The 55,071-nt window shown below is 63.4% G+C and carries 58 protein-coding genes (2 of these 58 cut by a window edge); 28 read left to right on the top strand and 30 right to left on the bottom strand.

Annotated features, from left to right (window positions below; all coding sequences use genetic code 11):
* Both glyS and AArcS_RS00575 read right to left on the bottom strand, forming a co-directional pair.
* A protein-coding gene (gene glyS, locus AArcS_RS00580; RefSeq protein WP_238478490.1) for a glycine--tRNA ligase crosses the window boundary here: on the bottom strand, positions 1–1,685 show its 5' portion. Its footprint begins 52 nt before the window's first position; 1,685 of the gene's 1,737 nt are visible here — the first part of the coding sequence; it begins with the start codon at positions 1,683–1,685; its stop codon lies off the left edge, out of view.
* The gene (locus tag AArcS_RS00575) at positions 1,678–2,529 is read right to left on the bottom strand and encodes a CBS domain-containing protein (RefSeq protein WP_238478489.1); all 852 of its coding nucleotides are present in this window, start codon (positions 2,527–2,529) and stop codon (positions 1,678–1,680) included. The genes glyS and AArcS_RS00575 overlap by 8 nt, the downstream gene beginning before the upstream one ends.
* Before the next feature lie 151 nt (positions 2,530–2,680).
* On the opposite strand from AArcS_RS00575, the gene AArcS_RS00570 reads away from it, so the two are divergent.
* Positions 2,681–2,848, top strand: a complete 168-nt coding sequence (locus AArcS_RS00570) for a DUF7556 family protein (protein ID WP_238478488.1) — start codon at positions 2,681–2,683, stop codon at positions 2,846–2,848.
* A 57-nt stretch (positions 2,849–2,905) separates the two neighbouring features.
* Positions 2,906–4,966, top strand: coding sequence for an NAD-dependent DNA ligase LigA (gene ligA / locus AArcS_RS00565; RefSeq protein ID WP_238478487.1), 2,061 nt, complete (start codon positions 2,906–2,908; stop codon positions 4,964–4,966).
* Here ligA and AArcS_RS00560 read toward each other — a convergent pair.
* The 5 genes from AArcS_RS00560 to AArcS_RS00540 form a co-directional block, all read right to left on the bottom strand.
* A complete protein-coding gene (locus tag AArcS_RS00560) occupies positions 4,963–5,805 on the bottom strand; it encodes an ABC transporter permease (RefSeq protein WP_238478486.1) in 843 nt (280 codons plus the stop codon). The two genes, ligA and AArcS_RS00560, sit on opposite strands and share 4 nt — an antisense overlap.
* Positions 5,802–6,713 carry an ABC transporter ATP-binding protein gene (locus AArcS_RS00555; protein ID WP_238478485.1) on the bottom strand — a complete coding sequence of 304 codons (912 nt, stop codon included), beginning with the start codon at positions 6,711–6,713 and terminating at the stop codon, positions 5,802–5,804. The genes AArcS_RS00560 and AArcS_RS00555 overlap by 4 nt, the downstream gene beginning before the upstream one ends.
* Positions 6,714–6,793: 80 nt before the next feature.
* Positions 6,794–7,060: a DUF7967 family protein gene (locus AArcS_RS00550; RefSeq protein WP_238478484.1), complete on the bottom strand. Its 267-nt coding sequence runs from the start codon at positions 7,058–7,060 to the stop codon at positions 6,794–6,796.
* Positions 7,061–7,108: 48 nt separating this feature from the next.
* A complete protein-coding gene (locus AArcS_RS00545; protein ID WP_238478483.1) occupies positions 7,109–8,419 on the bottom strand; it encodes an acetamidase/formamidase family protein in 1,311 nt (436 codons plus the stop codon).
* A 74-nt stretch (positions 8,420–8,493) separates the two neighbouring features.
* Positions 8,494–8,829 (bottom strand): DUF8062 family protein, encoded by a 336-nt coding sequence (locus AArcS_RS00540; protein WP_238478482.1) that lies wholly within the window; start codon positions 8,827–8,829, stop codon positions 8,494–8,496.
* 47 nt (positions 8,830–8,876) lie between these two features.
* On the opposite strand from AArcS_RS00540, the gene AArcS_RS00535 reads away from it, so the two are divergent.
* The 8 genes from AArcS_RS00535 (at position 8,877) to AArcS_RS00500 (ending at position 18,364) form a co-directional block, all read left to right on the top strand.
* Positions 8,877–9,821, top strand: coding sequence for an SDR family oxidoreductase (locus tag AArcS_RS00535; protein WP_238478481.1), 945 nt, complete (start codon positions 8,877–8,879; stop codon positions 9,819–9,821).
* Positions 9,822–9,890: 69 nt separating this feature from the next.
* Positions 9,891–10,310 (top strand): PPC domain-containing DNA-binding protein, encoded by a 420-nt coding sequence (locus tag AArcS_RS00530; protein WP_238478480.1) that lies wholly within the window; start codon positions 9,891–9,893, stop codon positions 10,308–10,310.
* Positions 10,311–13,883 (top strand): DNA polymerase II large subunit, encoded by a 3,573-nt coding sequence (locus tag AArcS_RS00525; RefSeq protein WP_238478479.1) that lies wholly within the window; start codon positions 10,311–10,313, stop codon positions 13,881–13,883.
* Positions 13,884–13,947: 64 nt separating this feature from the next.
* The gene (locus AArcS_RS00520) at positions 13,948–14,148 is read left to right on the top strand and encodes a hypothetical protein (RefSeq protein WP_238478478.1); all 201 of its coding nucleotides are present in this window, start codon (positions 13,948–13,950) and stop codon (positions 14,146–14,148) included.
* A gap of 33 nt (positions 14,149–14,181) precedes the next feature.
* Positions 14,182–15,672, top strand: coding sequence for an FAD-binding domain-containing protein (locus AArcS_RS00515; RefSeq protein ID WP_238478477.1), 1,491 nt, complete (start codon positions 14,182–14,184; stop codon positions 15,670–15,672).
* Between the two features lie 120 nt (positions 15,673–15,792).
* Complete coding sequence (locus AArcS_RS00510; RefSeq protein ID WP_238480029.1) at positions 15,793–16,956, top strand: OFA family MFS transporter; 1,164 nt, start codon at positions 15,793–15,795, stop codon at positions 16,954–16,956.
* Positions 16,957–17,137: 181 nt separating this feature from the next.
* On the top strand, positions 17,138–17,431 hold the full coding sequence (locus AArcS_RS00505) for a DUF7130 family rubredoxin-like protein (RefSeq protein ID WP_238478476.1): 294 nt from the start codon (positions 17,138–17,140) through the stop codon (positions 17,429–17,431).
* Positions 17,432–17,461: 30 nt separating this feature from the next.
* Positions 17,462–18,364, top strand: coding sequence for a ketopantoate reductase family protein (locus tag AArcS_RS00500; RefSeq protein ID WP_238478475.1), 903 nt, complete (start codon positions 17,462–17,464; stop codon positions 18,362–18,364).
* A gap of 1 nt (position 18,365) precedes the next feature.
* On the opposite strand, the gene AArcS_RS00495 is transcribed toward AArcS_RS00500, so the two are convergent.
* Positions 18,366–18,722, bottom strand: coding sequence for a NifU family protein (locus AArcS_RS00495; RefSeq protein WP_238478474.1), 357 nt, complete (start codon positions 18,720–18,722; stop codon positions 18,366–18,368).
* A gap of 53 nt (positions 18,723–18,775) precedes the next feature.
* Positions 18,776–19,093, bottom strand: a complete 318-nt coding sequence (locus AArcS_RS00490) for a DUF5783 family protein (protein ID WP_238478473.1) — start codon at positions 19,091–19,093, stop codon at positions 18,776–18,778.
* Between the two features lie 120 nt (positions 19,094–19,213).
* On the opposite strand from AArcS_RS00490, the gene AArcS_RS00485 reads away from it, so the two are divergent.
* Both AArcS_RS00485 and AArcS_RS00480 read left to right on the top strand, forming a co-directional pair.
* Positions 19,214–20,278 (top strand): S1C family serine protease, encoded by a 1,065-nt coding sequence (locus AArcS_RS00485; protein WP_238478472.1) that lies wholly within the window; start codon positions 19,214–19,216, stop codon positions 20,276–20,278.
* Positions 20,279–20,411: 133 nt separating this feature from the next.
* Entirely contained in the window at positions 20,412–20,891 is a 480-nt protein-coding gene (locus tag AArcS_RS00480) for a universal stress protein (protein ID WP_238478471.1), read from the top strand.
* On the opposite strand, the gene AArcS_RS00475 is transcribed toward AArcS_RS00480, so the two are convergent.
* From AArcS_RS00475 to AArcS_RS00455, 5 genes are all read right to left on the bottom strand, one after another.
* A complete protein-coding gene (locus AArcS_RS00475; RefSeq protein WP_238478470.1) occupies positions 20,875–22,077 on the bottom strand; it encodes an MFS transporter in 1,203 nt (400 codons plus the stop codon). The two genes, AArcS_RS00480 and AArcS_RS00475, sit on opposite strands and share 17 nt — an antisense overlap.
* 71 nt (positions 22,078–22,148) lie before the next feature.
* Entirely contained in the window at positions 22,149–23,027 is an 879-nt protein-coding gene (locus AArcS_RS00470) for a phosphate ABC transporter ATP-binding protein (protein ID WP_238478469.1), read from the bottom strand.
* Complete coding sequence (locus AArcS_RS00465) at positions 23,024–23,884, bottom strand: PstA family ABC transporter permease (protein ID WP_238478468.1); 861 nt, start codon at positions 23,882–23,884, stop codon at positions 23,024–23,026. Before AArcS_RS00465 ends, AArcS_RS00470 begins: the two co-directional genes overlap by 4 nt.
* The gene (gene pstC, locus AArcS_RS00460) at positions 23,884–24,804 is read right to left on the bottom strand and encodes a phosphate ABC transporter permease subunit PstC (protein ID WP_238478467.1); all 921 of its coding nucleotides are present in this window, start codon (positions 24,802–24,804) and stop codon (positions 23,884–23,886) included. Before pstC ends, AArcS_RS00465 begins: the two co-directional genes overlap by 1 nt.
* A 6-nt stretch (positions 24,805–24,810) precedes the next feature.
* A complete protein-coding gene (locus tag AArcS_RS00455; RefSeq protein ID WP_238478466.1) occupies positions 24,811–25,785 on the bottom strand; it encodes a PstS family phosphate ABC transporter substrate-binding protein in 975 nt (324 codons plus the stop codon).
* A gap of 506 nt (positions 25,786–26,291) precedes the next feature.
* Here AArcS_RS00455 and AArcS_RS00450 point away from each other — a divergent pair.
* From AArcS_RS00450 to AArcS_RS00435, 4 genes are all read left to right on the top strand, one after another.
* Positions 26,292–27,584: an O-acetylhomoserine aminocarboxypropyltransferase/cysteine synthase family protein gene (locus AArcS_RS00450; RefSeq protein WP_238478465.1), complete on the top strand. Its 1,293-nt coding sequence runs from the start codon at positions 26,292–26,294 to the stop codon at positions 27,582–27,584.
* 49 nt (positions 27,585–27,633) lie between these two features.
* Positions 27,634–28,860 carry a homoserine O-acetyltransferase MetX gene (gene metX, locus AArcS_RS00445; RefSeq protein WP_238478464.1) on the top strand — a complete coding sequence of 409 codons (1,227 nt, stop codon included), beginning with the start codon at positions 27,634–27,636 and terminating at the stop codon, positions 28,858–28,860.
* A 40-nt stretch (positions 28,861–28,900) separates the two neighbouring features.
* Positions 28,901–29,581 (top strand): class I SAM-dependent methyltransferase, encoded by a 681-nt coding sequence (locus tag AArcS_RS00440; protein WP_238478463.1) that lies wholly within the window; start codon positions 28,901–28,903, stop codon positions 29,579–29,581.
* 239 nt (positions 29,582–29,820) lie between these two features.
* Complete coding sequence (locus AArcS_RS00435) at positions 29,821–29,994, top strand: hypothetical protein (protein WP_238478462.1); 174 nt, start codon at positions 29,821–29,823, stop codon at positions 29,992–29,994.
* Positions 29,995–30,198: 204 nt separating this feature from the next.
* Here the strand turns inward: AArcS_RS00435 and AArcS_RS00430 are convergent, their stop codons facing one another.
* On the bottom strand, positions 30,199–30,750 hold the full coding sequence (locus AArcS_RS00430) for a DUF1684 domain-containing protein (protein ID WP_238478461.1): 552 nt from the start codon (positions 30,748–30,750) through the stop codon (positions 30,199–30,201).
* 89 nt (positions 30,751–30,839) lie between these two features.
* Here AArcS_RS00430 and AArcS_RS00425 point away from each other — a divergent pair, with 89 nt between their 5' ends.
* Positions 30,840–33,167 carry an ATP-dependent DNA helicase gene (locus AArcS_RS00425; protein WP_238478460.1) on the top strand — a complete coding sequence of 776 codons (2,328 nt, stop codon included), beginning with the start codon at positions 30,840–30,842 and terminating at the stop codon, positions 33,165–33,167.
* 143 nt (positions 33,168–33,310) lie between these two features.
* Here AArcS_RS00425 and AArcS_RS00420 read toward each other — a convergent pair whose 3' ends face one another.
* Together AArcS_RS00420 and AArcS_RS00415 are read right to left on the bottom strand one after the other, a co-directional pair.
* Entirely contained in the window at positions 33,311–34,084 is a 774-nt protein-coding gene (locus AArcS_RS00420) for a sulfurtransferase (RefSeq protein ID WP_238480028.1), read from the bottom strand.
* Positions 34,085–34,229: 145 nt separating this feature from the next.
* Positions 34,230–35,543 carry an RNA-guided endonuclease InsQ/TnpB family protein gene (locus AArcS_RS00415; RefSeq protein WP_238478459.1) on the bottom strand — a complete coding sequence of 438 codons (1,314 nt, stop codon included), beginning with the start codon at positions 35,541–35,543 and terminating at the stop codon, positions 34,230–34,232.
* A gap of 53 nt (positions 35,544–35,596) precedes the next feature.
* On the opposite strand from AArcS_RS00415, the gene AArcS_RS00410 reads away from it, so the two are divergent.
* From AArcS_RS00410 to AArcS_RS00390, 5 genes are all read left to right on the top strand, one after another.
* Positions 35,597–35,740, top strand: coding sequence for a hypothetical protein (locus tag AArcS_RS00410; RefSeq protein ID WP_238478458.1), 144 nt, complete (start codon positions 35,597–35,599; stop codon positions 35,738–35,740).
* 266 nt (positions 35,741–36,006) lie between these two features.
* Positions 36,007–36,876 carry a sulfurtransferase gene (locus AArcS_RS00405; RefSeq protein ID WP_238478457.1) on the top strand — a complete coding sequence of 290 codons (870 nt, stop codon included), beginning with the start codon at positions 36,007–36,009 and terminating at the stop codon, positions 36,874–36,876.
* 101 nt (positions 36,877–36,977) lie between these two features.
* Positions 36,978–37,391 (top strand): VanZ family protein, encoded by a 414-nt coding sequence (locus tag AArcS_RS00400; protein ID WP_238478456.1) that lies wholly within the window; start codon positions 36,978–36,980, stop codon positions 37,389–37,391.
* Between the two features lie 125 nt (positions 37,392–37,516).
* Entirely contained in the window at positions 37,517–38,140 is a 624-nt protein-coding gene (locus AArcS_RS00395) for a rubrerythrin family protein (protein WP_238478455.1), read from the top strand.
* 40 nt (positions 38,141–38,180) lie between these two features.
* Positions 38,181–38,822: a hypothetical protein gene (locus AArcS_RS00390; RefSeq protein ID WP_238478454.1), complete on the top strand. Its 642-nt coding sequence runs from the start codon at positions 38,181–38,183 to the stop codon at positions 38,820–38,822.
* Here AArcS_RS00390 and AArcS_RS00385 read toward each other — a convergent pair.
* Positions 38,819–39,082 (bottom strand): DUF7553 family protein, encoded by a 264-nt coding sequence (locus tag AArcS_RS00385; RefSeq protein ID WP_238478453.1) that lies wholly within the window; start codon positions 39,080–39,082, stop codon positions 38,819–38,821. The two genes, AArcS_RS00390 and AArcS_RS00385, sit on opposite strands and share 4 nt — an antisense overlap.
* Positions 39,083–39,132: 50 nt before the next feature.
* The gene (locus tag AArcS_RS00380; protein ID WP_238478452.1) at positions 39,133–39,510 is read right to left on the bottom strand and encodes a hypothetical protein; all 378 of its coding nucleotides are present in this window, start codon (positions 39,508–39,510) and stop codon (positions 39,133–39,135) included.
* A gap of 75 nt (positions 39,511–39,585) precedes the next feature.
* On the opposite strand from AArcS_RS00380, the gene AArcS_RS00375 reads away from it, so the two are divergent.
* Entirely contained in the window at positions 39,586–39,780 is a 195-nt protein-coding gene (locus AArcS_RS00375; protein ID WP_238478451.1) for a DUF8144 family membrane protein, read from the top strand.
* Between the two features lie 18 nt (positions 39,781–39,798).
* On the opposite strand, the gene AArcS_RS00370 is transcribed toward AArcS_RS00375, so the two are convergent.
* Positions 39,799–40,209, bottom strand: a complete 411-nt coding sequence (locus tag AArcS_RS00370) for a type II toxin-antitoxin system VapC family toxin (RefSeq protein WP_238478450.1) — start codon at positions 40,207–40,209, stop codon at positions 39,799–39,801.
* Complete coding sequence (locus AArcS_RS00365) at positions 40,196–40,423, bottom strand: antitoxin VapB family protein (RefSeq protein ID WP_238478449.1); 228 nt, start codon at positions 40,421–40,423, stop codon at positions 40,196–40,198. The genes AArcS_RS00370 and AArcS_RS00365 overlap by 14 nt, the downstream gene beginning before the upstream one ends.
* A 98-nt stretch (positions 40,424–40,521) precedes the next feature.
* Here AArcS_RS00365 and uvrB point away from each other — a divergent pair, with 98 nt between their 5' ends.
* The 3 genes from uvrB to AArcS_RS00350 all read left to right on the top strand — a co-directional run bounded on the left by uvrB (position 40,522) and on the right by AArcS_RS00350 (position 44,238).
* A complete protein-coding gene (uvrB, locus tag AArcS_RS00360) occupies positions 40,522–42,579 on the top strand; it encodes an excinuclease ABC subunit UvrB (protein WP_238478448.1) in 2,058 nt (685 codons plus the stop codon).
* Positions 42,580–42,645: 66 nt separating this feature from the next.
* Positions 42,646–43,458: an HVO_0234 family beta-propeller protein gene (locus tag AArcS_RS00355; RefSeq protein WP_238478447.1), complete on the top strand. Its 813-nt coding sequence runs from the start codon at positions 42,646–42,648 to the stop codon at positions 43,456–43,458.
* A gap of 36 nt (positions 43,459–43,494) precedes the next feature.
* Positions 43,495–44,238, top strand: coding sequence for a P-loop NTPase family protein (locus AArcS_RS00350; RefSeq protein ID WP_238478446.1), 744 nt, complete (start codon positions 43,495–43,497; stop codon positions 44,236–44,238).
* Here the strand turns inward: AArcS_RS00350 and AArcS_RS00345 are convergent, their stop codons facing one another.
* Entirely contained in the window at positions 44,239–44,751 is a 513-nt protein-coding gene (locus AArcS_RS00345; protein ID WP_238478445.1) for a DUF7858 family protein, read from the bottom strand.
* Positions 44,752–44,899: 148 nt separating this feature from the next.
* Here AArcS_RS00345 and AArcS_RS00340 point away from each other — a divergent pair, with 148 nt between their 5' ends.
* Positions 44,900–45,778, top strand: a complete 879-nt coding sequence (locus tag AArcS_RS00340) for a transcription initiation factor IIB (protein ID WP_238478444.1) — start codon at positions 44,900–44,902, stop codon at positions 45,776–45,778.
* A 10-nt stretch (positions 45,779–45,788) separates the two neighbouring features.
* On the opposite strand, the gene AArcS_RS00335 is transcribed toward AArcS_RS00340, so the two are convergent.
* Genes AArcS_RS00335 through AArcS_RS00310 form a run of 6 tightly spaced genes read right to left on the bottom strand, consistent with a single transcriptional unit; the run spans position 45,789 to position 52,739 of the window.
* Positions 45,789–46,445 carry a MinD/ParA family ATP-binding protein gene (locus AArcS_RS00335; protein WP_238478443.1) on the bottom strand — a complete coding sequence of 219 codons (657 nt, stop codon included), beginning with the start codon at positions 46,443–46,445 and terminating at the stop codon, positions 45,789–45,791.
* The gene (locus AArcS_RS00330; RefSeq protein ID WP_238478442.1) at positions 46,442–46,909 is read right to left on the bottom strand and encodes a DUF7857 domain-containing protein; all 468 of its coding nucleotides are present in this window, start codon (positions 46,907–46,909) and stop codon (positions 46,442–46,444) included. Before AArcS_RS00330 ends, AArcS_RS00335 begins: the two co-directional genes overlap by 4 nt.
* A 41-nt stretch (positions 46,910–46,950) precedes the next feature.
* A complete protein-coding gene (locus AArcS_RS00325; RefSeq protein ID WP_238478441.1) occupies positions 46,951–47,859 on the bottom strand; it encodes a DUF7856 family protein in 909 nt (302 codons plus the stop codon).
* Positions 47,856–48,200, bottom strand: coding sequence for a DUF7855 family protein (locus AArcS_RS00320; protein WP_238478440.1), 345 nt, complete (start codon positions 48,198–48,200; stop codon positions 47,856–47,858). The genes AArcS_RS00325 and AArcS_RS00320 overlap by 4 nt, the downstream gene beginning before the upstream one ends.
* 49 nt (positions 48,201–48,249) lie before the next feature.
* Positions 48,250–48,525, bottom strand: coding sequence for a DUF7854 family protein (locus tag AArcS_RS00315; protein WP_238478439.1), 276 nt, complete (start codon positions 48,523–48,525; stop codon positions 48,250–48,252).
* The gene (locus AArcS_RS00310; protein ID WP_238478438.1) at positions 48,525–52,739 is read right to left on the bottom strand and encodes an LAGLIDADG family homing endonuclease; all 4,215 of its coding nucleotides are present in this window, start codon (positions 52,737–52,739) and stop codon (positions 48,525–48,527) included. Before AArcS_RS00310 ends, AArcS_RS00315 begins: the two co-directional genes overlap by 1 nt.
* A 102-nt stretch (positions 52,740–52,841) precedes the next feature.
* Between AArcS_RS00310 and AArcS_RS00305 the strand changes: the two genes are divergently transcribed.
* Entirely contained in the window at positions 52,842–53,345 is a 504-nt protein-coding gene (locus tag AArcS_RS00305; RefSeq protein WP_238478437.1) for a metal-dependent hydrolase, read from the top strand.
* Positions 53,346–53,656: 311 nt separating this feature from the next.
* On the opposite strand, the gene AArcS_RS00300 is transcribed toward AArcS_RS00305, so the two are convergent.
* Positions 53,657–54,844 (bottom strand): AGE family epimerase/isomerase, encoded by a 1,188-nt coding sequence (locus AArcS_RS00300; protein ID WP_238478436.1) that lies wholly within the window; start codon positions 54,842–54,844, stop codon positions 53,657–53,659.
* A 4-nt stretch (positions 54,845–54,848) separates the two neighbouring features.
* A protein-coding gene (locus tag AArcS_RS00295; RefSeq protein WP_238480027.1) for a Gfo/Idh/MocA family protein crosses the window boundary here: on the bottom strand, positions 54,849–55,071 show its final stretch. The gene runs 764 nt beyond the window's last position; only the last 223 of its 987 coding nucleotides appear in the window; its start codon lies off the right edge, out of view; the stop codon is at positions 54,849–54,851.

Raw genomic sequence — 55,071 nt, 5'->3', positions numbered from 1 at the left:
TCGACGAGGTCGTCCAGCTCGACCCGTACCTGTTCGGTCGAATCGCGCTCCCGGACCGTGACAGTACCGTCTTCGAGCGCCTCGTAGTCGACGGTGACACAGAAGGGCGTGCCGACCTCGTCCTGACGGCGGTAGCGTCGCCCGATCGCGCCAGAGTCGTCGTAGGCGACCGAGAGGCCCGCCTCGCGCAGGTCGGTTGCGACCTCCTCGGCGAGCTCGCCCAGCCCTTCCTTGTCCATCAGGGGGAAGACGCCGACGAAGGTCGGGGCGACTTCCGGGGAGAGTTCGAGATACGTCCGTTCCTCGCCGTCGACCTCGTCCTCCCGGTAGCTGTGTGCGAGGATCGTGTAGAGCACACGATCGATACCGAACGAGGGCTCGACGACGTGGGGCGTGATGTGTTCGCCCGCCTCGGTAACCTCCTCGACGGCGAAACCGGTCTTCTCGACCGGGATAGTGTACGTCTCGCCGTCGATCTCGACGGACACCTCGTCGCCCTCGAAGGCCGACCTGTCCCGCTCGGCGAGCGCTTCGAGCGCGTCGGCGATCTCGCCTGCTGCGCCACCGAACTCCGGTCCGAGATAGCTCATGTCCGGGTCGACCGTCGCGCGCTCGACCGTCTTCGGTTCGTCGTACTGTTTGAAGATCGTAAAGTCCTCGTCGGAGTACTCGCCGTGTTTGCTCAGATCGTAGTCGCTGCGGTAGGCAAAGCCGGTCAGCTCGACCCAGTCGCCGTCCAGTTCGGATTCGGCGTCCCAGCAGTCCACCGAGTAGTGAGCGAGTTCGCCGGGGAGATGCTGGCGGAAGCGGAACCGATCCATATCGATGCCGACGCGGTCGTACCACCGCTGTGCGATGCCGAGGTAGTAGCCGATCCACGCGCTGGCGATGGTGCCGTCCTCTACTGCCGCGCCGATCGTCGTCGTGATGGGCTCGCCGTCGTCGTCTTGCTGTTGGGGGACGGGATACAGGGTCACCTCGACGTCCTCGACCCGCGCGAGGTCGGGCTCGTCCTCCTCGGGGTCGATAAAGAGTTCGAGTTCGGCCTGGGTGAACTCCCGTGTGCGGATGACGGATTTGCGCGGGCTGATCTCGTTCCGGTAGGCCTTCCCGATCTGGGTGACGCCGAAAGGAAGCTGGTTGCGGGCGTACTCTTTGAGCTGGGGGAACTCGACGAAGATGCCCTGTGCGGTCTCGGGACGCAGGTAACCCGGTGCGGAGTCACCGGGACCGATGTTGGTGCCGAACATGAGGTTGAACTCCTCGACGGACTCGCCCGCGAGCGCCGCACCGCAGGCCGGACAGGCGAGGTCGTGCTCGGCGATGAGCGCCTCGACCTCCGAAATCGGGATCGCCTCGGCGTCTTCGAGCTCGGTGTTGTCCTCGATCAGGTGATCCGCACGATGGGTCGCACCACACTCCGCACACTCGACAAGCATGTCGTCGAACGTGTCGAGGTGACCCGACGCCTCGAAGACGGGCTCGGGCATGATCGTCGGCGCGTCGATCTCCTGGTTGCCCTCCTTGACCGCAAAGCGGTCCCGCCAGGCGTCCTCGACGTTTCCCTTGAGCGCCGCGCCCTGCGGGCCGAAAGTATAAAAGCCCGAAACGCCGCCGTACGCGCCCGAGGCCTGCAGGAAGTAGCCCCGACGCTTGGCGAGCTCGACGAGTTTCTGACTACTCATACAGCGCCTCCAGCAGGTCCATATCACGGACGACGCCGATGAGCTCGTCACCGGAGACCAGCGGGATCTGCTCGATGTCGTGGGTGATCATCTGCTGGGCCGTCTCCTTTGCGGTCTTGCGCTTCGAGACCGTCACGAGGTCCGATGTCATCAGGTCGCCGACGGTCTCGTCGGGAAGTTCGACGTTCCGGACCGTCATCGATCGACTGCCGACGCCCTTGATCCCCTCCCACATCCAGTCGTTGTCCTGATCGGCGAAGCTGTTGCCCGTTCGCTCCTCCTCCTCGACGACGCGGGCAACGTCGAGGATGTCAACCTCGGTCAGCATCCCCGCCGGGTCGCCGTCCCCATCGAGCACGACGGCGTATGGAACGTTCGCGTAGAACAGTTCTCGCATCCCGACGAGCAGCGGCGCAGCCTCGTAGGTCGTGTTGATGTCGGTCGTCGCAAGCTCCTCGACGCTCGTCTCGGCGTCGACGTCGCCGGTCGCAATCGCCCGGATCACGTCGGTGATCGTGATGATGCCTTCGAGCTCGCCGTCGACAACGGGGATCCGCCGGGCGTTCTCGGTCGCCATCAGTTCAGCGAGTTCCTCGACGCTGGCGTCGCGTTCGACCGTCGGTACTTCGTCCATTAACAGCGCGAGCTGGTCCTCGTCAGGCTGTTCGATCAGGCTCTCGCGGGAGACGAGCCCACGGTACTGCTCGCCCCCATCGGTCTCCTTGACAACCGGAACCGAGGAGAACTCCCGGTCCTGCAGGTATTCGAGGGCATCGTCCCGGCTACCGGGAAGCGATACCGTGACGAGTTCCGAACGGGGCGTCATCGCGTCGGATACATTCATACACCGGCGTACGTGCAAAACCGCAATAAACTCCGTGCTTCGCGTGCGCATCGAGACGCGAAGAACAAACGCGCCGTAGCTGGTCGAAAAGTGGACAAGCGTTCATATCGAATCCGACGGACTTATGTATGTATGAAAGATAGTTATAGATATGTCCACGTCAGGCTACAGCGAGTCGTTGGCGGACACGTGCGAGGTCGTTGGAACGATCGACGGCGACGGCCACGAGGACGAGTACGTAATCGCGGATATCACTCGGGATGGGGCGTGGATTTCGATAGATCTCGCCGATGCAGTGAAGCTTGACGCGATGCGATAAGACCGGACGCACTCCGGATGGTCGATTTTTTGAACGATGGGGCCAAAGTCCCGAGCAATGCCGCCAGAGTCTACGGAGAACCCGTACGTCGAGGAGCCGCCGACGGAGTTCGAGCCGGTGGAATCGCTCGACGAGACCGAGGCCCGTGAACAGGCGGATCTCCTCCGGGAAGCGATCCGATATCACGACCGTCGGTACTACCGAAAGGCGGACCCAGTTATTTCCGACAGAGTCTACGACGCCCTGTTTGCCCGCCTCGAAACGCTTGAAGACCGGTTCGATATCGACAGTGCTGACAGCCCGACCCAGCGGGTGGGCGGCGAGCCGGTCGACGAATTCGAAACCGTCGATCACGTCGCGCCGATGCTCTCGATCGATAGCACCGAGGACGCCGACGAAGTGCGTAACTTTGCCGACCGGATCGAGCGCGAGTTCGACGGCGTGAGCTACGTCTGTGAGCCGAAGTTTGACGGTATCTCGATCGAGGTCGTCTACGAGGACGGCCAGCTCGTGCGTGGAGTCACCCGCGGTGACGGTCGCGAGGGTGACGACGTGACCGCAAACGTCCGGACGATCCGGTCGATCCCGCTCCAGCTCTCGGGAGACTATCCGGAGTTTCTGGCCGTGCGGGGCGAGATCTACATGCCACGGGACGCGTTTCAGGCGTACAACCGCGAGCTGGTCGAACGCGGCGAAGACCCCTTTGCGAACCCGCGGAACGCGACAGCTGGGACGATCCGTCAGCACGACCCAACCGTGGTCGCCGAGCGCCCGCTGGACTGTTTCTTTTTCGAGGTGCTCGACGCGAGCCGTGAGTGGGAGAGCCGCTACGCCGAGGACGAGACGCTGCCGGAGTTCGGCCTGCGCGTCAACGAACACACCACCCGCGTCGACGACATCGAGGCCGCAATTTCGTACCGCGACGACATCCTCGACCAGCGGGACGACCTGAACTACGAGATCGACGGTGTGGTGATCAAAGTCGACGGCCGGGCCGAGCGCGAGGCTCTCGGGTCGACCGCCCGACACTATCGGTGGGCGATCGCCTACAAGTTCCCCGCACGCACCGAGGAGACGACGGTCCGCGATATCGCGGTGCAAGTGGGGCGAACCGGCCGCCTGACGCCAGTCGCACTGCTCGATCCCGTCGACGTCGGTGGGGTTACTGTCGCGCGCGCCAGCCTGCACAACCCCGATGAGATCGCGCGTCTCGGCGTCGACATTGGCGACGGAGTTCGCATCGAGCGGGCGGGCGACGTGATCCCACAGGTCGCCGAGGTCCTCGACGACGGCGACGGCCACTTCGAGTTTCCCGACAGCTGTCCCGTCTGTGAGAGCGCGATCGAGCGGGACGGCCCGATGGCCCACTGTACTGGAGGGATCGCCTGTGACGCCCAGCTACGGGAGTCGCTGGTCTACTACGGGAGCGACCCCGGACTCGATATCGACGGACTGGGTGAACGGACGATCCGCCAGCTGCTCGATACGGGGCTGATCGAGCGGCTGCCGGATCTCTACCGGCTCGACGCCGACGAACTGGCCGGGCTGGAGGGCTGGGGCGAGCGGAGTGCGCGGAACCTGATCGAGGCGATCGAGGCGACCGAAGAACCCCCGCTCGCTGACTTCCTCTCGGCACTCGGTGTCCCACACGTCGGCCCGGCGACCGCCCGCGAGCTGGCCCGCGAGTTCGGCGACCTCGACAGCCTGATGGGAGCGAGCGTCGACGAGTTAGAATCGGTCGACGAGGTGGGCGACGTCGTCGCCGGAGAGATCCACGACTTCTTCGCCTCGGAGGCAAACAGGGCAGTAATCGAGGAGCTGCGAAATGAGGGCGTCGAGCCACAGTCCGCCGAGATGTCCGGCGGCGACGAGCTAGCCGGACTGACGATCGTCTTCACCGGGAGTCTGGACGAGTATACGCGAAGCGAGGCACAGGAACTCGTCGAGGCGCACGGTGGCTCGGCGACGGGAAGCGTCTCCGGTAACACCGACTATCTCGTGACTGGCGAGAACCCCGGCGCGACGAAGGTCGAAGACGCCGAAGCGGAGGATGTCGAACGGCTCGATGAGGACGAGTTCGAGGCGCTACTGGCTGATCGTGGGATCGACCCGACCTAGAGGTCCTGTCGGTTGAACAGGGCGCGACCCACTGCGAGCGGTACGACGATCCAGATGGCAAGGACGATCAGTCCGGTCCATCCGTTGATATACCACGCATTCATATATCGGGGCTGTGCCATATCGGTGTAGACGAAGCCGTGCAGTATCATCTGATAGGCGTAATGGGGGTTGATCATCGCGAGGGGGTACATCCACCAGTCGAGCTCGAAGGCAACGGTCCAGCTCCCCGTCTGCAGTCGGTTGACAGTGCTCTGAGCGACGGTCAGGGCGGGAAGGTAGAGGAACCGAAAGAGCACGTACAGGACGAAGACGCCGACGGCGGAGAGTACCGACGAGGAGACCGCACCGGAAAAGCCGATGGCAAGGCTCAGATACGCCAGACCGATGAGCAAGACGGCGAGGACGAATACCAGATAGTCGAGGATCGAGTAGGCGTCGAACAGCGCCATGACGAGCACGAGCCCTGCGGCGAACGCGAGCAGAATCGGGGTCGCGAGAACGACCGATCGCCCGAGGAACTTTCCGAGGACGACATCATCGCGTGTGTGTGGAAGCGAGAGGGTGAGTGAGAGACTCCCCGACTGGCGCTCCCCGACGATCGACTTGTAGCCGAGCAAAGCGCCGATGAGCGGGACGAACATCACTGCCGCACCGAAAAACGAGATCAGCCCCTCGACAGCCAGCTCCTCGCCGGGGGCTGCACCGAACAGCGGGACCGAAGCGTACAGAGCGGTAATAAACAGTGCGAGGATCACGAACAGCCCCGAGAGAACGATGATACTGCGGGATCTGATCGAGTCGCTGATCTCCTTGCGGGCAATCACTTGCCAGCTCATCGGTCCGCCCCCGTAGTGACGCGCTCGAACAGCTCTTCGAGAGAGGCCTCCTCGATCGAGAAATCGGTGACCTCGACGCCGCTCTCCTCGATCGCCGCGATCACGTCCGCTTTCGCGCCGTCCTCACAGTCGACGAGCAGCGAGTTCCCGTCGGTTCTGACGCCAGAGACGCCGGGGAGTGATCGCACAGCTTCGAGGGCGCGCTTGTCCGGTTGCGCGACGGTAACCCGGAGCTCGTCAACGGAGCCTGTCGATTCCCGGAGGGCGTCAATGCTGTCCTCCGCAACGAGTTCGCCGTTCGTAAGAATGCCGACCCGGTCACAGACGGCGTCGACCTGCGCGAGGATGTGGCTCGAAAAGAAGACGGTTGCACCACGATCCCGTTCAGCCTCGATCAGCTCGCGCATCCGACGCGCTCCGTTCGGGTCGAGCCCGGTCGTCGGTTCGTCGAGAATCAGCAGGTCGGGGTCCCCTGCGAGCGCCATCGCAAGAACCAGACGCTGTTTCATCCCTTTCGAGTAGTTGCTGGCCCGTCTATCCGCGGAATCGGAGAGGCCGACACGGTCGAGCAACGATTGGGGGTCCGCGTCGATCGCTTTCGATTCGCAGGCGAACTCGAGGTGCTGGCGACCGGTGAGCCGGTCGTACACGCTAAATCCCTCGGGAAGGACGCCGATGCGCTCGCGCACAGCGAGGGGGTTTTCCTGACAGTCGATACCGAACACTTCGGCGGTACCGTCGGTCGGGCGGACGAAATCGAGGAGGACGTTGATCGTCGTGGACTTCCCGGAGCCGTTCGGGCCCAGAAAGCCGTAGATCTCGCCGTCCTCGACCTGGAGGGAGAGATCACGAACGGCGGTCAGCGAGCCGTACCGTTTCGTGACCCCGTCGAGCTGGATGGCGGCCATACCCGGGATTGACGGCCCTCGCATATATTTTCTTTGTGCAACCACGTGGAAAAGTATCCGAACACGCCGACGACTCCCGCCTAGAGAACGTCGTCAGGGGCGTGCTCGCTCGCCATCCGGTCGGCCTCGGAGGCGTAGCGCTCCCGGAGCGCGTCGTCGTCGACCGGCTGGAGGTCGTTCTCGGGGACCGATCGGGCTGCTGTCACGTCGAGTCGAAACAGCATGTTCGCGGAGAGATCACGCTGGTGATATCGGCTCCCATCGGGTGTCGCGTAGACGAACGAGACGAGGTTTTCGTCGCTATAAGAGCGTTCGACGAGCCAGCACTGCACCGAATTCTCGGTCATGGACGGGCGTAACGTGCGTACTGGTATGTATCTGACGTGCTGTGACAGTCAGTCCAGACCGTACTGCTCGCGGACGATCCCATCGAGTCCGCGCTCTTCGAGCCGATCGAGCGGGGCGAGCATGTCCAGCTGGACGACGCCAGGAAGCCGGCCGATCTGGACGCCGCCAGTGAACGTACACCGCGAGCGGACTTCCCCTTCGCTCATGTCCAGTAGCGTTCCTGCACGGTCGAACGCGTTCTCGGTCGCGTCGTTTATTGTCGCGCCGCTGCCGATCACCTGGATCGGGCCCATCCCCTCGGTGAGGTCGGTCTCGTATTCGTCGGCGAGTTCGCGACCCGCAGCCAGCTCCTCGTCGGTATAGGGCCGACTGATAAAGGGGAGATCCTCCTCGTTGGGCAGGAGGATCGGGCCGTCGATCCCGGCGTCCTTGATCACCTCGACATCGATCTCGGTGCGGCCGCTCACGTCGGTCGTGTGCAGGGAGAGTTCACCATCGCCCTGGTTCGCGTGGAGGTCACCGACGTAGACGCCGCCGCCGTCGATTTTTACCGGACAGATCAGCGTCGCGCCCGCCCGCACCTCGGGAACGTCCATGTGCCCGTCCGTCCGTGCGTCGAGGTCGCTCTCGTCGTCGAGCCCCCAGTCGTGCTCCGCGCCGATGAGGAACTGGCCGAAGTCCCCGGCGTTGTGCGAGTCCGGGAGTTCGATCGGCGGCGTCGTGCCGACGTTGCCGATGAACGGCCGGAGTCGACCGAGTGTCCCCGGGATCTCCGAGGGTTCGTAAAGCAGGATGGGATGCTGGCGGGAGTTCTCGGGGATGTCCATCGCTTCCTCGGCCCGTTCGGCGAGGTCGTGTGCGCCCGCTTCGTCGACGGTGATCCCGACGGTCCGGTCCTCGTCGAACGCGACGGTGTAGCCGAACTCGAAGCCAAAGGCGGAGGCGTTCGCGCCACACTCCGCACACCGAATAGCGTCCTCACCGGTCCCCTCGACGACGCTGTCCGGCCACTCTGTGCCACACTCGGGACAGCGGTGGTCAACGAACGGATCGCTGCCGAACGCCTCCTCACGTTCCCGCATTGATCCCGTGCTCGTCGCGACGCTAGTGACTTCGATATCGCGAATGTGGAGCGCGATGGCGTCGCCGACTTCGGCGTTCTCGACCCGGATCGGCCGGGTGACCTCGTGGCCCCCGCGGAAGCCGGGCGTGATCATCGGCCCCCAGCACGCCGGCGGGGTGTAGGTCGAGATCGTACCGCCGTCGGCGACCGTTCCGGCCCACTCCTGATCGGGCCCCACGAGCCCGAGTGTGTACTGGTCAACATGGAGTTCGTCGTGGATCTCCTGAGATGCCATTGTGTCCGAGAATACGCACGCAGAGACTTTAATGAATAACCATTAATTACAGGTCGGGTCGCGTGAACCAACACCTACTCGGACGGCGAAACAACGCTCTGTTTGTCATCGCCACCCCGAATTTCGACGTCATGACGCGTGTGCCGGGCGTGCAACTCGGCCCAGCGGCGCACGCCGTGTTCGGCCAGTTGCTCCTCGCTTGCTGGACACTGTCGACAGTTCGCCCGCCACGTCGCGACGTCGTCCGGGAAGTGACCCGTATGACGCATGTGATCGAGGGCGAACTGCTCGACAGCCTGGTTGCCAAGCCCCATCTCGTCGAGTTCGTACGCGAGATCCCACTCTCGGTCACAGCGCGAGCAGGCGATCGTCGGCGTGTCATCGATCTCGTGGGGCGCGTCGTCGGTCATTGGTCGTTGTTCTCGACCAACGCTTTTGAATCCCGCTGTCGAATACGATGGGTCTCGAAACGATTACGTCGGGGACGAAACAACTCGAACTCGTGTCCGATTCAACATCGGCTGGGGAGATTGACGCCGAGGGGGACAGCCCTGTTGTTCTGCTCACCGGCGCTGGCTCGGGGATCGGCGCGGCGACAGCGCTCGCGTTCGCCGAGGAGGGCTGGGCGGTGTACGCGACGGACGTCGAGACGCCGTTGTCCGAGGAGATCCGGGCACGCTGTCGGACGCGCGAGCTGGACGTCACCGACGACGAACAGTGTCGGGCAGTCGTTGCGGACGTGCTTGCGGAGACAGGCCGGCTCGACGTGCTGGTCAACAACGCGGGCTACGCCGTACCGGGGGCGGTCGAGGAAGTGCCGGTCGATGAGACAAAAGCAGAGTTCGACGTGCTCGTCCACGGGCCACACCGGCTGATCAGGGAGGTGCTGCCCGCGATGCGCGAGCAGGGATCGGGGACCATCGTCAACGTCTCCAGCGTGCTCGGGCTGGCCGCCTATCAGGGGCTGGGCAGCTACGCGGCAGGAAAGGCCGCAATGGAGGCGCTGTCGGACTCACTTCGGCTTGAACTGCGCGGAACCGGGATCGACGTCGTGCTCGTCGAGCCGCCGTGGGTCGAGACACCCTTTGGTAAGCGGGCCCGGGCAGACCTCTCCCGGCGCGAGCGCCACGAGAGCTATGCGGAGACGTACGCAGCCCTGGAGGACGGCTGGGCACTGGACGGCGGGCCGCTCGCGCTCTCGCCCGAACAGGTAGCCGAGACGATCGTCGCCGCCGCGACCGACCGCTCGCCACGGGCACGATATCCTGTCGGGATCGTGGCGACGTTCATCAGGTGGACGCGCTGGTTTCCACCCGCGCTCCTCGATCCGATCCGGCGTGCGTTCGGGTGGGCGACGACCCGGATCGGGCGACTTGGCGCACGCCTGAGGCAGTGGCGCTAACCCGGTGGGGTCGCAACAACCTGAACGCCAACACGCAGGTTTTTGTTCGTGGGGAACGGCCCTTTGGCTATGAACTATCGGGAGGTCACGACGACGGGCGAGTACCTCGCGAGCCTGGACCACGGCGCGGACTGGCGCGAGGAGATCGAATCCCTCGCAAGCGAGGTCGACGCCGACGCGGCGTGGTTCACGGCGCTTGGAGCCATACAGGACGCGGAGGTGTGGTTCTACGATCAGGAGACAACCGAGTACGAGCCCGTCTCCTTCGACGAACCGCTTGAGGTCGCAGGCTGTGTCGGCAACGTCTCCTTGCTCGACGGTGAGCGGTTCGCCCACACCCACGCCGTCCTCTCGCGGCCGAGCGGCGAGGCGCTCGCCGGACATCTGGATGCCGCGACGGTCTGGGCGGGCGAGGTGTACATGCGGACCTTCGAGGAATCACTGGTTCGAGAACACGACGAACGCACCGATCTGGATCTCTGGTTATAGATGCGGGAGGAAGACGAGGAGTACTTCGGGCGACTGGAAGCCGAACTCGACGTCGCGATGGACATTGCCAGCGAGGCGAAAACCCGTGGCGGCGATCCGAAGCCGGAGGTCGAGATCCCGATCGCGCGGGACATGGCCGACCGCGTCGAGAACATCCTCGGCATCGACGGCGTGGCCGAGCGCGTGCGCGAACTCGAAGGGGAGATGAGCCGCGAGGAGGCCGCACTCGAACTCGTGACCGACTTCGTCGAGGGACGGGTCGGCGACTACGAGTCCCGTGACGGCAAGATCGAGGGGGCGGTCCGGACCGCGGTCGCCCTGCTGACCGAGGGCGTCGTCGCGGCACCGATCGAGGGGATCGACCGCGTCGAGATCAACGAGAACGACGACGGCACCGAGTTCGTCGCCGTCTACTACGCCGGACCGATCCGTTCCGCGGGCGGAACCGCACAGGCGCTCTCCGTGCTGGTCGCCGACTACGCCCGGTCCCTGCTCGATGTCGACGAGTTCAAACCGCGCGACGACGAGGTCGAGCGCTACGCCGAGGAGGTCGGCCTCTACGACAAGGAGACCGGCCTGCAGTACTCGCCGAAGGACAAGGAGACGAAGTTCATCACCCGGAACTGCCCGATCATGCTCGACGGCGAGGCGACGGGCGACGAGGAGGTCTCGGGATTCCGGGATCTCGAGCGGATCGATACCAACAGCCCCCGCGGAGGGATGTGTCTCGTTCTGGCGGAGGGGATCGCACTGAAAGCGCCGAAGATCAAGCGGTACACACGCAACCTCGACGAGGTCGACTGGCCCTGGCTCGACGATCTGATGGACGGCACGATCGGGGATGGCGAGGCGGAAGCCGACGGAGACGGCGACGACGGCGACAGCGAGGATGCCGACGACGAGGAGGCGGACGCTGACGACGCCACCGACGAACCGGTCAAGCCCGAGGGACCGCCGCGGGCCGAACCGAACAAGAAGTTTTTGCGCGATCTGATCGCCGGGCGTCCCGTCTTCTCGCATCCCAGCGAGGCTGGCGGGTTCCGGCTCCACTACGGTCGTGCCCGGAACCACGGTAACGCGACCGCTGGTGTCCATCCCGCAACGATGCATCTGGTCGACGATTTCCTCGCGACCGGCACCCAGATCAAGACCGAGCTGCCGGGGAAAGCGGCAGGCGTCGTCCCGGTCGACACCATCGAGGGGCCGACGGTCCGGCTGGCCAACGGCGAGGTCCGCCAGATCGACGATCCGGCGGAGGCCATCGAGATCAGAAACGGCGTCGAGAAAGTCCTCGACATCGGCGAGTATCTGGTCAACTACGGCGAGTTCGTCGAGAACAACCACCCGCTGGTGCCCGCGGGCTACACCGTCGAGTGGTGGGTCAAGGAGTTCGAGGCGGCCGGCGCGGACGTCCAGGCGATGCAGGACGATCCGAGCGTCGACCTCGCGGACCCCGACCCGGAGGAGGCGCTCGACTGGGCCACGGAGTACGACGCGCCACTCCACCCGAACTACACCTGTCTCTGGCACGACATCGACGTCGACGAGTTCGAGGCGCTTGTCTCGGCGGTCGAGGATGGGACGGTCGACGTGGACGTTCCCACGATCGAACACAAGAGCGTCGAGCCGTCGATCCTCGACGTGCTCGTCCTGCCGCGCTCGGAGACCGTTCGGGAGGCCGTCGAGGCGCTCCTGCTCGAACACACCCAGACCGACACGACGCTGCGGATCCCCGTCTGGCGTCCGTTCGTGCGCTCGCTTGGCTTCGAAGTCGATGGCGAGGACCTCACGCGGACGTGGGACGAGCTGTCCGCCGACGCTCGGTCGTGGCCCAACGCCGTCGAGGCGGTCAACGAGGTCGCCCCCTTCTCGATCCGGGAGCGCTCGCCGACCCGCGTCGGCAACCGGATGGGCCGTCCCGAAAAGTCCGAGTCCCGCGACCTGAGCCCCGCCGTCCACACGCTCTTTCCGATCGGCGAGGCAGGTGGCTCACAGCGTGACGTCTCCGCCGCGGTCAAACACGCCGACTCGATGACCGACACCCCGGGCGAGGTCGAAGTACAGGTGGGCCGCCGAGAGTGTGGCGAGTGTGGCGAACACACGTTCAAAACCCGCTGTCCGGACTGTGACGGCCACACGGAGCCACACTACGAGTGTCCGGACTGCGAGACGCGACTGTCCCCCGACGAGTCCGGCAGGGTATTCTGTGATCACTGCGAGGTCGAGGGAACCAGCGTCGAGACGCGGATCGTCGACGTCCACGCGGAGTACCGCAACGCGCTCGAATCGGTCGGCGAGCGCGAGAACGCCTTCGAGATGCTCAAAGGTGTCAAGGGGCTGTCCTCCAAGAATAAGACGCCCGAGCCGATGGAGAAGGGAATCTTCCGCGCGAAACACGGCGTCTCCTCGTTCAAGGACGGCACGGTTCGGTACGACATGACCGACCTGCCGATCACCGCAGTCAGGGCCAGCGAACTGGACGTCACGGTCGATCAGCTCCAGTCGCTTGGCTACCACGAGGACATCCACGGCGAGCCGCTCGAACACGCCGACCAGCTGGTCGAGCTGAAAGTCCAGGACGTCGTCCTCTCCGATGGCGCGGCCGAGCACATGCTCAAGACCGCGGACTTCGTCGACGACCTGCTGGAGCAGTACTACGGGCTCGATCCCTACTACGAGGTCGAGGACCGCGAGGAACTGGTCGGCGAGCTCGTCTTCGGGATGGCCCCCCACACCAGCGCGGCGACAGTCGGGCGCGTGATCGGCTTTACGAGCGCAGCCGTGGGCTACGCGCATCCGTTCTTCCACGCGGCAAAGCGGCGAAACTGTGACGGAGATGAGGATTGTGTAATGCTCCTCCTTGATGGACTTTTGAACTTTAGTATGGAATATTTACCAGATCAGCGAGGTGGGCGGATGGACGCCCCGCTGGTCATGTCCTCCCGGATCGATCCCGCCGAGATCGACGACGAGGCCCACAACATCGATGTCGTCGACGAGTACCCGCTGGAGTTCTACGAGGCGACCCGGGAGCTGGCCGACCCCGAAGACGTCGACATCGAGATCGCCGAGGCGACGCTGGGGACCGACCGGGAGTACACCGACTTCGGGCACACCCACGATACCACGGACATCGCCCTCGGGCCGGATCTGTCGGCGTACAAGACGCTCGGCTCGATGATGGACAAGATGGATGCCCAGCTGGAGCTCTCCCGAAAGCTCCGGGCGGTCGACGAGACAGACGTCGCCGAGCGGGTGATCGAGTATCACTTCCTGCCGGACCTGATCGGGAACCTGCGGGCATTCTCCCGTCAGGAGACGCGCTGTCTGGACTGCGGCGAGAAGTATCGCCGGATGCCACTGACTCGCGAGTGTCGAGAGTGTGGCGGTAGAGTGAACCTCACCGTCCACGAGGGATCGGTCAACAAGTACATGCAGACTGCCATCACTGTCGCCGACGAGTTCGGCGCACGCGATTACACGAAACAGCGCCTCGAAGTGCTGGAAATGAAACTGAAGAGTATCTTCGAGGACGATACCAACAAACAGAGCGGGATCGCGGACTTCATGTAATGGACGGTGGTGCTCCCTCGCGGGAAGCCAACGTATTATACCCACCGCGTCCAACCAACTGAGTATGTCGGTACTCGGGCGCTTTGTCGACTGGTTCGGCGACCAGACCATAGGCGTACAGGTGGGGGCGACGACCCTGCTCTTTGCCGTCCTGTTCGTGATGGGACTGTACACGCTCGGGCTCCTCCCGGCAGTGATCGTCGTGGCGGTGCTGATCGAACACTGGTACAGGAGCGACACGTCCTTCCAGGACTGGACCGAATAAACACCTTTCACGGTCGGTTCCTAACCACCGTCGATGGGAGACCGAATCGCCGTGTGGCACCGCGACGATCTGCGCCTGCGAGATAGCCCTGCGCTCGTTCGGGCGGCCGCGGATGGACAGCCAGTGCCGGTGTTCGTCTTCGACCCGACCTTCTACGACGGGATTGCCTGTGACAGCAGGATCCGCTTTCTCCACGAGTCGATCGACGCCCTCGGCGAGGGCTACCGCGAGCACGGCGGGCAACTCGCCACCGTCCACGGTGATCCGGCCACCGTACTGCCGGCGCTGGACGTCGACAGGGTTTACGTCAACAGGAGCGTTACCGGGCGGTACGGCCACGAACGCGACAGGCGGCTGTTCGAGCGTGAGGAAGTGACGCCGATCGCCGACGACGGGATCGACTGGTCCAAGCGTCCCCGCAGCGCCTACGACTGGCAGGCACAGGCGGAGGCCTACTTCGAGCGGGAGCCGCTGGCGATTCCCGAGACGGACTTTGGGACGGTCGACGCCGCAGTGACGACCGACGAGATCGAGCGGCGGTACGGCGTCGAGCCGAGTAAACGAGGTGTCCCGACCGGCGGCTGGCGCGCCGCTCACGAGCGACTGGAGGCGTTCACCGAGCGCCTCGACGAGTACATCGGCGGGATCTCGCCGCCTGCCGCCGCCGAGGAGCGAACGAGCCATCTCTCGCCGTATCTCGCGCTTGGCTGTCTCTCGCCGCGGGAAGCCTACAGCTACGTCACCGAGCATGGTCGTGAGGGCCGGGGACGCGAGCTGTTCGTCGAACGACTCTTCTGGAACCGCCACTTCTCACAGAAACTGGCTGACTGGCCCGCTGCGACCGATCGGGCGATCAACCCGGTGTTCCGGGGCCTGTTCCGGAGCCGACACGATCCCGACCTCGTCGATGCGTGGAAGGAGGGCAGGACCGGATTTCCACTCGTCGACGCGAGCATGCGTGCCCTCGAAGCGACCGGCTGGCTCAACTTCCGGATGCGGGCGATGTGTGCGACGTTTTATACGTACATCCTGCAGTGCTGGTGGAAGATCGGTGCGGACTGGTTCTACCGGCACCTGATCGACGCGGACGCAGCGATCAACTACCAGCAGTGGCAGATGCAGTCTGGGCTGGTCGGCGTCCACCCGCTGCGGATCTACAACCCGCGAAAGCAGGTCCGGGAGAACGATCCCGACGGGGAGTTCATCAGAAAATACGTACCAGAACTGGCCGACCTCCCAGCCGAACATCTCGACCGGCCCGAGAAGACGCCCCTGTCGGTCCAGCGTGAGTGTGACGTCCGGATCGGCGAGGACTACCCTCATCCAGTCGTCGAGTTCGAGCGCCGCCGCGAGGAGACCAGAGCGATCCTCGCGGAGCTGGTCGACCGAGCGGAGGAAGCGCTGGAGGATCCGGAGATCAGACGCCGGGCAAGCCTCTCGGGGCGTCGATCGCGGGCCGCCGGTGACGTCGACGAGGGGGACCGTCCGAGCGCGGAATCCCAGTCCGAGCTCTCGGAGTTTTGAGTCGTTATAGGACGTTTTTTTACCACGCTCGTCTCTCGTTGGCACGTGAACACTGCCGACGAGCGAGCGAAGTCACTGCTTGGCTACTCGCGATGGTGGCAGATCGCCGCCGCCGCGGTCATGATGGCCCTGGTAAGCCCGTATCAGTACGTGTGGTCGTCGCTAGAGGGGCCGCTCGCGGCCGAGCTGGACGCCTCGCTCTCGGCGCTGGGCTTCGTTTTTACACTGTACGTTGTCGTGATGTCGATGATCCAGTTTCCCGCCGGATGGTGGCGGGATCGGTACGGTCCACAGGCGGTGACGCTCGCCGCAGGATTTTTCGCTGGTGGCGGATACATCGCGCTCGCGTTCGCGAACGAGCTCTGGCAGGTGTACGCCGCCTACGGGATCGGCGCGGTCGGCGTTGGGATGGTCTACACCGTCGCCGTCAACACCGCTGTCAAGTGGTTCCCGGACCGGCGTGGGCTGACAACCGGGATCGGGACGATGGCCTTCGCGGCTGGCAGCGCCGCGTTCGTCCCGTTCGTTCGCTACATGGTCGACGTGGATGCGCTTGCAACCGGCCTCTGGAGCATGGGCGTGCTCATTGTGGTCGGAATCGTCGTGGGAACCGTCGTCCTCAGAGACCCTCCCATCGGTTGGCACGAGTCAACGGACGAGCGGGCTGCCGATGGGGGGAACGGGCCAACGACTGACAACGGGGGGCAGTACTCCTGGCGAGAGATGGTCCGCACCTGGCAGTTCTGGGTGATGTACTTCATGTTCGTTGCGGTGAGCGCAGCCGGATTGATGATCACCGCCCGGAGTATTCTCTATGCGGAACAGGCCGGGCTCACAGCTGGCGTCGCAACCGTCGCCGCCACTGTACTGCCGATCGCCTCGGGGGGAGGTCGCCTGGTCGTCGGTGCGCTCTCCGATCGGTTCGAGCGCGAACGCGTTACGGCACTCTCGTTTCTGGCATGTGGCGTCGGTACGATTGGTATCGTTCTCTTCGCGGGGCTCGACAGCGGCGTCGGGTACGTACTCACGGTCGCCGTCGCCGTGTTCTTCTGGAGCTCACAGTTCTCACTGTTTCCCAGCCTCGTGGGAGATTACTACGGACCCAGACACTCCTCGACGAACTACTCGCTGGTGTACTCGGGGAAGCTCTGGGGTGGCGTCTTCGGTGGCGGCGTGGTGGGGTGGCTGGTCGGCGTCGTCGGGTGGGACGCGGCGTTCCTGCTCGGCGGGGCGCTGGCGCTCACCGCCGGTGTCGCCGGACTCTTCCTGCGTGCACCGGAGTGAAATGTCCGCTCCGGCTGAATCGCCCGTGGCCAACAGGGGCAAGTGACCGGATAGTGATTCAGTATAGCTGTATGTGGTTTATACACCGGTTCCGATGACCCCCATCCACTCGTATCAGTTGCTCGAAAACACCATTTCGTGCTATGCGACGTTTATATCCGATCATGTCGTACGCTACCATATGAGCCAGCAAACGACATCGGATGTCTCGCTGGGCACGTCAGTGTACAACGACGACGGAACGAAGCTCGGCATCGTTCGCGGATTCGACGATAGTGGGTTTTACGTCCGGCTCGATGCGGATGCCGAGGCCGAGTCCGTCGATCGTCTTCGCTCGGGACAGAGCTACGGCGAAAAGAACCTAATGTGGCGGTGCTGGCAATGTGGCGAGATGGGACAGATCGAGGATATGCCAGACGAGTGTCCGGCCTGCGGCGCCGGTGGCGAGGAGCTGTACTACTGGACGGAAGATTAGCTTTTTCGCCGCGTGGTGCTCACGTCGGGTATGGAAATCGTCGTGTTCGGAGCGGGAAGTCTGGGGAGTCTACTGGGAGGGCTTCTCGCCAGCGAACATCGAGTAACACTCGTCGGTCGTGACCCCCACGTCTCCACAATCCGATCCGAGGGGCTCTCTATCACTGGCAGGTTCGACCGAACCGTGGCTCCCGAGGCAACGACGGACGGAGCAGGACTGGCGGCGGATCTCGTCGTCGTCACTGTAAAGAGCTTCGATACCGAGGATGCCGCCCGGACGCTCGCTACCGGGGAGTTCGACGTCGCACTGTCCGTACAGAACGGGATTGGAAACGAGGAAACCCTGAGCAAGCATCTCGACTGTCCCGTGCTGGCCGGGACGGCGACGTACGGCGCTCGGCTCGATAGCCCCGGACACGTCGACTGTACCGGACATGGAGAGCTAACGCTTGGTCCGCGTGACGGTGGTGTTTCGTCCGTCGCAAAGGACGTGGCCGAGGCGTTCACAGCGGCAGACATCGAGGCCAACGCGGTGCCGGATATGTCCCGGAAGCTCTGGGAGAAGCTGGCGGTCAATGCGGGTATCAACCCCGTTACAGCACTCTCACGCGTTCGAAATGGGGTGCTTGGCGAGGGATCAGCCAGCGAGATATCCCGTACTGCCGCAGTTGAGACGGCACACGTCGCCAGAGCAGAGGGGGCCGATCTGTCCAGCCACACCGTCCTATCGAGGATTGATGCGGTAATCGACGCGACCGCGAGAAACCAGTCCTCGATGTATCAGGACGTGCTCGCCGGTCGGCGCACGGAGATCGAAGCGATCAACGGAGCCGTCCTCGAACGCGCGGAAGTCCACGGAATCGACGTGCCGGTGAACCGAACGCTGACGGCACTGATCAGGGCCTGGGAACGGGAAAACACCGACAAAAAGTAACCTAGAAGGGTGCTTGTGGACCTTCGTCGGAGTCGCTGTCACCGCTGGATTCGCCGGGGAACGAGGGGCTCATACCGCCACCGCCGCCGTGTCCACCGGCATCGCCGGTTCCGGCGTGGACTTTCTCGATCTCGGGGATCTCCTTTACCATCCGGCTCTTGATCGCCTGGATCGTCATCGGGGAGATACCACAGCCGCTACATGCGCCGCCGAGCTGGATATGGACCTCGCCAGTCTCGCGGTCGATATCCTGAATCGCCGCGCTGCCGCCGTGCATCTGGATCTGCGGGAAGTTCCGACGCAGGAAATTCGCTACGCGCTCTTCTAGGTCGTCTCCCTCGGTCGTCTCGGTGCTCATGTCGCTCCGTACGTAGCCAGCGTCCTTAGACCTTTGGAGTCGGCCCCAGAGACCTACTCACTCACTCCGAACACGCGTTCGAGCTCCGCCTCGATCTCGTCGAGATAGATCTCGAGAGTCCGCTCCAGTTTGTCCTCGTCGACGACGATGGCCGTTACGCGCTCGGTCGGGTTCTCCGGGAGCTCGATCCGGAACTCGCCGTCATCGTAGAAGGGCTCGCTCTCGTTGAGCACCTGCTGGTCGATAGCATGGATCAGTTCGGAGTCGTACGCGTCGTTCATCGTCTCGAAGGCGTTCTTGTATGCGCGCTGGAGTTCGGGAAAGTAGTGGACGTACTTGTCCTCGAACTTCTCTGGGTCGAACTCTGTCATACTGGGTCAAAGGCGGGTCGGACACAAAAACTGGCCGAAACGCCGCAAGTAGTGATCTTTCGGCATCGGAACCGAGCCCTCGGCGATTCATATATCCGCTCGGCGGCCTAGACCACGAATATGACGGACAGGGAAACGACACGGCGACGCGTCCTGTCGGCGACAGGTGCGGTCCTCGTCGGCGGGATCGCAGGCTGTGTGGGTACGCCGGAACCCGGAGACGACGGGGAGGAGACTGCGACCGCTCCCCAGGTAGAGAACGGCGATGAAAACGCCTACACGGCGGTGTACGAGACGGTAATCGACTCTGTCGTCCTCGTTCAGGTGACCGGCTCGGAGTTCGGTCAGGGAGAGGGCACCGGGTTCGTGTACGATGACGAGCATCTTGTCACCAACGACCACGTCGTGGCCGGAGCCGACGAGATCGACATCCAGTTCGAGGGGGGCCAGTGGCGCTCGGCAGAGATCGTCGGAACGGACCCACACAGCGATCTCGCGGTGCTCGACGTCGAGGACATACCGGAATCGGCAACGCCGCTCTCGCTGTCGGAGACGGATGCGGCCGTCGGTCAGGAGGTCGTCGCGATCGGTAATCCGCTGGGACTCGATGCCTCGGTCTCGCGTGGTATCGTCAGCGGTGTCGAGCGCTCGCTACCGAGCCCGACGGAGTTCAACATCCCCGATGCCATCCAGACTGACGCTGCCGTAAATCCGGGCAACAGCGGTGGACCGCTGGTCAATCTCGACGGCGGTGTCGAGGGCGTGATCTTCGCCGGTGGGGGTGACAACATCGGGTTTGCAATCTCCGCTGCGCTAGCTCGCCGTGTCGTCCCGTCGCTGATCGAAACCGGAGAGTACGATCATTCGTATCTCGGCGTTCAGTTCACACCGGTCACCCCCGAAGTTGCTGATGCGAACGACCTCGAAGCTGCCCGTGGTGTGTTGATAACAGGCGTCGAGTCAGGGGGCCCAGCCGATGGACAGCTAGAGACGAACGCGAGCCCCGAAAGTCCCGAAGGAGACGTCGTAACCGGTATCGACGGCACCGAGATCCCGGACGAAAACGCGTTCTCGTCGCACCTGGCACTGGAAACGAGTCCGGACGAGACGATTTCGATGACGGTAGTTCGGGACGGCGTCGAGCAGTCAGTGTCGGTGACGCTTGGCGCGCGAAGCGACGCCTGATCGTAGTCCGACTGATCCGGTTTGCTGTCTTCGACCGACACGTAAACCAAATATCGATATATGGAACAGGGTCGAGTATCCAAACGTGAGAACGGACGAAACAGCTATACAGACATTCCGGATCGGTCTAGCTATGAGCTTCGAGACATATCTGGTGCCGACAGACGGCAGCGACCCGGCCGAAGCCGCCGCAGAACGGGCGTTCGATCTCGCAGCGCAGTGCAACGCGTCGATCCACGTTCTCTCGGTTGCGGACGATAGTGTGTGGGCCGGGATCGCACAGGGCGATGACACCGCAGAGATCCGCGAACGGCTCCACGAGCGGGCGAGCAATCGTGCCCTGACACTGCGGAAAGACGCACAGGATCGCGGCCTCGATGCCATCGTAGCCGTCCGAACCGGCACCCCGGCCGATGAGATCGTCGAATACGCAAGCACCGAGCCGATCGATGCGATCGTCATGGGAACCGCCGGACGTGGTGGACTCAGGCGTGCGATCGTCGGGAGCGTTGCCGACAAAGTGGTCAGAACCGCGCCAGTTCCGGTAATGACGGTCAATACGACAACTGCTGAAGGTGACGACCCACGCCCTCTGGCTACTCCGACGGGCTAGCCGAAGACGCCGATACGTCGCCGATCCCAAGTCTGAGAAAGGCCGGCAGCGTGACGAGCGCGATCAGTATTTCTAGTCCACCGACAACGAGAAACGCCAGTGGATAGCTGTAGACGTCCGCGATAGCGCCGCCAACCAGAAAGCCCGCGAGGAACCCGACACTGCCGAACAAGTTGAACCCAGCCATCGCCGTACCGCGGTCGATGTCGGTGGCAACATCGGTAACGAGCGCCATCGTCGCCGGTGCGAGCAGTGCGCCGAGAACGCCGATAAGGACCATGCCAGCGCCGGCGAGTTCGACCGTCCCGGCGTGCCCGATGGCAACGATCCCGAGCCCGTACAGCGAGGAGCCGACGACGATCGGTACCGTCCGACCGATCCGGTCCGAGAGCGCGCCGAGCGGATACTGAAGCAGGGCGAAGGGGGCGAAAAACAGCGCAAGCATGATCCCGCTCTCACCGGGCGAGAGATCGAAGGTCGCCTCGAAGTACGCGACGCCGACGAGCGCGAAAAAGCCCGCCGTCATTCGATCGATCATTCCGAACGCGTAGGGAATCGATAGCGTCGGCGTCCGCCGGATCGTAGCCAGCGCCTCGCGCGTGCTTCGTCGCCCCTGGGGTGCACGATCCTCGACGAACGAGACGAGTACGCCGACGAATGCCAGCAGGACGGCGGCCGCGTACAGCGGCGCAAGGGGGGAGAGTTCCGCGAGCTGGCCGCCGATCGGCGCGCCCATGGCGGTTCCAAGACCGATAGCGATCCCTGCGGCACCCATGTTGCGGCCGTGACCTCCATCGAGATCCATCAGCATCGTAATCGCAAGCGAGAATGCACCGATGGTCGCGGCCCCCTGCAGGACACGCAACAAGAGGACTATCTCAAAGGTGGCAAGCGAGAGCCGTGGAAGGATCGCAAGCAGGCCGTAGCCGAGCGCACCCCCAAGCGCGCCGAGAACGATCCACGGAACCCGCCGACCAGTTGTATCGCTGATTACCCCCCAGACGCCGACAAAGACGATGAACGCGGCGAACTCGGCACCGAGAAACCACATGCGTGGCTGCAAGTCGGTCGTCGCACCGAGCGTCGCAACGAGCTCGCCGAGGCCAGGATACAGTAGTACCTGCGCGAGCAAGACGACGTAGATGACCGCCGCGAGCAGGAGCCGTTCGCGTCGCGTCGAAGACACGGGGAGACGTACGGAAGCGATCCGGTTACCTGTTGCGTTTCCCAGTATTTTCGGGATGCGAATCGGGGGCGCTACTTTTCAACCATCGCAGGTGATCTGGTCGTATCGCCGTCAACGTCCGAATCCGCCCCGTCCGTAGCGTCCTCGGCCCCATCTGCTTCGTCATCCGTCCCGCGGCCTGCAGTGTGGCCACCGATGAACTGTTTCGTCCGCTCGTGGGTGGGGTCCTGGAAGAACGACTCGACATCGCCGCGCTCGACGACCTCGCCGAGATACAGGAAGACGACATCGTCGGCGAGCCGCCTGGCCTGGTTCATACTGTGAGTCACCATAATGAACGTGTACTCGTCTTTCAGATCCATGAGCGTCTCCTCGACGCGTTCGGCGGAGATCGGATCGAGCGCCGAGGTCACCTCGTCACAGAGCAGGACCTCGGGTTCCACCGCGAGCGAGCGGGCGAGACAGAGCCGCTGGATCTGGCCCGTCGAGAGCGACGCCGCAGGGGTATCCAGACGGTCGTGAACCTCGTCCCAGAGATTCACTTTCTTCAGGTACGTCTCGACGATCCCGTCGAGCTCCTCGCTCGACTCGTACTCGCCGTGGAGGCGAACGCCGTAGGCCACGTTCTCGTAGATCGAGAGCGGAAGCGGTGTCGGCGTCTGTGGGACGTAACCGATCCGGCGGCGGATCTCCGGGGCCGGATCGTCGGTGTCGTAGATCGACGACTCGCCGAGCACCACGTCGCCCTCGATCTCGACGTTGGGCTGAATCTCGTGGAGCCGGTTGAGCGACTTCAGCAGTGTCGACTTCCCACAGCCCGACGGGCCGATGATCGCGGTTAGCTGGTTCTCCGGGAACGTGATGTCGACGCCCGTGACGGCTTCGACGTCCTCGTTTCCGGTGTACGTTACTGACAGGTTCTCCGTTCGAATCGCTGGTTGTCGTGTCATGCGTGTCTCCCTCCGGGTACGTACTGAGCGAAGCGCCCTGCGAGTAGCCGAGAAACGACGATCAGGCCAAGCACGACAACGATCAGGACGAACGACGCCGCGTATGCGTGGGCCTGTACCTCCTCGTTGAACGACATCGAGTTGTCGAAGATCAGAACCGGTAGCGTCGTCGCCGGCTCGAAGAGCCCACTGGGCATGTTGGTGCTGCGACCGGCGGTAAAGAGGACCGTCGCCGCGTCGCCGATCCCGCGGGCAAACCCCATGATGATGCCCGCGACGATTCCGGGCAGGGCCGCGCGGGCAGTCATCGTTGCGGTCTCGAACCGTGTTGCTCCGAGCCCGTAGGTCGACTCCCGAACGGTGTCAGGGGCCGACCGGAGCGCCTCGTCGATGTACCGGGTCATGATCGGGTACTGGAAGACGGCGATCGCGATGATGCCGAAAAACAGGCTCGTCCGGGCACCGACCGCGATGACGATCGTCAGGACGAACACACCGTAGACGATCGGCGGCGTCGCCCAGAGAACGTTCAGGAACATGTTCACCGCGTCCGAGAACCGCTCGCTGGAGTAATCGCTCTGGAGGTAGGTCGCGGTCGAGATCGCGAGGACCATCGAAGCGACGGTCGCCGGACCGACGATGAACGCGCTGCCGAGGACGGCGTGGAAGAACCCGCCCGTCCCTTCGAGCTCGTAGCGCGATCCGGGCGGGGAGATCACGATCGAGGGATCGGCAAGCAGGACGCGACCGCCGCGGAAGATCGTCACACCGATTACGACCACCATGACGAAGACGACGAGTCCGGCAGCGGCTCTGGCGAGCACGCCGAACGCACGCTGTTTCGCGTAGCGGTCCATCAGTACTGCCACCTCCGTCGAAGTCGCCGCTGGAGCAACATTGCGCCGAAGTTGAACAGCCAGACGACGACGACGAGCATCAGGCCGACGAAGATCAGTGCCGACTGGGTGATCGGGATCGACATCAGCTCGCCGAAGTCGCTGACGATCAGTGACGGCAGGGTCTGGCCCGTTGCGAACAGCGAGTCGGGCATCTGTGTCTGCCCGCCGATTAGCATCGCCGGAACGATCGTCGCGCCGAAAACGCGGCCGAAACCGAGCAGGACTGCGGAGAAGATCCCTGGGCCTGCAGCACGCAAGAGTACTGACCGGATCGTCTCCCATTTGGTCGCGCCGACGCCCAGCGACGTCTCGCGGAGTTCGTCAGGAAGCGCTTCCAGCGACTCGACCGACAGCGAGATCATAAAGGGCGTGACGACGATCGCCATCACGAGACTGACAGTGAGTATGCCCAGGCCAGTCGCACTGGACCCGAAGAGTGGCGCGAGATAGTCACCGACGAGCGGCACCACGACGACCAGCGCAACGAGGCCGAAGATCACGCTCGGGATTGCCGCGAGCACGTCGATAAACGAGGAGACGAGGGTCTTCGTGCGTCCCTCGGCGTACTCGGCGATGTAGATCGCCGTCAGGATCGCGATCGGCGTTCCCATCAGCATCGACAGGACAGCGACGTAGACGGTACCGACGATCGCGGGAAGGAACCCGAAGCTGTTCTGTTCGGGGTTCCAGTCCGTGGAGGTCAGCATCTGCACGACGGAGTACTCCGAGAGCAGCGGCAGGGAGCGATGGACCAGCGTGAAGACGATCAGAACGAACAGCGCGATCGCAAAGTAGCCCGCAACCCGGAGCCAGAGCTCGCTGACACGCTCGATGCGGAGTCGCCGTCCGAGTCGGTGAGTGTCAGTCGATTCGGCCATTCCGGATCACGGTCCCTCGGCGAGGTTCGTCTGTGCTTCGTCGAGTCGATCCTCTTCAAGGGGGACGTAGCCGTTGTCGGAGACGTACTGCTGGCCCTCGGTGAGAACCCACTCGACGAACTCGTGGGCCTCGTCCTCGAACGCACCGTCAGAGGAGAGGAACATCTCCCGCGCTGGCGGCGCTGGGTAGATCCCATCCTCGACGGCGGCGAGGAACTCCTCACGCGTGTCGTAGAAATCCTCCTCCTCGGAGAGGGTGCCGTCGCCGTCGAGATCGATCGGGACGGGCCGGATATCGCCCTCGAGTTCGCCGCTTTCGAGATCGTAAACGTAGTTGATGTTGTTCAGCGAGATGGCCGACTCGTCGTCACCGATGGCCTGCGCGACGCGCTGATCGCCGTCGTGGTTGCCATCGGCCCATTCTTCCATCTCGTTTTCGGTGTGGGCGTGGTCCTCGCCGCCGAGGAAGTCGCCCCACTGCATGTACGCCGCGGAGGCGTCCGAGCGACCGTAAACGGTGATTTCCTCGTCGACGTCGGTGTCGTAAAGCTCGCCCCAGTTGGTGATCTCGCGGGTGAAGATCGCTTCGAGCTGTTCGCGGGAGAGCCCGTGTTCCTGAATCTCGTCGAGGACGGGGTTGTTCTCGTTGACCGTCCCGACGACTGTGTCGATGAGCATGGGTACCGCGAACAGCCCCTGCTCGATCTCCGACTCGTCGGGCTGGCGACCCATCATCGCGATGTCGACCTGCTCGTTGAGAACGTCCGAGACGCCGACCCCGGTGCCGCCACCGCTGATATCGAACGAGACGTCGTGGTCGTCTTCGTAGAGGTCTGCCCAGACTTCGACCATCGGGAGCGGGCCGACACCGCCGGAGATCCGGACCGCGGAGTCGGAGTCGCCGAAACAGCCCGCAAGTCCGAGAGTAGCGCCAGTACCGAGAAGCCCCAGTGCATCACGACGAGAGTAATCTCGTGTCATCGTTGAAAACGCGTACAACCCACACTGATGTATCCCCTCTCACTCCAGCAAATGTGGGCCGTTCATCCTGAAGGCGGAGAAATTTGCGATCCCTGTGAGAAAGACACATTCAGGATCCCGAAACGGAAGCAGATAGCGGTAGATCGGTGCTACCCGGAAATCACGGAGCGAAAACAGTCAGCCGTACAGTCGCTGTTCCTCAACCCGCTGCAGTATCTCCCTTATCGGTCTGAAGACGGGCGATACACTGTCGCTAACGTCCGTTAACACGGTTTGGTAGTATTCGCCGGCTCTGCAGTCGGTCCATTGCGTGAGGAGACCACTAAACTGGAGTAAGCGGCCACAAAACAACGGTTCACGTGAACTCTTGTCGACAGAGATAGAAGCAATGCTTTCTGGTTCCCAGAACGTGAAAAACAGCATGAGTCATGCAAACAAGCGACAATATTTGCGAATATTGCCGTAACTGACAGTTATAGGAGTGTGGGGATATATGCACAGTACACATGACCGACCGGGATCTCTCGAAGTTTCGGACGCGGAGCCTCCATGCGGGGCAGTCGCCGGACCCGGCGACCCGCTCGCGCGCGCCGCCACTCTATCAGACGACCTCCTACGTCTTCGACGACGCCGACCACGCCGCGGAGCTGTACGCGCTCGACCGTGAGGAGGACATCTACTCCCGGATGAGCAACCCGACCGTCTCGATGCTCGAAGAGCGGCTGGCGTCACTCGAAGGCGGGTCGAGGGCGGTCGCGACCGGCAGCGGCATGGCCGCACTCGACGCCGCGACGCTCGTGCTCGCCGAGGTGGGTGACAACGTCGTCTGCTCGACGGATACGTATGGGGGGACCTCGGCGTACCTCTCACACACGGCGAAACGGCGCGGGATCGAGGTTCGGTTCGTCCCGACGCTCGACATCGACGCCTACGAGGAGGCCATCGACGAGGACACGGCCTACGTTCACGTCGAGACGATCGGGAACCCCTCGCTGGTGACCCCGGACTTCGAGGCGGTCGCCGACGTGGCTCACACCCAGAACGTCCCGCTGGTCGTCGACAACACCTTCGGGACGCCCGCGCTCTGTCGTCCGTTCGAGCACGGTGCGGACGTGGTCTGGGAGTCCACCACGAAGTGGATCCACGGCTCCGGAACGACGGTCGGCGGCGTCCTCGTCGAGGACGGCGAGTTCGACTGGGCCGCGGGCGGCTACGAGGAGATCGCCGGCCAGAACGCGGCGTATCACGACACCGACTTCACGCGGGACTTTCCCGAGGCACCCTTTTCCGCAGCAGTCCGATATCGCTCACTGCGCAGCCTCGGCAACCAGCAGAAACCGTTCGACGCCTGGGAGACGCTACAGGGCGTCGAGACGCTCCCGATCCGGATGGAGAAACACTGTGAGAACGCTGCCATCGTCGCGGAGTACCTCGCCGAGCACGACGAGGTCGCGTGGGTCTCCTATCCCGGCCTGGCGAGTCACGAAACCCACGAGAACGCCACGCGGTATCTCGACGGCGGCTACGGCGGCATGGTCGCGTTCGGCCTCGAAGACGGCTACACGGCTGGCAAGCGTTTCTGTGAGGCGACCGAGCTCGCGAGCTTCCTCGCGAACATCGGCGACGCGAAGACGCTCGTGATCCACCCGGCGAGCACGACTCACGGCCAGTTGACGCCCGAAGAACAGGAAGAGGCGGGTGTGACGCCCGACCTCGTGCGTCTGTCGGTCGGCATCGAGGACCCCGCGGACATCCTCGCGGACATCGAGGCAGCGATCGAGGAGGCGACAGCAACATGACTGGGACACTGCCAACGGCGGCGCGGTCAGCCGTTACGGAGGGGTGTCGATGAACGCCGACGCCGGCGTCCTCTCGCTTGGCGAGTTCGAGTTCGAGTGTGGCGAGTCGATTCCCCAGCTGGAAGTCGCCTACGAGGCCTACGGCGAGTTCGATGGCGACAATGCTATTCTCGTCTGTCACGCCCTCACCGGGAGCGCCCACGTCGGGCACCGCCGGCTGGACAGTGAGCCGGCCGACGCCCAGCCCACTGGCGGGCAGGCCCACGCCTGGTGGTCGAACATCGTCGGGCCCGGCAAGGCTATCGATACGAAGGAGTACTACGTCGTCTGCGTGAACATCCCCGGCTCCTGCTATGGGACGACCGGCCCGGCGAGTACGAACCCCGAAACCGGCGAGCCCTACGGGCCGGAGTTCCCGCCGGTCACCGTCGGCGACTGGACCCGCGCGCAGCGGCAGGCGCTCGACGCCCTCGGTGTGGGGCGACTCCACGCGGTCGTCGGGGGCAGCGTCGGCGGCATGAACGTGCTCGACTGGGCGAAGCAGTACCCCGACGACGTGCGGCGGATAATCCCCATCGCGACCGCCGGTCGGGTCGACCCGCAGTGTCTCGCGCTCGACGCCATCGCACGGCGGGCGATCCGCGCTGACCCGAACTGGAACGGCGGCTACTATTATGACGACGAGCCGCCCTCGGACGGCCTCGCGCTCGCTCGCCAGATCGGTCACGTCATGTACCTCTCGAAGGCCTCGATGAGCCAGAAGTTCGGCCGTCGCGCGGCGGGCCGTGATGCGGGCGGCGAGCCGTTCCCGACGGACGCCGCGGCCGCCTTCTTCCCCTACCGGGACGTCGAGTCGTATCTCGACTATCAGGCAGACAAGTTCGTCGACCGCTTCGACGCCAACAGCTACCTCTACCTGACGCGGGCGATGGACAACTACGATCTCGCGTCGGGCTACGAGGACGACGCCGACGCGCTCGCGGCCTACACCGGCGAGGCGCTCGTAATGAGCTTTACCGGCGACTGGCACTTCACGACCGAGCAGGCAGAAGCGCTAGCCGGGAGCTTCCGCGAGGCCGACGTCGACGTCGCCCACCACGTCGTGGAGTCGGATCACGGCCACGACGCCTTCCTCGTCGAACCGGACAGCGTCGGCCCGCCGGTCGCGGACTTTCTCGACTCGGGCGTCGAGGGGAAGGCAGTGACCGACACCGACGACGATCCGCGAGAGGAAAGCGAGTTCGCGCCGGTCCACACCAGCCTCTTTTCGGACTGAATCCCGAACCAGTTTTTACCTCGGGTGGCCTGGTGTCGATATGAGCGTTCGCGAGGAGTTCGACGACTGGGCGAGCGAGGGACGGGATCGGGGAATGGAACAGCGCCACTGGCACACGGCGAAACACGTCCTCTCGCGCATGCCCGTCGAGGACGGCGAGACTGTACTGGATCTGGGCTGTGGAAGCGGCTACGCCGCCCGCGCGCTGCGCGATGCTGGCGGGGCAGGACGTGCCTACGGCCTCGATGGCTCGCCCGAGATGGCACACAACGCCCGCGAGTACACCGACGACGACAGCGTTGGCTTCCTGATCGGTGACTTCGGCGACCTCCCCTTCGCCAACGACAGCGTGGATCACGTCTTCTCGATGGAGGCATTCTACTACGCCGCCGATCCCGTCGAGACGCTCCGGGAGATCCGGCGGATCCTCCGACCCGGCGGCACCGTCTACTGTGCAGTCAATTACTACGAGGAGAACGTCCACTCCCACGAGTGGCAGGAGTTCATCGAGATCGAGATGACTCGCTGGGATCGCGCGGAGTACCGCGAGGCGTTCCGCGAGGCCGGGCTTCACGTCGCCGAGCAGGACAATATCCCGGATCGGGAGACCGAGATCCCGCCCGCGAGCGAGTTTCCAACCGAGGAGTGGGACAGTCGTGAGGCGATGGTCGAGCGCTACCGGGAGTTCGGGACGCTGCTGACCGTCGGCGTCGTGCCCTAAGGTTCGCGGATAGTTCACAGGAGTACCTCTCAAAGCCTATCGCTGAGAACCTGAAAGCCCTCGGGCCGCTGGCAGTCGCACAGCGACATATCGCCTCCGGCGATAGGGGTCGCTGTGACGACCAGGTATGCCACCGCCCCTCGCCCTTTCGATCCGCCAGGACGGCGACCACACCTGCCTTTCCCCGCCTCGCGCGGCCCGACGGCACGCGCTCGCGGCCCCGCAGGGGATGCGGTTCCGTGGCGGTTGCGGTGGCGCGCGCTGGCTGGCGCTCGTCGCCAGCTAACCTGTGCGAGGGATGTCGCGGAACGGAGTGGAGCGACGAGGCTGGGGAGGACGAGGCTGGGGAGGACGAGGCTGTGTTGGGTGGATCGAAAGGGGCCGTGCCGGTCGGTGGGTCCGCGGCCTGTTAGCACCGCAGCGAAGCGAGGAGCGCACGGGCGCAGAGCCGCCGAGCGGCGCGGGGGCTTTCATCGAGGCTACGGTACAGGATGCTCGACACACAGACCCAGAACACTCCGATCGTTACTTTGTGCAGAATGTTACAATGTTACATTGTGATGCCAGCCTGTCCAGCACGGAGAACCAAACAAACAGACAGCAACCGATCCCAGCGACTACAACGACTTCTCGCCCGCCGGAATCACGACGTCGAGCCAGTTCTCCTCGGGCGGAAGCGGACAGGCAAACGTCTCGCTGTAGGCACAGAACGGTGAGTACGCCAGGTTGAGGTCAAGGACGATCTCGTCGCCCGTCTCCAGCTCGCGGTCGCTCTCGAACTCGATGTACCGGCCGCCCTCGTAGGTCTGCTGGCCGGTCGTCTTGTCGCGGAACGGGACGAAGTACCCCCCGTCGCCGTCCTGCTGGTAGGCGTGGAGATGCTGTTCGACACCGTTGACCAGAAAGGCGAGCGTCAGGGTGCGGAGGTACCTGACCTCGGTCCCTGCGCTGGTATCCATCGTGACGGGAGCAGGGTCCTCGTGGACGGTTACGGCGGCGTCGACGCGATACTCGGGGTCCGGATCGAAGTACTCCAGCCCCTCGAACTCCTCGCGCTGCTCGGGCGGGATCGGCGACTGGCGGTGCTCGGCGAGAAAACGGTCCTTCTCGGCGCGCTGCTCCCTGAGTTCCTCCTCCCAGGCGTCGACGTCGAACTCGGTGTCGCTCATACCCGGAGTATTCGGCCGAGGCCCATAGGGTCGTTGCACGCCACGCGGTCCACAGCCTTTTATCCGAGCGCGCGCCGAGAACTACCCGAGTGACAGACGACGACTGGCGGCAGGTGTTCGGACACGCCGAGCCATACGACGAGCAGGTCGACGGCGTCGAGACGGCCATCGGGGCCGCCAAGGACGGCGGCTTCCTCGCGCTGGAGGGTGCCTGCGGGACTGGCAAGACGATGCTCGCACTGAGTGCGGGGATCCATCTGGTACGCGACCCGGACTCGGACTTCGAGCGCGTGCTCGTCCTCACGAGCGTCAAGCAACAGCTCCGGCAGTTCGAGGACGATCTGGAGCGGATCAACAGGGATCTGCCCGAGGACTGGCGGGATGTTTCGGGGCTGACCCTCGTGGGGAAGGCGGACGTCTGCCCGTACAGCCGCGAGCGCGCGGCGGGCATCGACGATACGAACGTCTACGACCGCTGTGAGGACCTGCGGGAGACGACGCGCTCGCTGACCGGTGACGGTCCAACGACCGCGACAGCCCTGACGAGCGACGCGCGCAGCCAGCAGGTCGGGCTGGCGGACTCGGGTAGCGACGGTGGCGCGGAGTACCTCGAAACGGCGGGCGAGCCCTCGCCGTATCCCACAGGACTGCCCGAATACGAGGGCGTGCAGTACTGCCCATTCTACGCCCAGTATCTGGAGGACCGGCCTGACGACAGTGATGGCGACCCGGCCGAAGCCGTCCCGTTCGATTTCACCGACGCTGGACTGATGAGCCCGGAGGAACTCGTCGCCGAGTCGACCGCGGCGGGCACCTGCCCGCACTCGATGATGGGCGCGCTGCTGGGCCACGTCGAGGTCGTGATCGGCAACTACTACCACGCGTTCGATCCGGCCACCACTGGGTCGTTTACCGGCGCGCTGCTTGATGACTCGACGTTCGTGATCTGTGACGAGGCACACATGCTCGAACCGCGCGTGCGGGACCTGGTCAGCGACTCGATGGCCGACCGTAGTCTCAGAGACGCCGAACGCGAACTGACCCGTGTGCTTCAGGCCGTCGAGTTCGAGGGCCGGGAGGGAGAGACGAGCGCGGACGCCGATCTCGTGCGTGCAGAACTACAGGAGGCGGACGTCGGTATCGACGAGGTCGAGGGGCTACGCTCGTTCGTCCGGGACCTCCGCGAGGAGCTGGATCGACAGGTCACGGCGCATCTGGAGCGCGAGCATCGGGGCTGGAAGAGCCAGCTGAACGACCTGCCCGACGACGAGATCCCGCTCCGTGATCCCGAAACGCCACAGGTCGACGAGATCACGGAGTGGGCCGAACGGGCGGGCTACGGCGACCGGGTGTGGAGCCGCGGGGAGACCGTCGGCGCGGTCGTAAAGCGGATTCTCGACGAGGACGAAGACGATACCAAACAGCGCGCGACACCGGGGGTCGGACGCGTGCTCGGCCGGTGGTACCGGGCTGACCACGAACGGCACTTCCGCGAGATCGAACTCGACCGGACGTGGGACGACACGGAGCCGTCGGGCTCGTGGCGGCGCGCGTACAACGCCGCGCTGACGATCCACAACTGCGTGCCCGGCGACGTGATCGGCGAGCGTCTCGCGGAGTTCGGCGGCGGCGTCCTGATGAGTGCGACGCTCGAACCCGTCGACGTCTTCGCCGAGGTCACGGGACTCGAACACCTCAGAGAGGCAGAGGAACGCCCGGTGGTCGAGCGGACCTACGGACTCTCCTTCCCCGCGGAGAACCGCGAGAGCTTCGCGGTCGACCTCCCGAAGTTCACCTACGATAACCGCGGGAGCCCCGGCGAGGAGAACCCGACCAGACGTTCTTACGCCGATGCGATCGAAACCGTCGCCAGAAGTCCGGGGAACGTCCTCGTGGGGATGCCAAGCTACTCGGAAGCGGAGTGGGCAGCCGAGCGCCTGCGCGAGCGGGTCGAGAAGCCGGTCCTGATCGACGAGTCGAGCGGGGACGACGCGACCGAGCAGCTGAAAGCCGACTTCTTCGACGGCGAGGGGAAGGTGCTCGTGACGAGCCTGCGCGGGACGCTGACCGAGGGAGTGGACTACCGCGGCGACCGGCTCGCTGCGGCGATCATCTGTGGCGTGCCGATCGTCGACACCACCTCTCCACGAACCCGAGCGATCCGGACCGCCTACGACGACGCCTTCGGCGAGGGGTTCGAGTACGCGCTGACGGTCCCGGCGGTCCGGAAGGCCAGACAGGCGATCGGCCGTGTGATCCGCAGCCCCGAGGAGGTCGGCGTCCGCGTGCTCGCCGACGCACGCTATGCCCGGGATAGCTGGGACAGCGTCCGCAAGTACCTCCCCGGTGAGGAGTTCCAGCCCGTGAGCCCTGACATGCTGGCGTTCGGGCTAGAACGGTTCTGGGATCGGCACTGACAGGCGAAGAGTGAAACCAAAGCAATTATATTCGATGTCCAACGACTAGGAAATCCGCAGTTATCCGATAGCGCTGCCTGAACCCCTTCATTTCAACTGGAGATGCAATAGACAGCGGCACGATTGGACCGTACACAGCGTTCTCAATCGGTCGTTTCGATTGGCCCGCCCGCGGCAGTCCACTCGGTGAGACTTCCCTCGTAGAAGTCGACGTCCTCGTAGCCGAGATGTGTGAGGACGGCGTAGGTGTGACTGATCCGCCGTGCGGTGTTGCAGTAGAGCACGATCCGTCGATCCGGAGTGATGCCGTGGTCGTCGAGGACCTCCCGTAGCTCGGCTTCGGGACGCAACCCCCGGCTCTCGTCGTCCACGAGATCCTTCCAGTTGAGCAGGACGGCACCCGGGAGATGGCCCTCGTCGAACTCACTCTCGTTCCGGGTATCGACCAGCACGGCGTCCGGGTCGTCGATGGCGGTCTCGACCGTGTCGTAGTCGACCAGCGGCGTCGTCTCGGGCATCGTGATCTCGTAGGCGGTCGGTTCGATGGCCGCAGCGTCGGTCGTCGTCTCGTGCTCGCGGTTCCACGCGCTGTAATCGCCGTCGAGCAGGTAGAGCGGTTCGTGGCCGTAACACAGCGCGGTGACGAGAAAGCGGGCCGCGAAGACGCCATGGGTGTCGTCGTACGCGACGAGTGGGTCGCCCGGTTCGATTCCCGCTTCCGAAAGCAGGTCAGCGAAGACATCCGGACCCGGAAGCATCCCCTCGTCGCCGTCCTCGGCGCGGAAGCGATCGAAGGGGATCGAGACCGCACCGGGGATGTGGCCGATACCGGAGTACTCCCAGTCGTCCCGGACGTCGACGACCCGCACATCGTTGCGCCGGTCGGCAAGCCACTCCGTCGAAACGAATTGGATCATGATCGTCGATACGGAAGCGGGCGGTATTAACTCGTGGAAACCGCCAGCCGTAACCTTGACATCCTCCCGCGCCTGAAGGGCGCGGGAATCCTCGCGCTGGGAATCTCGGCTCATGCCGAAACACCCCCACACGAGCGACTTTCTCCTAGCCGTGGATACTCCGGTTTGTGTGCTCCTCGTTGGGACGGTGAGAGTGTGATTGCTCCGACCATGAATGGTCGTCCCACTTGAGGCACACGGGCCGTGCCATCGGCCGTGCTACCGCTTCGTGCCGTTGACGAGACACGTCGTTCGTTCGCCAATCAGAACTCAGCGAGTTCTGATGACGTCTCAGGAACGTCTCGCTTGCCGTGAGGTCCGCGTGTCCTTCGTACCCGCAGGTACACGTTACCGTGTCTTGGTATCGCGTCGTGTCCTCTGTCGATCCGCAGTTCGGACACGTCTGACTGGTCCACGCCTCCGACCGAACCTCGACGCTGATCCCGTACTCCTCGGCTGTACACGCGAGTCGATCGATGAACCTCCGGAACGCCCAGAAGTTGTGGATCTTCTCGTTTGTCCGCACCGACCAATGCGTTTCGAGAACGTCGGTGAGGTTGCCGACATACACCGTTGCGACCCCCTCGTCGTACAGACGCTCGATCAGATCGCGAGCAAGCGCGTTTTGTGCGTGATCGCGGCGACGTGTCCGGCGTCGGTACAGCCGGTCGATTCGCTTGCTCGTCCGTCGCTGGTTGTCGAGTTTCGACTGGAGTTCGGCGATCCGGTGCGTCGTCTCGCGGAACTGCTCGAACAGGTCGCGGCCCTCGTACAGCAGTTGCGTGCCGGTGGTGGTCGTACAGGCGACGATGTTGTTCGCTCCAATGTCCAGAGCGGCCGTTTCGTTGGCCAGTGGTGAATCCTGTCGAGAATTGTCTACCGTAACAGGCTGAAAGGCCCTGAATTGGTCCGAACGCTCGTCGTAGCACAGTTCCAACCGGCCCTGATCGCCATTCCACTTTGGCTCGCCAGCAACTTCGAGGCGCAGACGTTCGTAGTATCCAAGCCCGTACTCGTCTTTCAGGTCTTGTCCGACCGGGATTTCGAGTCGGCTCCGGTTGCCGGTTTCGAGCGTGTACTGGTCGTTTCGGATGTAGGTCCGCAGCTCGCGGCCGTCGTCCTCGTTCCCCCAGTAGCCGGGTGGGGAACACTCCTCGCCCTCCTCTTTGAGCGCGAAGAACGACTGCCACGCGCTCTTGTTCTTCCGAATGAGCTGTTGTGCCGTGGCACTGCCGAGAACGCCGACGTACTTCTTGCGGTAGTCCTCGGTGTCCCACACGCTCTCGCCGTCGAAGAACTGCTGGCGGCGCTCGTAGGTGAGTTCGTTCCAAAGACTGGCAGAAGCGTCCAACAGTTCGTGTAGTAGCTCCCGATCCTGTTCGGATCGCGGGCGAACGACGAACTGATTGGTCCGCTTCATGAACTACTCTTATGACCGCAATACACATAAATGTGTGGTGCATGTGATATTATATGGTTGAGATTCGGATTGAGTTCGATGACGACGACCAGTATGAACGGCTGAAAGAGCTGAAGCAACACCGCGGTCTGACGTGGAAGGGGTTGCTTCTCGAAGGCGAAAAGCGCGTTCGAGAGGAGACTCCCGGCGAACTGTAGCCGGTCGTCGTTTCGCTATACCTATCGTTCGGACCCGCGCCTGAAGACGCGGGCGTCCGCTGTCTATCTGTCACTCGGCGGCTGCGGACAGTACTGCCGGTGTTGGAGTCATCCATACCCATCGTATGACGGGTATCGGGTCCGGCACATCGTACACGAGCGTACTGGCTCCGAGGTGACGGCAATCGTTGCCCGAACAAGCCACGAGGGGCGGTTGCTGCCGGGGGTAGAGCGCCTTTAACCCTGCCTATCGTACGAATTGGTGTATGACGGACACTGAGTATGCAAACGACGTACTGGTCTCGGCCGACTGGGTCGAAGAGCATCTCGACGAGTTCGAGAGCGACGATCCCGCGTATCGACTGGTGGAGGTCGACGTCGACACCGAAGCCTACGAGGAGTCCCACGCGCCCGGCGCGATCGGGTTCAACTGGGAGAGCCAGCTGCAGGACCAGACGACCCGTGACATCCTGACCAAGGAGGACTTCGAGGAGCTGCTGGGCAGCCACGGTATCACCGAGGACTCGACGGTCGTCCTCTACGGCGACAACGCCAACTGGTTCGCCGCCTACACCTACTGGCAGTTCAAGTACTACGGCCACGGCGACGTCCGCCTGCTCGATGGCGGCCGCGAGTACTGGATCGGGAACGACTATCCGACGACCGACGAGGTTCCCGAGTTCTCCGCCGTCGACTACAACGCGTCCGGCCCGCGCGAGAGCATCCGCGCATACCGCGACGACGTCGAGAACGCGATCGATCGGGGCCTGCCCCTCGTAGACGTCCGCTCGCCCGAGGAGTACTCCGGTGAGATCCTCGCACCCCCGGGATTGCAGGAGACCGCCCAGCGCGGCGGCCACATCCCCGGCGCGGAGAACATCTCCTGGGCGGCCGTCACCAACGACGACGGGACGTTCAAGGACTTCGACGAACTGCAGGAACTCTACGCAGACTACGGCATCGAGGGCGACTCGACGACCGTCGCGTACTGCAGGATCGGCGAGCGTTCGTCAGTTGCGTGGTTCGCGCTCCACGAACTGCTCGGCTACGAGGACACCGTCAACTACGACGGCTCCTGGACGGAATGGGGTAATCTGGTTGGTGCGCCGATCGAGAAGGGCGAGGGCGACGACTGAGCGTAGCGAGGGAGTCGACCTCGTAGTGAAGCGGCGAGCGCGGTTGCGAGCCGTGAAGCACATCTACACGTTTTTATTGGAGTACAGCCACCGCATAGCCGATGGTTCGACTCCCGCTCGTCCCGCGCTGGCTTCGCTGGAGCGCCGTTGTAGTCGCCGCCGCAGCGATCGCGGCCGCCTCCCTGCTCGTCGTCCCGCCCGACACACCGGAGACAGGGACGATTGGCTTCGACAAGCTCTGGCACGCGGCGACGTATCTGGGCTTTGGACTCCTGCTGGCGTACGCGCTGGTGGAGGCCGGCCTGTCTGTACGGACGAAAGCCATGCTCGTCTTCGGCCTCGCGACGCTGTACGGGGTCGGCATCGAGATAGCACAGGCGTTCGTCCCCTACCGGCGCTACGACGTTCTCGACATGGTCGCCAACGCCGTGGGTGCTGCGCTCGCCTGTGGCTGGTACCGGTTCGAGGGACGGATCGACTTTGTCGGTACGGAGGCATTCGAGGGGGCCGACTGAGGTGCGACCGTCCATGTTGTGACACGTTGTATACAAAGTTACAATGTACCATCGGAGACGGAAGGCTGCCGCCGCACGACGACGCAGTCGGTGGTTACAAGCGACCGAACGCCGTACGGGCAAGCATGACCGACGACTTCGACGAACGCGTCCGGAGCGCGAACGAGACGGCGCTCTCGCGGCTCGGCTCCTCCAAGGCCCTGTACGCCAACACCGACGGCGAGATGACCGAAACGGCAGTTCTGACCAGCGCGGCCGACCGGCTCCACGCCGCAAGCGAGACGGTCGCCGGGTGGGTACCCCAGGAGAGCAACGCCGCGGCCGCCGCGGCGTACGACGAGTTCGCGAGCGAGGAGGCGAGCCACTACGAGGACCTGCTCGACAAACTGGACGACCACGATCCGGGAGCGGTCCCGCCAGCACAGGAACAGCTCCGGGAGGCCGACTCGACGGTCGAGCGGCTCGGCGGACTCGTCGGCGCGGCGCTCGTCGCGGGCAAGCTCACCGAACAGCGCACCGGCTTCTTTGTCGGCGAGGCTGACCCGACGACAGCCTCGACGTTCCGCGGCTACGGCGACGTGCTGGACGAGCGCGAGGAGCGCCTCCTGGACCTGCTCGATGAGGTCTGTGCGGACGACGGTGACTGGCAGGCCGCCGAAGACGCCGCCAGCACCGTGATTCAGGCAGCCTACGACGAGTACACCGACCGGCTCGAAGCGATGGGCGTGAACCCGAAGCCGGTCTGTTGAATAGTCAGCTTTTCGTCGGCGCGCCGGAAATCACGAGTCGATGCCAGAGGATGCCGATACCGTCGAGTGGTCGGTTCTGACGGAGACGCCGCTGTTGCGGTGGTTCACCGCAGGCGTCGTGGCGTATATCGGCGGCTCACTGCTCGCGGTCGTGCTCGTCTACCCGTTCGTGGCGACACCCTTTGCTAGCCTGCTGTCGGCAACCCTCTACGGCGTCGTCGCGCTGGTGAGCGTCGCGCTCGCCCTGCACGTCCTCCTGCCGATCGTCAACCGGAGCCGTCTCGGTGCCAGCGCGACCGACAGGTCAGGTCGAGACTGGAACCGACGAGACGGCCTGCTGGTCGCCGACGTCGTCGCCATCCAGCTCCTGCTCGCGTACTTCATCGGTGCGACGACGCTCACGATTAACGGTGCGGTGGCGGGGGTCGTGCTCGTTCTCGCGGCGATCGTCTTCCCCGCCCGGGCGCTGCTGGAAGGCGACGGCGAGTACGATCCCGAAGCTGACAGGATTACCTTCGAGGGTCGGAAAATCGATCTGACCGCGGTCGAGTCCGTTCAGCCGGTGCCACTCGGCTCGGTAACGTACCTGCGCCTGCAGTTCGCCGAGGAAGCCACCGGGCCACCCGGCGTGGCGATGCCGACCGAAACCTACGAACTGCTGGCGGATCAGCTGCCGAGCTAGACGCCCTCCAGATCCTCCCGATACGCCGCGATCAACTCACGCGCCTGTTCGACGAGTTCAGCAGACTCGTCGGCGAGGTCGCCTTCGATCTCGTGGAGTTTGGTCGTCTCGCGGGCCAGCCGCCCGTGATCGACCTGCGCGTCACCGGCAGCCAGTTCGGCGAGCGCGTTCGACCGCTCGTACAGTCGGTCACGATGCTGGTCGGCGAGTTCGCTCGCCGCTCGAAGCGCCTCGCTCGCGTCTGCGAGTTCGTTCGTCATGCCCGAGTGTTCATCGAGGAGGAACAAAGCCGTTCTCCCAAAAGTGTGTGTCAGTCCTGCGTCCCGCGATAGCCCATCCATCCGCCAGCGAGCAGCGTCCCCGCGCCGAGCAGCGTCAGGTAGACGCCGGAACCGGCCGCAACAGCCGGATCCGTGGCCGTCCCGTACCAGAACCACCCGGCGACGACCGCAGTCAGCGCGCCGAAGCCAGCGACGACGATTCCCGTCCGCTCGTTTTGCTCCTGAAAGACGAGGATACCGAGGACGACCGCGCCAAAGAGCATGGTGAAGACGCCGTCGCCTGCCAGTCCAGTACTCGACTCCACCGGCGTCACCCACCACGGCAGCGCCGATCCGGCAAGAACGAGGAGCGCGCCGAGACCCATCGCGGCCCGACTCTCGGAGACGTTCGACAACGGGGTACTCATCGATCGAGGGGACGGCGAGCGGGAGTAAAACAGTGGCGGAACAAGGCTTTTCCGCGGCGTCCATCACGGACTAGTATGGCTAGCTCACAGAACACGGACACCTTCGGCCAGTGGAAGTTCGGGTTACTGATCGCGTTCGTCATCCTCGTCGGGTTTGGCGGCGGCTGGATACTGTTCGAGTCACTGGACCTCCCGTTCGGCTATGTCGGCGGTGTCGCAGGCGGAGCGGTCGCGTTCGTGCTGTTCTCGTATCTCTACTACGGAAGGTGAAGGAACGATCAACCGGTGTCAGAACCGTTCCCAGTCAACAACATCGACGTCATCGATACGGTCGAAGTGATCGACGTTAGCGGTTACGACCGACAGTTGCTGTGTCTGGGCGGTGGCAGCAATATAGACATCGTGCAGATCGTGAAGTGGTTTCCCCTTGCGTTCGAGTTCGGTAACGATATCCGCGGCAGCAACCGCGATCGGACGACTCACGTCGATGATCTCGAACCGTGCGATCAACCGTTCGAGGCCAGTAACGACGTCGGATGGCGGCTCGTGGTCACCGAATCGATTGTTGAGTCCAAGGCGCAGTTCGGTGACGCTAACGCTGCTGATCGCATGCCGTCCTTCGTCGTCGAGCCGTTCGACACGGTCGGCGACATCGCCACGGTCGATATCGACGAGAACGGACGTATCACAGAGTTTCATCGTCGACCCGATCGAGAGTCCCTTTGCTCATCCGTTCGATGTCGGCTTTGACGTCCTCATGAGCGTCCGGATCAAGCACACCGTTTCCCGTCACGTCCGCAAGTCGGGTGCCACTCTCGATTGATTCTCTGATCACTTCACTGAAGCTCCGATCACCTTTCTCCCGCTTGAGTTCGCGGTACACGTCATCGGAGATGGAGATGTTCTTGCTCATGTGTATTGTATAGGTACCTGTACGAAAAAGTGTACCGGCGACCGTACTGAGCTCCGGTAGCCGAGCGTCTCAAGTGGTTCCCACACCAGGTACTGGTAATGAGCGACACGAACTCCGGACCGCTCTCGCCCGACCGGCCGGAGCAGGAGCGACCGTTTGCGGTGGACGCGCCGTTCGATCCCGCAGGCGACCAGCCCGAAGCGATCCAGCAACTCGCCGAGGGCTATCGGTCAGGGATGGACGAACAGACCCTGCTCGGCGTGACGGGATCGGGCAAGACGAACACCGTCTCGTGGGTCGTCGAGGAGATCCAGACGCCGACGCTGGTGATCGCCCACAACAAGACGCTGGCGGCACAGCTCTACGAGGAGTTCCGCAATCTGTTCCCGAACAACGCCGTCGAGTACTTCGTCTCCTACTACGACTACTACCAGCCAGAGGCCTACGTCGAGCAGACCGACACCTACATCGACAAGGACGCCTCGATCAACGACGAGATCGACAAACTACGACACTCGGCGACGCGCTCGCTGCTCACGCGCGAGGACGTGATCGTCGTCGCCTCGGTCTCCGCGATCTACGGGCTCGGTGACCCGGCGAACTACGAGGGGATGTCCCTGCGCCTCGAAGTCGGTCAGGAGATCGGTCGCGAGGAGCTACTGAAACGGCTGGTCGACCTGAACTACGAGCGCAACGACGTCGACTTCACGCAGGGCACGTTCCGGGTCCGGGGCGACACCGTCGAGATCTACCCGATGTACGGCCGGTACGCGGTACGGGTCGAGCTGTGGGGCGACGAGATCGACCGGATGATCAAGGTCGACCCCCTGGAGGGGACAGTCGAGAGTGACGAGCCCGCCGTTCTCTTTCACCCTGCGGAGCACTACTCGGTCGACGACGACACGATGGAAGAGGCCATCGCCCAGATCGAGTCTGACATGCAGGATCGGATCGCCTACTTCGAGCGCAAGGGAGACATGCTCGCCGCCCAGCGCATCGAGGAGCGCACCACCTTCGACCTGGAGATGATGCGCGAGGCGGGCTACTGCTCGGGCATCGAGAACTACTCGGTCTATCTCGCGGATCGGGAGTCCGGCGAAGCGCCCTACACGCTGATGGATTACTTCCCCGACGACTTTCTGACGGTGATCGACGAGTCCCACCAGACGATCCCACAGATCAAAGGCCAGTTCGCGGGCGACAAATCGCGCAAGGAATCGCTCGTCGAGAACGGCTTTCGGCTGCCGACGGCCTTCGACAACCGCCCGCTCACGTTCGAGGAGTTCGAGGAAAAGACCGACCGGACGCTGTACGTCAGCGCGACGCCGGGCGAGTACGAGCGCGAGCACTCGGGGCAGATCGTCGAGCAGATCGTTCGTCCGACCCACCTTGTCGATCCCAAAGTCGAGGTCGAGGACGCAACCGGGCAGGTCGAGAACCTCATGGAGCGCATCGACGCCCAGATCGAGGCGGGCGACCGGACGCTCGTGACCACCCTCACCAAGCGGATGGCCGAGGACCTCACCGAATACCTCGAAGAGGCAGGCATCGACGTGGCCTACATGCACGACGAAACGGACACGCTGGAGCGCCACGAGCTGATCCGCTCCTTGCGACTCGGCGAGATCGACGTGCTCGTCGGGATCAACCTGCTCCGGGAGGGGCTGGACATCCCGGAAGTCTCGCTGGTCGCCATCCTTGACGCCGACCAGGAAGGCTTTCTCCGATCCGAGACCACGCTCGTCCAGACGATGGGTCGGGCCGCCCGAAACGTCGATGGCGAAGTCGTGCTGTACGCCGACGAGGTGACCGATTCGATGGCTGCGGCGATCGACGAGACCCAGCGCCGCCGGGAGATTCAACAGGAGTACAACGAAGCGAACGGCTTCGAGCCGACGACGATCGAGAAGGAGATCGGCGAGACGAACCTCCCCGGCAGCAAGACCGACACCAGTTCCGTGGCAGGCGAGGGACCGGTGGACGAGGACGACGCCGCCCGACAGATCCAGGAGCTCGAACGCCGGATGAACGAGGCCGCCGAGAACCTGGAGTTCGAGCTCGCCGCAGATATCCGCGACCGCATCCGGGAGCTTCGACAGGAGTTCGATCTCGACGGCGACGAGGGCGTGCCGGTCGAGTCGGATTCGGAGTTCTGAGCGGGCGACAGCCAAGTCGAGACCACTGTCGGAATCCTTTCGGAACACCGCACCGTGGTCTCCCGTATGGACGACATCAGGGAGAAACGGATCTTCGGGGGCAAGGAGGGCCGAATCCGACTGTTCGTCGGAACTGAACTCGGCGTCGTCGTCGCCTCACTCTCGGGCCCGCGCGTCGGCGAGTTCGGACTGGAGTACCGCACGCCGGTCCGGGATATCGCTGGCGCGCCGGGTCGGATCGTCGTAGCGACCGACGAGGACGTCACGCTGCTGGGCGAGGAGCCGGTCGATCTCGGCGTCGGGCCGGCATCGGCAGTCGGGTTCGATGGCGAGGACGTCATCGCGGGCGACGACGGGGGGCGTGTCGTACGGGTGGACGCCGAGGGCGTCGACGAGATCGGTACCACGGAGGGCGCGGTCAGGGCGATCGACAGTGCGCTCGTCGGAACCGAAGACGGTGTCTACCGCGTCATCGACGGCGAACTAGTCGCAGCCGGACTCGACCGTGTCCGAGACATCGATGCGAGAGGCACGCCGCTCGCTGCTACGGAAACGGGGCTGTACCGGCTCGGGAACGGCTGGATGACGCTTCACGAGGGCGACGCGGCGGCCGTCACGAGCGACGGCGGCGGGCGGCGTCACGCCGTGATCGACAACACGCTGTACACGGCCAGCCCGGACGGCGACCGGTGGGCACCGGTCCGGATCCCAGTCGACGAGACACCCATCGATATCGCATACGGGGACCGGACGTCCATTGTGACTGCGGAGGGAACTATCCTCGTCGAAGCCGATGATGGCTGGCGACACCAGCGCCTCGGCGTCGGTGGGGTTGTTGGATGTGCGGTGGCTACCGAGTACGGCACCAGAGATATTTGAACATATTTTTGCTCGAAGAGAAATAAACAATATTCTATGGAAACGGCACCTACCACGGCCGCGGTTGCAGGCGTTACCGGCGGCGCAGGGGCAACACGAATGACGGTGGAAGTGGGCACCGCGCTCGCGATGGACGGCGCGGATGTCGCGCTGACCGATGTCGCGTTCGGAACGCAGGGACTCTCCGATTACGTTCCCGGTCGGATCGACGACGATATCGTGACGCTCGTAACCGGTGAGGATCCACGGCCGCTCGCAGCGACGCAGGAGCTATCGATCGACACCGAGGGGCGGCTGGAATGCCTTCCGTCCCGTGCTTCGTTCGGGGCGCTCGCCCGCGCCAAGACTGCCGGTGCAGCGACGACGTTCGAGGACGTGCTCGATCAGCTAGCGACCGAGTTTGAGTACGTGCTCGTGGACACGCCGCCAGTAGCTACGAATCCGGCGGTGGCGGCGGTAACCGCGACTGATCGGGTTGGACTGGTTGCCCCGGGAACTAACCGCGGCGTCGACGCACTCCAGCGGACGAGGGCCCGCCTGACCGACATTGGAACGACCGACGATCTGGCGGTCGCAAACCGGTGCGAGGAGGTACCGGACGGTTCGATCGGCATCGCAGTGCCGGAAAGCGAACTGACGGCAGTTACCGACGCACCGGCCGTCACGGCGCTGGACCCGGAGTTCGCACCGGCGGTTGTGGCGGTCGCGGAAGGACTGTTCGATCGCTCGCTAGATCTCGCATTCGAGGAGCCGGGACTGACAGAACGGCTTCGTCCCTGATCAGCGAAGTTCGCCGACGCCGCTCATCGTCTCGGCCAGCCGATCACGCTTGTCGACCGCCGCGTCGCCGTGCTCGGCGAGCGCGGCCGAAGTGAGCTCTGTCACACCGTCGATCGGCTCGTGAGCTTCGATGAACGCGGCCAGTGCGAACTCCGTCTCGCTCGCCTGCACGAGTGTTTCCGCGTCGGTACGTGAGATCTCACCACGTTGCCAGTCTCGAACGATCCCTCGTGCCCGCGGAGCGAGCGGCGACATTCCATCGACGCCGAGCAGGTGGAGCGTCTTGGCCGCGGTCATCGGTGTCACGCCAGCCTCGCGTGCCACGTCGCCGACGCTCCGCCCGGCGGTGTAGGTATTGACGACCATCGCAGCCGTCGCTGGCTGGCAGGGAAGCTCGTCAGCGTGCTCGACGAGCCCCTCCGCCAGCGTTTCGGCCGTCTCATCGACGGTCGCAATCCCTCGATCGCGCTGGCGCTCGGTGAGCTCGATACCGTCGGCGATCTCCGAAAGCATCGTCCCCACTTATTCATAGTATTACAAATAATTTTCTGAAACAAACCATAACGTACCGGTTACCGGTACGTTCGACTGGGACGATCCGGGAGTTTATTCCATATTCATCACTTCTTTAAATACTTGAGCGGGACCAAGATCCAACTGTATGAGTGGCAGTACGACGGCGAACGCGTGTCCCGAGTGTGGTGGTGGATTGACTGTAGACGGCGACGAAACACTCTGTTCGGAGTGTGGGCTGGTTGTCGGTGCGGATCGGATCGACCGGGGCCCGGAGTGGCGAACGTTCGAGGACGATGACCGCAATCGAAAACGAACTGGCGCACCCCTGACTCGGTCACGTCATGATAGAGGACTGTCAACCGAGATTGGATCCGGTTCCAGGACTCGGCTCACCGGCCGCAAACGACGACAGGTCGCACGAATGCGCCGGGAACACAATCGCTCACAGATCTCGACGAAAGTAGAGCGTAACCAGGTGTACGCGTTCACTGAGATCCGACGGCTGGTCTCCGCGCTCTCGCTCCCACAGTCGGTGCGGGACGGCGCGTGCTCGCTCTTTCGCTCCGCACAGAAAGAGGATCTACTGCGTGGGCGCTCTCTGGAGGGGTTTGCCGCGGCGACGACGTACGCTGCCTGCCGGGTCAATGGCGTCGCGCGAACGATCGACGAGATCGGGGCGGTTGCCCGTGCGGATCGGGACGAGTTCAAAGCCGCCTACGGAGCGCTCAACAGGGAGCTCGGACTCCCCGTTGGTCCCATCGATCCGCGTGAGTATCTGCCCCGCTTTGCCAGTGAACTGGACCTCGACCCCGGGCTTGAGCGGCGCGCACGCGAACTGGCGGGTGAAGGGTGCGAGGCGAACGTCTTCGGCGGCCGCGATCCGAGCGGCGTCGCCGCGGGCTGTCTATACACCGCAGCGCGCGAACTGGACGACAACCTGACACAGAAAGAAGCGTCGGCAGTCGCGGACGTCTCACCGGTCACGCTTCGGTCGGTGTTTCAGGCGTTGTGCGAGATGGACTGACTGGCCCGGGTCACTCCGACTGGAGCGCCCTTGCAAGCGATTCGAACTGTGCTGCTGGCCCACCGCCCGGAGCGACCGTCGAAACCGGTCGACCGGTTCGCTGGGCCCGGGAAACAGCGTCGGAGCGCGGGATCGTGACGACTGGCGTCCCAAACACTGATCGAACCCGATCGACGGGTGGTGATTCGCCCGCCATATTGAGTACCAGTCGTTCGATCCCCGCGTCGAGAACCCGTGCCAGTGCTCGTGTACGAATGGCGTCGGGCAGCGCGAACTCGTCGGCACAGGTGACCAGTAGACAGCGCTGGGCGACGTGCAACGGGAGCCCGGCATCGGCCGACATCCCGGCCGGACAGTCGACAATGACGCGACCGTACTCTCGCTCGACGGTTTCGACTGCCTCGACGAGCCGGGGTGGGTCGGCGGCGTTCAACCCATGAAGTGATCGACCACAGGGGAGCAAGTCGACGGGTCCACTCTCGTCAACAGCCTCGATCGGATCCGCGCGCCCCGCGAGGACATCGTGCAAGTCGGGCCCTCGGCGCTCGGGTAGATCTGCCATCCCGAGATCCGCATCAACGACCACGGCGTCGAGTTCGGCAGCGACGTTTAGCGCGACTGTCGACTTCCCGACACCACCTTTTCCCCCTGTCACAGCCAGAATCATTGCTCACGTTCGGTCTCGACACCCAGGTCGTTTCCAGCCGGGAGCCACTCCTCCGGCAACGAGGGAGCAGCACCCGAAGTATCGGGGACCGACGCCGGGATAGCTCTCCGAGGTGGCGTGGGATCACCGAGCGCCCGGAGCACGTCGGCAGCATCGACAGCCCCGTCCTGATCGTTATCGACACGCACAACCGGCTCTTGCTCGACGATCTCGACTGGGGGCTCACACGGCTCTCCGGGAGCTGCGAAGCCGACAGCAACCTGACAGCCGCTCTCGACGGTCGTCTCGTACCGATCGCCATCCCAGCCAGCCACCGGCACTCCCTGTGATCGCGGTGGCCAGACCGGTCCAGAGAGAGTGCTTCGAAGCGTTACAGCCGCCTCGCCGGTCGGCGCCGTGCTCTCTATCACCGCTTCGACGAGCGTTACGCCGTTCTCTCGCCGCTGAGTCCACGACAACTTCATAGAACGGATCGCCGCCCGATCGTACTTGAACTTCCGCCCGCTCAGACCCGGAGTACGGGAACACCGAGTGTGTGTGCCGCCCGTTTCGGGCCATCAAACCGGTCCACTGCGAGGACCGCTGGCGTCGCCGTTCGGAGCATCCGGAGAACAGCAAGAGCAGCCGTCACGTCATCGCCGTCGTACCCGTCGACCGAACGCCCCGTTTCGGCTCCACCGGGAACACGCCGAACTGCAGCCTTGAACTCGTCGTAGACTGCGCCGGCAAGCTCACGATGGATTACCCGCTGAAGGTTCCGCTCGCGATCCTGCAACTGGAGACGTTGGTCCCGCCGGTTACGGGAAGGCCTGCTGTCCTCGCGAGCACGGTCGAGCGCCTGTTCAGCCGATAGCCGTTCAGTCCGGGCATCCGTCAGCGCAGCAACAGCGTCGGAGAGCCGCTTTTCGGTGGCACTGACATCCACACCGGCGTCACGCCGGGCCTGCAGTTCGCCGCGGATCGTTGCGACCCGTTCGGCCAGTTCAGCCTCGTCGGCACCGGCCGTGGCGACCTGTCGCCGCTGCTTGGATCGATCACAGCTGGGGGGTGCAAGCGTTGCAAGTTCGACCCGGACCTGGCGGAGCTCCTCAGCGGCGTCTGCCCGATACCCGCGGCGACGTGCGACCGCAGCGAGGACCCGCCGAAGTGATACGTTTAGTGAGGGGTCGACCACCCCGACAGCGTCAAACAGCGAACCGGGGCGCGAACACGCGACGGTACACTCGTCAGCACGCCCGCGGATTGCCGCGGCGGCGTCCCCGGCATCGATCGACCACGGCCGGAGGTCGACCGCAACGCCACGAACTGTAACCCCATCGATCGTCGCTGTAAGACGTGAGGGATGATCCGCAGCCGGTGCAGTCGCTATCCCACTGCCAGATGCGCCCTCGTATGGCCCTCGCTGCGCAGTCATTCGGTTAGTGTTTGCCCCTGAAGATCACGCGGATGGGGATGCTCCGTCCCCGACTGGAACTTCGCATAGGACGTGCTGGGGGTAGAACGGGCTTCGTAGGCCTGTGCAGCCTCCCTGACCGATTCGGGAACCAGTGAGAACTCGTTGAACGGTCGCGTCCGTTCGACCTGCACGTCACAGCCGTGTTTCTCACGGAGTCGAAGCGCGAGAAAGGCCCCAAGTTCCGTCTCCTCGAACAGCGCCGCCCGACCGAGTCGACGTACGATCGTTTCCTCGTGGGCCGAGCAGACGTTCCGGAGCGTCTGTCGCGCCCCGACCGAGTAGGTAACCACCAGTATCACGGCAGGATGTTACACTCAAGATATAATAAAATTAATGAACTGGACCGGGTTATATACGTTCGACGGACTCGGCGACGACGTTCTCCCCCAGAATGGACGTTGCCCGTTCGACCGCCTCGTCGGGCGACGCCGCAACCACGACGACCGGCTCTTGGCGGCTGATCGGCTGGACTCGATATGCCGCAGTGGCCTCGCCCTCGTAGTCCGTTGCGTAGGTCCGAACGGCCGCCAGTACGCGCTCCTCAGTCGTTGTAAGATCGACCGTACCGTCCTCGAACGCTGCCAGCGCGTCCTCGACGTTCCTGATCGCAGAAATTCGGTCCATTATGTAGTCCGTACGTGATCGGTGCTGGGCGAATACAACTCACCTTGTGTTTTGAGCTTCTCTATTTCCTGTTCGGCCTTCGTTTGATCCATCCCGATCTCGTCGGCCCGATCGAGCACCACATCAACGGGCGCGCCTTCATCGTACTCCGTCTCGATATCTGCGATCAACTGCTTGATGTTCTTGATCCGGTCGCGCTGGGACTTGCTGGTCCCCGTCTCGACGACGTCAGCGTCGTACTGACCCGTCTCGGGATCGACGCCGATATCCTGGAGACACGAGCGAACGATCTCGATGACGCGCTCGGCGTCCTCGATCTCGACGGTGTCGGCGAGGCGGACCCGCGCGCTCGCCTCCGCAAGCCGGACCAGTGCCTCCAGCTTTCGGGCGGTGACCGGAACGGGAGCATCCTCGTCGGTCCCTTTCGAACGCAAGTCGACGTAGAAGTCCCGGATCGCCTCCTTGGCCTCCTCGCTCATCGTCGGATAGACGTTCGATTTCGCGTGTGCGACGTACTTGCGAAGCAACTCAGCGTCGATCACGGGTTCGACTTCCTCGGTCTGGCTCTCGACCTGCTCGCGGGTGACGTTTGGCGCGCTCAGCTCCTCGCGCTGGGTGTTCAACTCCCCCGCAAAGTTCGTCTGCAAGATGTGTTCGGCCAGCCGGGAGTCCTCTTCCTCGTCCGGCTGATCGGTGACCGTGAAGATCAGGTCGAATCGCGAGATCAGCGCCGGTTCGAGATCGATCTGCTCGCCGATCGACTCGTACTGATCGAAGCGGCCGTACTTGGGGTTTGCCGCGCCCAGAAGCGAACAGCGGGATTTGAGGGTGGCGTTGATTCCTGCCTTGCTGATACTGATCGAATTGTGAAGGATAACGCCCTGGCTCACGAACGTGTTGGTCGGTTCAACTGTCACGTCATAGACCCACTCACACTGGTGATCACCCTCGTTCGGGACCGTTTCGACGTTCGTCACCTCGTAATATCGCAGTTCGGTCTTTTCTGAGAGCGTGTCGAGTCGACCTTCAGCCTCGGCTAGCGCGTCCCGAACGGCAGCCGCTGCACGCTCGGCGATCAGAGTGCGGCGTTCGGAATTATAGCCGCCGTCCTCGGCGTAGGAGATGGAACTCGTCGTTTCGCCGTCGATCCGTTCGGCCAGCTGCCGACAGGACCAGTCGACCGCCGCTCGGATCTCCGATACCGACTCGCAGTCTTCGAGGGACGCCCGAACCGCATCAATTCGCTCGTGGAGCGTTGCCACCTCCGCTTCGACAGTTTCGATCTGAACGCCGAACCCCTCGTCGACGTTCGGATAGAACTGTCCGGTCAGACCAATACCCAGCAGTGTTCGCAGTGTTCGGATCTCTTCTGCCGCGCTCGGCGGTAAGACATCGTGATGGCGTCGCGTATCAGTGCTGCGCTCGGCAAACGCCCGTGCATCATCGTACCGGTCGTCGGTCGGGTCGACGATCTGTTCGACGAACGACCCAGTCGAATCGCCCATCACGTACGTCTTCCAGGAGTCCTGGGCGATATCGTGGTGAATCCGGGTAGCCACACCGATCTTGGAGAGCGCGTCCGCATAATCTTCGGCGAGGCCTGTCGATGCCGTTGAAAAGGACATCGCCTCGCTCTCGACACCGCCGTCGCCCGCGAACGCACCGACGAGGAACCGTCGGATTTCTTCTTCGGACCCTCCGAGGACAGCACTCGGGATCCGCTTGTCCCGCGCAGTTTCCATCACGCCTGCAAAGTTCCGGTCGAACCAGCGGTAGAGCTTCGTCGATACCCACCGCTTTGTGGTTGTTCCGTCAGTGGAAACGGTATCCGTACTCTCCATCTCAAAGACGTCTCGCATCAGTACATCGATCCTATCGAGCAGTCGCGGATCCTGGTTCGAGAACCCGATCTCGTGAGACGACCCCGCATAACTGTGGCCCTCTGCGGTGAGCAGTCCCAGAATCTCCGCCAGATCCGGGGAGAGTTCCTCTGGGAGCGTTACGTCTTTTTCTTTGCCGATATGCACCTCCTCGTCGAGAGAAACGCCAGCCGAGGAGTTGGGTAGCTTACGGGGTGCTGGCACGTACTGGCCCACCTCGATACTGCTGGCCTCGACAGTGTCGATTGTCCCCCCCTCCTCGACGAACATCGGGTGCTCCGGCGTCACGAGGACATCACGACCGTTCGAGAACGTCACGCGGACGAACTCCTCCGGAGCCTCGTGTCGGCTCACCCGATCGACCGACGTCTTGGTCGTCTCGTTGGCGTCGAGATCCGTCGAGTGGATCCTGACGCCCTCGACCGGTGCGATCTCGCAATCAACGCCATCAATCACCTCGGTCTCGTCGTCCTCAATCCGCTCGTCGACGAACTCGCCGATTTCGACGCGTCGACCGTCCGCAAGCAGGACTTCGGTGTCAGGGTGGTAGGACTGCTGCTCTAGCCCCTCATGCATTGCCGACCGATCTCCGGCATCCATCTTATCGAGTTCGTCGACTGCTGCGACGCCTTTATCTGCCAACACCATCGCGCCAGCCTCTAGCGTCCATTGCTGGCCGTCTCCAAAATCATCGCGTACCGCTGCGGCAGTAAGCCCGGCAGCGCTAGATCCCTTCCCGGACGTATATACAGATCTAGGAGAAATTTCTCGAACATATTGCAATAGTTGGGAGTTATGTGAAAAGACGTTGTTCGAGAGGTAGCTATGCGTCCCTTTGACCTCTAGATCGTAGACCCAGTCGTACTCCGGTTCGACGACATTGATAGACTCGATATGATCCCGCTCCACGGGCCAACCTTCGCCAGACGGCACAGAGTCAAAATCCGGCCCAGAGAGTGCCCCGCCGTCTGTAGCCAGCGGTTTGTCAGGACGATCGGGTGAGATGGCAACTGAGTCACCCACCTGTAGCTCATCAGCGATACGGGCTTCGTACCCGCGGGGGCGGCTGACGAACAACGGATGTGACGGAGTCACTTCGAGTTCGTACCCGCTTGCGGTCCTGATCTGACACATCCGGTCGGGAGCCTCCCGTTTCCACACCTTCGTCGCAGTACGGAGTTCAGTAGTTCCATCAGTACCCAGAGAGACCACATCCTGATCGAGAGAGTCATACACTCCATCGTCGACTGGAGATGGATCCGTGAGATTCGCCTCGACGATCTCTTTGATAGGGCGTTCGCGTCCGTCGGCCAGTGTTACTAACGTATCACCTTTAACACATTTACCCGTCCCCGGATCTCCGATCAACAGCATATGCAGGTCCCCGCGGATCCGCGAGCCATCGGGGAGGTGTTTGGTAACACCGGAAAAGAGCTGGAGGATGATAGCGAGTTTCTCCTGGTCGTAGCCGTAGATCGAGGGGGCCATCGAACCGATCATCTTCTCGTAGATGTCGGGCGACTGGGAGAGTTCGATGATCTCGGCCTTTTCCTCTTCGGTGATCTCCATGTCCTCGAACTGCTCGTCCTCGATCTCGACGGTGATACCGTCCATGTAGATATCGAAAATCGGTGATTTTTCCTGCTGGTTACCCTGCTGCTGGAGATGGAGAATGCCGGTGACGGTGACGTGATCGCCAGCCGTCACCTCGCCGGTGATGTCGTCCTCTATTGTGAGATCGACGGCCTGGGGCGTCTCACCGCCCCGCAGCCCCTCGGGACTCTCCTGCACCCGGAGTTTCTGTGCGTCGACGAACTCCGACTGATCGAAGTTGACATTGAAGGGGCCCTGTCGCTCACAGCCCTGACACTCGTGAGGTTCCTGAAAGTCGCCGGAAGACTGGGGGATGTAGTTCAACGTGCCACACCGCTGGCACTCGAAGGCCGCTTCCTCGATCTTCGGCCGGACGTCCGTCGCCTTGCGGACGATGCCGGAGACCGACAGTAGTTGCCCGACGTGTCGTGAGCGGATATCACGGATTCCGGTCGTCTCCGGGAGGTTGTACAGGCGGACGTGTGCCCGCCCGAGGCTCACGTCGACCGGGAGGTCGTAGATCCGCAGCGCCTCTTCGGCGTACTCCTGGAGCTGTTCGGGCTGTGAGAGAAAGTCGTCGGCGAGATCGGGATCGTATCGGTAGAGGTCGTCCCAATCGATATACAGGGAGCGCTGCTCGCCGGGATAGTTCTGTGCGAGCTCGCCGATCTCCTCGCGGTAGTAGTTGCGGTAGAACTGCTCGAAGGCGTCGACGAGTTCGGTGTTCTCCGCTGTCGCCATTGCACGAGCGTAGCGCCGCATCGCCTAAGAACCTTGCCAAAGGAGGGTGGAAGTGATTGGCATACCCCGAGGCTTACCTACCAGGATCGGTAACGGTCCAGTATGTGGCCGCTGGTGCACCCGTTCTTTGGCTACCTCTGTTACAGCGCGTATCGGCGTCTCGATGGTGAGGCACCTACCGCAGGTCCGACGGTTGCGGTCGTTATCGGCGCGCTGTTACCTGATCTCATCGACCAGCCGCTACGAATCCTGCTGGCAGGACATGTCGGGCGGTCGGTCGGCCACTCGTTGCTCGTGGCCGTGCCGACGATCCTGCTGGTGTGGTTCGTCACACGACGTAGGGGACGAGCACGTCTCGGCGTTGGCTTCACGGTCGGCTATCTCTCCCATCTGGTTTCCGATGCGTTCTGGCCGCTGCTGGTTGGGGCGTACGACGAACTGGGCTATTTGCTCTGGCCGATCACGGAGATGCCGGAGTATACGGGCCGGAAAGTGCTCGTCGAGGCCGGAGGTGTGACCGTCACGACGTACTGGCTGGAAGCGCTGATCGTGCTCGTTGCGGTTGCGGTCTGGTGGCGTGACGGTCGGCCGATTCTCGGACGATAGATACTGGACGATTTGCCGGCAAAATAAAAAATATGAATTTATCCTATTAATCAATCATATCAAGATAGTAACTGGTAGGGCGGAAATTCAAGAGTTGCCAATAGAACTCCACTCAAGTACTTCTGAGAAGTTGAGCTATCGCCATCAGTTAATCGCTCGTCAGCAGAGTAGACATATATCCGGTAGTAGAGCCTCAATACGCCGATTCTGCCGGAATTCTCATTTTTCATATTTGTAAAAATAAGATTTTCTATATATTGCCAGAACAGTCAGGTTTTGAATATAAAATGTGGGGATAGCTCACCAGCGCGCTACGAGAGCGATCGAATCCCTTCGAGACATGCACCGATCGGGTGGTACCCCGGCTCGACTGCAACCCCCTCGGTTGTCGGCATCGGCTCGTTGTCTTCGGTAACTTTCGTGTACCAGTTACGGTTCACAGGAGCGATCAGGTGCTCGTCTGCGTACGTCCAGAACCGGCTGTACCAGTCCAGATACTGCTCGTCGTCCGTTCGCTCCGTGAAGACGGCAGCAGCGCCAATCCCCTCCGCGACTTCCCAGGAGTATTTGTCGTTGACCAGCGGCTCGCCATCGAGGTCGAACGAGTAATAAAAGCCCCCGTGATCGTCGTCCCAGCCGTACTCGATCGCTGCGTCGAACAGTTCCTCGGCACGGGGGAGCAGCCAGGACGCGTCGGCGTATCGGTCGAGGACGGCGAGCAGTTTCGCCCACTCGATCTGATGGCCCGGCTGATACCCCCAGGGCCGGAAGGTGTGTGTCGGGTCGTCGCGGTTATACTCGAAATCGTGCCCCCAGTCGGCGGTGTAATGCTCCCAGATAAGTCCGTCCGTCTCGGCGGTGAGATCGACAGTGAGCGACTCGGCAATCGTTATCGCGCGATCGAGATATCGGGTCTCGTTGGTGGTCTCGTACGCCGCGATCATCGCCTCGCAGGTATGCATGTTTGCGTTCTGTCCCCGGTAGGAGTCTGCGCTCGTCCACTCCGGATCGTATTCGCTCGCGCAGAGACCGTAGTCCGCTTCCCAGAACCGCTCGTCAATGAGGTCCGAAACCGAACCGAGTTCCGACTGGGCCCGACCGATGCCGATCTCGGCGGCACGCGAGAGCGCCAGCAGGACGAACGCATGACCGTAACAGACTCGACGCGAGTCGACCGGCTCGGTACCATCGAGCAGCCAGTGGAAACCGCCGTGCTCGCTGTCACGATGGACGTCGAGCAGGAAGTCGACGCCTCGCTCGGCCGCAGGACGACACCACTCCGGGCCGCCAAGCTGATCCGCGACGGCGAAGTTCGTGACGAAGCGGGCCGTCGCCACGAGATGTTTCGTGTCGTGGTCGTAGAGCTCTCCAGTCGCTTCGTCGAACTGGGCGACGTACCCACCGTGGACGTCGTCGAGACAGTCGGGGTAGTAGAACTCGAGGATACGTTCAATTTCGTTGCCAAGCCAGCCGTGGTCGCGGTATTGTTGGTCAGACATTGTGTTATTGTTGGGTATCGACTGTGGTGGGTTCCCCACTGTCGGCGCTCCGGTACAGCGCGTCGATAACTGCCATATTCTCGATTGCCTCCGTACCGCCAGTCCGGGGCTGTGCTCTAGACTCGACGCAGTCGACGAAATGGTCGATCTGCAGCCGGTACTGATCGACCGGCTCGAACCGCTCGGTGCCACGAACGCCGTCGATCATGTAGTCGAGTTCGGCCGGA

This window comes from Natranaeroarchaeum sulfidigenes (assembly GCF_017094485.1).
GTDB classification, from domain to species: Archaea; Halobacteriota; Halobacteria; order Halobacteriales; family Natronoarchaeaceae; genus Natranaeroarchaeum; species Natranaeroarchaeum sulfidigenes.
Note: the sequence above shows the minus strand (reverse complement) of the source record. Positions and strands in the feature narration are given on the sequence as shown.

Excerpts from the sequence above, each read along its gene's own strand:
- AArcS_RS00575 (WP_238478489.1), bottom strand. The coding sequence starts at position 2,529 with ATGAATGTATCCGACGCGATGACGCCCCGTTCGGAACTCGTCACGGTA.
- AArcS_RS00570 (WP_238478488.1), top strand. The coding sequence starts at position 2,681 with ATGTCCACGTCAGGCTACAGCGAGTCGTTGGCGGACACGTGCGAGGTC.
- ligA (WP_238478487.1), top strand. The coding sequence starts at position 2,906 with ATGCCGCCAGAGTCTACGGAGAACCCGTACGTCGAGGAGCCGCCGACG.
- AArcS_RS00560 (WP_238478486.1), bottom strand. The coding sequence starts at position 5,805 with ATGAGCTGGCAAGTGATTGCCCGCAAGGAGATCAGCGACTCGATCAGA.
- AArcS_RS00555 (WP_238478485.1), bottom strand. The coding sequence starts at position 6,713 with ATGGCCGCCATCCAGCTCGACGGGGTCACGAAACGGTACGGCTCGCTG.
- AArcS_RS00550 (WP_238478484.1), bottom strand. The coding sequence starts at position 7,060 with ATGACCGAGAATTCGGTGCAGTGCTGGCTCGTCGAACGCTCTTATAGC.
- AArcS_RS00545 (WP_238478483.1), bottom strand. The coding sequence starts at position 8,419 with ATGGCATCTCAGGAGATCCACGACGAACTCCATGTTGACCAGTACACA.
- AArcS_RS00540 (WP_238478482.1), bottom strand. The coding sequence starts at position 8,829 with ATGACCGACGACGCGCCCCACGAGATCGATGACACGCCGACGATCGCC.
- AArcS_RS00535 (WP_238478481.1), top strand. The coding sequence starts at position 8,877 with ATGGGTCTCGAAACGATTACGTCGGGGACGAAACAACTCGAACTCGTG.
- AArcS_RS00530 (WP_238478480.1), top strand. The coding sequence starts at position 9,891 with ATGAACTATCGGGAGGTCACGACGACGGGCGAGTACCTCGCGAGCCTG.
- AArcS_RS00525 (WP_238478479.1), top strand. The coding sequence starts at position 10,311 with ATGCGGGAGGAAGACGAGGAGTACTTCGGGCGACTGGAAGCCGAACTC.
- AArcS_RS00520 (WP_238478478.1), top strand. The coding sequence starts at position 13,948 with ATGTCGGTACTCGGGCGCTTTGTCGACTGGTTCGGCGACCAGACCATA.
- AArcS_RS00515 (WP_238478477.1), top strand. The coding sequence starts at position 14,182 with ATGGGAGACCGAATCGCCGTGTGGCACCGCGACGATCTGCGCCTGCGA.
- AArcS_RS00510 (WP_238480029.1), top strand. The coding sequence starts at position 15,793 with ATGATGGCCCTGGTAAGCCCGTATCAGTACGTGTGGTCGTCGCTAGAG.
- AArcS_RS00505 (WP_238478476.1), top strand. The coding sequence starts at position 17,138 with ATGAGCCAGCAAACGACATCGGATGTCTCGCTGGGCACGTCAGTGTAC.
- AArcS_RS00500 (WP_238478475.1), top strand. The coding sequence starts at position 17,462 with ATGGAAATCGTCGTGTTCGGAGCGGGAAGTCTGGGGAGTCTACTGGGA.
- AArcS_RS00495 (WP_238478474.1), bottom strand. The coding sequence starts at position 18,722 with ATGAGCACCGAGACGACCGAGGGAGACGACCTAGAAGAGCGCGTAGCG.
- AArcS_RS00490 (WP_238478473.1), bottom strand. The coding sequence starts at position 19,093 with ATGACAGAGTTCGACCCAGAGAAGTTCGAGGACAAGTACGTCCACTAC.
- AArcS_RS00485 (WP_238478472.1), top strand. The coding sequence starts at position 19,214 with ATGACGGACAGGGAAACGACACGGCGACGCGTCCTGTCGGCGACAGGT.
- AArcS_RS00480 (WP_238478471.1), top strand. The coding sequence starts at position 20,412 with ATGAGCTTCGAGACATATCTGGTGCCGACAGACGGCAGCGACCCGGCC.
- AArcS_RS00470 (WP_238478469.1), bottom strand. The coding sequence starts at position 23,027 with ATGACACGACAACCAGCGATTCGAACGGAGAACCTGTCAGTAACGTAC.
- AArcS_RS00465 (WP_238478468.1), bottom strand. The coding sequence starts at position 23,884 with ATGGACCGCTACGCGAAACAGCGTGCGTTCGGCGTGCTCGCCAGAGCC.
- pstC (WP_238478467.1), bottom strand. The coding sequence starts at position 24,804 with ATGGCCGAATCGACTGACACTCACCGACTCGGACGGCGACTCCGCATC.
- AArcS_RS00455 (WP_238478466.1), bottom strand. The coding sequence starts at position 25,785 with ATGACACGAGATTACTCTCGTCGTGATGCACTGGGGCTTCTCGGTACT.
- AArcS_RS00450 (WP_238478465.1), top strand. The coding sequence starts at position 26,292 with ATGACCGACCGGGATCTCTCGAAGTTTCGGACGCGGAGCCTCCATGCG.
- metX (WP_238478464.1), top strand. The coding sequence starts at position 27,634 with ATGAACGCCGACGCCGGCGTCCTCTCGCTTGGCGAGTTCGAGTTCGAG.
- AArcS_RS00440 (WP_238478463.1), top strand. The coding sequence starts at position 28,901 with ATGAGCGTTCGCGAGGAGTTCGACGACTGGGCGAGCGAGGGACGGGAT.
- AArcS_RS00430 (WP_238478461.1), bottom strand. The coding sequence starts at position 30,750 with ATGAGCGACACCGAGTTCGACGTCGACGCCTGGGAGGAGGAACTCAGG.
- AArcS_RS00420 (WP_238480028.1), bottom strand. The coding sequence starts at position 34,084 with ATGATCCAATTCGTTTCGACGGAGTGGCTTGCCGACCGGCGCAACGAT.
- AArcS_RS00415 (WP_238478459.1), bottom strand. The coding sequence starts at position 35,543 with ATGAAGCGGACCAATCAGTTCGTCGTTCGCCCGCGATCCGAACAGGAT.
- AArcS_RS00410 (WP_238478458.1), top strand. The coding sequence starts at position 35,597 with ATGGTTGAGATTCGGATTGAGTTCGATGACGACGACCAGTATGAACGG.
- AArcS_RS00405 (WP_238478457.1), top strand. The coding sequence starts at position 36,007 with ATGACGGACACTGAGTATGCAAACGACGTACTGGTCTCGGCCGACTGG.
- AArcS_RS00400 (WP_238478456.1), top strand. The coding sequence starts at position 36,978 with ATGGTTCGACTCCCGCTCGTCCCGCGCTGGCTTCGCTGGAGCGCCGTT.
- AArcS_RS00395 (WP_238478455.1), top strand. The coding sequence starts at position 37,517 with ATGACCGACGACTTCGACGAACGCGTCCGGAGCGCGAACGAGACGGCG.
- AArcS_RS00390 (WP_238478454.1), top strand. The coding sequence starts at position 38,181 with ATGCCAGAGGATGCCGATACCGTCGAGTGGTCGGTTCTGACGGAGACG.
- AArcS_RS00385 (WP_238478453.1), bottom strand. The coding sequence starts at position 39,082 with ATGACGAACGAACTCGCAGACGCGAGCGAGGCGCTTCGAGCGGCGAGC.
- AArcS_RS00380 (WP_238478452.1), bottom strand. The coding sequence starts at position 39,510 with ATGAGTACCCCGTTGTCGAACGTCTCCGAGAGTCGGGCCGCGATGGGT.
- AArcS_RS00375 (WP_238478451.1), top strand. The coding sequence starts at position 39,586 with ATGGCTAGCTCACAGAACACGGACACCTTCGGCCAGTGGAAGTTCGGG.
- AArcS_RS00370 (WP_238478450.1), bottom strand. The coding sequence starts at position 40,209 with ATGAAACTCTGTGATACGTCCGTTCTCGTCGATATCGACCGTGGCGAT.
- AArcS_RS00365 (WP_238478449.1), bottom strand. The coding sequence starts at position 40,423 with ATGAGCAAGAACATCTCCATCTCCGATGACGTGTACCGCGAACTCAAG.
- uvrB (WP_238478448.1), top strand. The coding sequence starts at position 40,522 with ATGAGCGACACGAACTCCGGACCGCTCTCGCCCGACCGGCCGGAGCAG.
- AArcS_RS00355 (WP_238478447.1), top strand. The coding sequence starts at position 42,646 with ATGGACGACATCAGGGAGAAACGGATCTTCGGGGGCAAGGAGGGCCGA.
- AArcS_RS00350 (WP_238478446.1), top strand. The coding sequence starts at position 43,495 with ATGGAAACGGCACCTACCACGGCCGCGGTTGCAGGCGTTACCGGCGGC.
- AArcS_RS00345 (WP_238478445.1), bottom strand. The coding sequence starts at position 44,751 with ATGCTTTCGGAGATCGCCGACGGTATCGAGCTCACCGAGCGCCAGCGC.
- AArcS_RS00340 (WP_238478444.1), top strand. The coding sequence starts at position 44,900 with ATGAGTGGCAGTACGACGGCGAACGCGTGTCCCGAGTGTGGTGGTGGA.
- AArcS_RS00335 (WP_238478443.1), bottom strand. The coding sequence starts at position 46,445 with ATGATTCTGGCTGTGACAGGGGGAAAAGGTGGTGTCGGGAAGTCGACA.
- AArcS_RS00330 (WP_238478442.1), bottom strand. The coding sequence starts at position 46,909 with ATGAAGTTGTCGTGGACTCAGCGGCGAGAGAACGGCGTAACGCTCGTC.
- AArcS_RS00325 (WP_238478441.1), bottom strand. The coding sequence starts at position 47,859 with ATGACTGCGCAGCGAGGGCCATACGAGGGCGCATCTGGCAGTGGGATA.
- AArcS_RS00315 (WP_238478439.1), bottom strand. The coding sequence starts at position 48,525 with ATGGACCGAATTTCTGCGATCAGGAACGTCGAGGACGCGCTGGCAGCG.
- AArcS_RS00310 (WP_238478438.1), bottom strand. The coding sequence starts at position 52,739 with ATGGCGACAGCGGAGAACACCGAACTCGTCGACGCCTTCGAGCAGTTC.
- AArcS_RS00305 (WP_238478437.1), top strand. The coding sequence starts at position 52,842 with ATGTGGCCGCTGGTGCACCCGTTCTTTGGCTACCTCTGTTACAGCGCG.
- AArcS_RS00300 (WP_238478436.1), bottom strand. The coding sequence starts at position 54,844 with ATGTCTGACCAACAATACCGCGACCACGGCTGGCTTGGCAACGAAATT.